We start from the raw sequence: 56124 nt of genomic DNA on the forward strand, positions 1-56124 counted from the left end.
TTCACCAACAACGAAGCCGAGCGCGATGCCCGGATGATGAAACTCCGACAGAAAATCTCCGGCGGGTTCCGCACATCTCAAGGCGCAGACAACTTCGCCACGCTCCGCACCCTCATCGGCACCGCTCGAAAGCGCGGATGGAACCTGCTCGAAACACTGTCATCCTGCCCAACACAACTCATCCATAACCTCAACTCCGCCTAATCACGCCTGCACCTGGGCAGTTACCGCTGCGCTCGCAATGACGGTCCTTTGACGCCCGCGATCAGATCGCCGCGGTGACCTGGATCTCGACCCGGTATTCCGGGCCGGCCAGCTTGCTCTCGACCGTGGCGCGGGCGGGGGTGTTGCCGGGCGAGACCCACTTGTCCCAGGCCGCGTTCATGGCGGCGAAATCGGCGATGTCGGCCAGCCAGATGTTGGCGGTCAGCAGCCTGGTCTTGTCGGTGCCGGCCTCGGCCAGCAGCCCGTCGATCGTTGCCAGGATCTGGCGGGTCTGGTCGGTCACGTCCGGGGTCGGGGTCTCGGCCACCTGGCCGGCCAGGAACACGCGGTCGCCATGGATGACGGCCGCACTCATGCGCGGGCCGACGCCGATGCGCTTGATGGTCATTGAATCCTCTTTCTTCCTTCGGGTGGGTCAGGAGTCGAGCCCGGCCAGCAGCCGGGCCCGGGTGGGTTCGTCGACGAAGGCGGCCTGCAGCGCGGTGCGCGTCACCTGCCGCAGGGCAGCCTCGTCGAGGCCGAAATGCCGCTCCGCCACCTCGTATTCGTGACCGATGGTGGTGCCGAAATAGGGCGGGTCGTCGCTGTTCAGCGTCACCTTCACCCCGGCTTCCATCAGCTGGCGCAGCGGATGGGCACGATAGTCGGGATAGACCTTGGTGGCGACGTTGCTGGTGGGGCAGACCTCCAGCACCATGCCGCGGTCGGCCAGCTCGCGCACCAGCACCGGGTCCTCGATCGAGCGCACGCCGTGGCCGATCCGGGCGACCGGCAGGCGCAGGGCAGCCCAGATGCTTTCCGGCCCCGCCGCCTCGCCGGCATGGACGTTGCAGGCCAGGCCGGCCTCGTCATGGGCGATGCGGAAGGCCTGGGCGAACAGCTGCGGCGGGAAGCCGGCCTCGTCGCCGCCCATGCCGAAGCCGGTGACCAGCGGATGCGGGTGCTTCGCCGTCAGCTTCGCCACCTCGACCCCGCGCTCGGCCCCCAGATGGCGGACGCAGGTAACGATGATGCGGGATTCGATGCCGGTCTCGGCCCGTGCATCCTCGATGCCCCGGACGATGCCGTCGAGATGGCCCTGATAGGACAGGCCGGCCGCAGCGGCATGGTCGGGCGAGGACATCAGCTCGGCATAGATCGCGCCTTCGGCGGCGCAGGCCTTCAGGTACTCGTAGGTGACGTCGCGATAGTCCCGCTCGGTCTTGATCACCGTGCTGGCGGTGTCATAGACCTTGAGGAAGTGCAGGAAATTGGTCCAGGCGAACTCGCCCTGGGCGTCGAACAGGTCCGCCGGCAGGGCCATGCCGTGCCGGGCGGCCAGGCGGCGGACCAGATCCGGGCCGGCCGCGCCCTCCAGATGCAGGTGAAGCTCCGCCTTCGGCAGCATCGCCGCGCCCTTTCTCATGATACTGGAACCCCGCTCTCGCCGGCCGGGTCGGTCGCCCCCGCGGGCGGCGAGACCGGCGATCGGGTGCGCGTCTCGCGGTGCAGGATGTAGAGGCCGCTGGCGACGACCACCGCCGAGCCGACCCAGATCCACAGATCGGGCACGTCGCCCCACAGCATGAAGCCCAAGCCCACGCCCCAGATCATGCCGGTGTATTCGAACGGCACCACGATCGACGGCGTGGCCACGCGATAAGCCTGCGCCATCATGATCGCACCGATGCCGCCGAGCAGGCCGAGCACGGCGAGGAGGCCGGCATCCTTCCAGGTCGGGGTCACCCAGACGAAGGGCATCTGCACCCCGGCGACGGCGACGATGACGATGGTGGCGTAGAAAATCATCGAGGCGTTGGTCTCGGTGCGGCTGTACAGCCGCATCAGCACCATCGACAGGGCATAGGCGGCGGTGGCCAGCAGCGCGATGGCGCCGCCGCCACCGAAGGTGCTGCCCTCTCCGCCCGGGCGGATCATGATCATCACCCCGGCGAAGCCGACCAGGACGGCCAGCCAGCGCTTGAGGCCGACCTTCTCGCCCAGGATCGGCGCTGACATAGCGGTGATGAACATCGGCGCGGCGAAGCCGATGGCGTAGGCATCGGCCAGCGGCATCACCGCGAAGGCCCAGAAGAAGCCGAAGGTGCCGACGCAGCCGACCAGGCCGCGCATCATGTGCACCCCGACCCGTTGCGTCCGTAGCGCCTTGAGACCGGGCGGCCGATACAGCATCACCAGGGTCGGTATCAGCCCGATCGAGGCGCGGAAGAACACGATCTGGGCGATCGGATAGTCGGCCGACAGCCATTTGATCATGGCGTCCATGATGCACAGGAGGAAGATGCCGCCGGTGTAGAGGGCGATGCCCTGCGCCGCGGACTGCTTCGCCTGTGGCGGCGCGGCCGCGGCCTGCGTGTCCATGCTCAGGCGATCCGCTCGGCGACGAGCGCCGGCTGGGCCGGGGCGGTGTCGGCGACGGTCATTGCGGCGCGGATCGCGGCTTCCGCCGCGGCGGCCGAGGCCTCGTCGCGGGCGTGCAGCAGGGCCAGCGGCCGGCCCTTGGCGCCGACCGCCTCGCCGATCGCGGCGATGTCGGTCAGGCCGACGGCGTGGTCGACGCCGTCCTCCGGCCGGATCCGCCCGCCGCCAAGCGCGACGATGGCGACACCGATCGCCCGGGCGTCGACCGCGGCGACGACGCCGTCGCGCCCCGCCGCGATCGGCTGCACCACCGGCGCCGCCGGCAGGTGGTCCTTCTCCAGGATGTCGGCCGGGCCGCCCAGGTCGCGGACCATGCGGGCGAAGCGCTCCGCAGCGGCGCCGCTGGCCAGGGCATGCTCGACCTTGACCCGGGCCGCCTCGGCATCGGCGGCCAGGCCGCCGATCACCAGCAGCTCGGCGGTCAGCCGGGCCGTCACTTCCCAGAGCCGCTCGTCCTTCGGCCCGCCGGTCAGCAGGTCGATCGCCTCGCGCACCTCGACGGCATTGCCGGCGGAGCGGCCCAGCGGCTGGTTCATGTCGGTCAGCAGCGCCACGGTCGGCAGGCCGCCGCCATTCGCCACGTCGACGATCGACCGGGCCAAAGCGCGGGCGTCGCCGATATCGCTCATGAAGGCGCCGGTGCCGAACTTCACGTCCATCACCAGCCCGCCCAGCCCGGCGGCCATCTTCTTCGACAGGATCGAGGCGGTGATCAGGTCGATCGATTCGACCGTGCCGGTGGTGTCGCGGATGGCGTAGATGCGGCGGTCGGCCGGGGCGATGTCGCGGGTGGCGCCGACGACGGCACAGCCGGCCGAGCGCACCACCCGGTCCAGCAATTCCGTCTCCGGCTGGCTGACATAGCCCGGGATCGCATCCATCTTGTCCAAGGTGCCGCCGGTGTGGCCCAGGCCACGGCCGGAGATCATCGGCACGAAGCCGCCGCAGGCGGCGACGATCGGGGCCAGGATCAGGCTGGTCTTGTCGCCGATGCCGCCGGTCGAATGCTTGTCCAGCACCGGGCCGGGCAGGTTCGCGCCCGACCAGTCCAGCACCCGGCCGGACCGCGCCATGGCGCGGGTGAAGGCCACCCGCTCCGGCATGGTCATGCCGCGAAAGAACACGGCCATGGCGAAGGCGGCGATCTGGGCGTCGGTGACGCTGGCATCGACCGCGCCGCGCACCATCGCCTCGATCTCGGCATCGGCGAGCACGGCCCCGTCGCGCTTGCGGCGGATGATCTCCTGCGGCAGCAACGCCATCTCAGCGGCGCTCCGCCGGCGCGGCAGCGAACTCGGACATGGCGACCCTCGGGCGAATCCGTTTGGACACGGTTGGTTCTTACTAGGACGGGAAGCGGACGGACGCCAGCGCCGTTCTGAGGCGTCAGTCCTGCAGGTTCTCTGGCCCGAAGGAATGCGGCAGCAGGGCGTCGAGGGTCGTGGTCAGGCGCAGCCCTTCCGGCCCGCAGACATGGATCTTCGTGTCACCGCGGGCGAATTCCCGGATGCGCTGGCGGCAGCCGCCGCAGGGCGTGCACAAGAGGGTGTCGCCGGCCTCGCCGCCGATCACCACGATCTCCTCGATCGCCCGGCCGCCGGCCGCGACCATGATGCCGATCGCCGTCGCCTCGGCGCATTGGCTCTGCGGATAGGCGGCGTTCTCGACATTGCAGCCGGCATGGATGCGGCCGTCCGGCGTGCGGATCGCGGCGCCAACCGGGAAGTGCGAATAGGGCACGTGGGCGCGGGTGCGGGCGGCGCTGGCCGCCTGGAACAGCGCCTCGAAGCCGGGATCGGTCATCACCGTTCCTTGACATAGGGCACGCCGCTGGCCTTCGGCGCCGTCGCCCGGCCGATGAAGCCGGCCAGCAGGACCACGGTCAGGATATAGGGCAGCGCCTGGATGAACTGGACCGGAATCTCGCCGATGCCCGGGATGCGGGTGCCCTGCAGCCGCGCCTCCAGCGCGTCGAGCATGCCGAACAGCAGGCAGGTCAGCATCACCGGCCAGGGCTTCCACTTGGCGAAGATCAGGGCGGCGAGGGCGAGATAGCCCTTGCCGGCGGTCATGTCCGGGCCGAAGGAGGCGTTCTGCGCCACCGATAGATAAGTGCCGGCGAAGCCGCACAGCACGCCGGTGAGGGCGATCGCCCGGTAGCGCAGCCCGGAGACCGAGATGCCGGCGGTGTCCACCGCGGCCGGGCTCTCGCCCACCGCGCGCAGCCGCAGGCCGAAGCGGGTGCGGTAGACGATCCAGGAGACCAGCGGCACCGCCAGGAAGGCGGCGTAGACCAGGATCGAATGGCCGGAGATCAGCTCGGACCAGATCGGCCCGACCACCGGCACCTCGCGCAGCGTGTCGGCCAGCGGCAGCGCGATCTGCTGGAACCGGGCGTCGCCCTCCAACGACGGGGTCTGGCCGCCGCGCTGGTACCAGGCGATGCCGAGCGTGACCGTCAGGCCCGAGGCCAGGATGTTGATGGCGAGGCCGGAGACCACCTGGTTGCCGCGATGGGTGATCGAGGCGTAGCCGTGCAGCAGCGCCAGCACCACCGAGACCACCACGCCCATGCCGAGCCCGGCCCAGGCCGAGCCGGCATAGGATGCCATGGCGGCGGAGGCGAAGGCGGCGGCCAGCATCTTGCCCTCGAGCCCGATGTCGACCAGCCCGGCCCGCTCCGCGAACAGCCCGGCCAGCGCCGCCAGCACCAGCGGCGTCGAGGTGCGGATGGTGGCGTCGAGCAGCGCGATGACGTCGAGCAGGGTCATCCCGCCGCCCCTCCCGCCGCCGGCAGCGGTGCTGGCCGCCGGCGGAACAGCGCCTCGATCTTTGGCCGGAACATGTTCTCCAGCGCGCCCGCGAAGAGGATCACAAGGCCCTGGATGGTCACCACAAGCCATTTGGTGATTTCCGGCATCTCGAAGCTCAGTTCGGTGCCGCCCTGGTACAGCGCGCCGAACAGCACCGCTGCGAAGACGATGCCGAAGGGATGGTTGCGGCCCATCAGCGACACGGCGATGCCGACGAAGCCGGCGCCGGCGACGAAGTTCAGCAGCAGCCGCCGGTTGAAGCCCATCACCTCGTTCACCGCGATGAAGCCGGACAGGGCGCCGGAGATGCACATCGCCATGATGATGATGYCGGCCACCGAGATGCCGCCATAGACCGCGGCGCGGGGATTCAGCCCGACCGCCCGCAGGGCATAGCCCCAGCGGGTGTGCCAGATGAAGATCCAGACGAAGACGCAGCAGGCCAGCGCCCAGAGGAAGGTGAGGTTGAGCGGCAGCCGCGGCAGCTTGTAGCCGAACCAGGACACCATCTCGGTGATCGTCGGCATCGTCGTGTTCGGCAGGAAGGCCCGGGTCTCCGGCGATTGCTGGCCCGGCGCGATCATCACATGGACCAGCAGGTAGACCATCAGCGACGAGGCGATGAAGTTGAACATGATCGTCGTGATGACGATGTGGCTGCCCCGCTTCGCCTGCAGATAGGCTGGAATGAAGGCCCAGGCGGCGCCGAACAGGGCCGCCGCGACGATCGCCAGCGGCAGCACCAGGATGAAGGGCAGGAAGTCGAGATAGAGGCAGACCAGCGCCACGCCGAGGCCGGCGAAATAGGCCTGGCCTTCGGCGCCGATGTTGAACAGCCCGGCATGGAAGGCGACCGCGACGGCCAGGCCGGCGAAGATGAAATCGGTGGTGTAGTACAGCGTGCGGCTGAGGTTCGGCACGGTCCCGAAGGCGCCCTTCAGCAGCAGCTCCGCGGCCCGGACCGGGGTGTAGAGGTAGTCCGCCCCAGGCAGCGTGCCGTCGGCATACTGGCCCCAGTAGATCAGCAGCACCACCAGCCCGGCCGCGACGAAGGCCAGCACTAGGTTGACCAGCGGGATCAGGGCGATCGACACCCAGCGCGGCACGTCGGCCGGACGGCCGAGCGCGCTCATTCCGCGGCCTCCTGCTGGACGCCGGCCATCATCAGGCCCAGCGATTGCTCGGAGGCGCCGTCAGCCGCGACCTCACCGACGATCATGCCGTCGAACATCACCAGGATGCGGTCGGCCAGCGAGCGGATCTCGTCCAACTCGACCGACACCAGCAGGATCGCCTTGCCGCTGTCGCGCAGCGCCACGAGGCGGCGGTGGATCGCCTCGATCGCACCGATGTCGACGCCGCGGGTCGGCTGGCCGACCAGCAGCACCTTCGGGTCGCGCTCGACCTCGCGGCCGACGATGATCTTCTGCTGGTTGCCGCCGGAGAAGTTAGCGGCCTTGAGATGCGGGTTCGGCGGCCGGACGTCATAGTCCTTCATCAGCCGCTCGCAATGGGCCAGCACCTTGCGGCCGTCGGTCATCACCGCGCCGTTATAGGCCGGGTCGGCATGATGGCCGAGGATCGCGCATTCGGCGGCAGTGAAGGCGGTGACCAGTCCCTCGCGGTGGCGATCCTCCGGCACATGGCCGACGCCCAGCGCGCGCAGCGTCCCGGCATCGACATGAGACAGCGAGGACAGCGCGGTGCCGCCGACGGCGATGTCGCCCTTGGCCGGCCGGACCATGCCGGCCAGGGCGGCCAGCAGCTCCGACTGGCCGTTGCCGGAGACGCCGGCGATGCCGACGATCTCGCCGGCCCTGAGCGCGAAGGACACGTCCTTGACCCGGCGCACGCCCTGGCCGTCGACGACGTCGAGGCCGCGCACCTCCATCAGCGTCGCGCCCGGCCGGGCCGCGGTCTTGTCAACCCGCAGCAGCACCTTGCGGCCGACCATCAGCTCGGCCAGCTGCTCGCGGCTGGTCTCCTTCGTCGCGACATTGGCGACGACGCGGCCCTGCCGCATCACCGTCACCGCATCGGTGATCGCCATGATCTCGCGCAGCTTGTGGGTGATCAGGATCACCGTCTTGCCCTGTGACCGCAGCGCCGCGAGGATGCGGAACAGGTGGTCGGCCTCCTGCGGCGTCAGCACGCCGGTCGGCTCGTCCAGGATCAGGGTGTCGGCGCCGCGATACAGCGCCTTCAGGATCTCGACCCGCTGCTGCAGCCCGACCGGCAGGTCGCCGACGATGGCGTCGACCGGCACCTCCAGGGTGTATTCGCGCTCCAGCCGCTGCAGCTCCGCCCGCGCCCGGGCCTTGCCGCCGGCCAGCAGCGCGCCGCCCTCGGCGCCGAGGATCACATTTTCCAGCACGGTGAATGGCTCCACCAGCATGAAGTGCTGGTGCACCATGCCGATGCCGGCCGCGATCGCGTCGCTGGAGGAGGTGATGCGCTGCGCCCGGCCATTCACCAGGATCTCGCCGCTGTCGGCCTCGTAGAAGCCGTACAGGATCGACATCAGGGTCGACTTGCCGGCGCCATTCTCGCCGATGATGCCATGGATCGTGCCGGGGGCGATCGTCAGCGACACGTCCTGGTTGGCCTTGACCGGGCCGAAGCTCTTGCTGATGCCGCGCAATTCGATGGCCGGCGGCGCCCCCGCAGGGGCACCGCCGACCGTCGCGGCGCGGGTCACGCCATCATTGTCCATTGCGGATCGGACGCCGCCGTCACATCGGGCAGGAGTTGTTGGTGCGGTAGTCCACCACCTGGATCGAGCCGTCGATGATGCCCTTGGAAGCCGCGTCGACCTTGGCCTTCATCTCCGGCGTGATCAGCTTGGCGTTGTTCTCGTCCTGGGCCCAGCCGACGCCGTCCTCCTTCAGGCCGAGCACGTTGACGCCGGGCTTGAACTTGCCGTCCTGGGCCGATTTGAAGACGTTGTAGGCGGCGACGTCGACCCGCTTCAGCATCGAGGTCAGGACCGAGCCGGGATGCAGGTGGTTCTGATTGCTGTCGACGCCGATCGACAGCTTCTTGGCGTCGGCCGCGGCCTGCAGCACACCGAGGCCGGTGGCGCCCGCCGCGGCATAGACCACGTCGGCGCCGCGATCGAACTGGCTGCGCGCCAGCTCGCCGCCCTTGGTCGGGTCGTTCCAGGCGGCCGGGGTGGTGCCGGTCATGTTCTCCAGCACCTTGGCGCTGGAATTGGCGTAGTGCACGCCCTGGACATAGCCGCAGCTGAAGGCGCGGATCAGCGGGATGTCCATGCCGCCGACGAAGCCGACCGTGCCGGTCTTCGAGGCCAGCGCCGCCAGCACGCCGACCAGGAACGAGCCTTCCTGCTCCTTGAACACGATCGACTGGACGTTCGGCTTCTCGACCACCGCGTCGATGATCGCGAACTTCACGTCCGGGAACTCGTCGGCGACGATCTCCAGCGCCGGGGCTTGGGCGAAGCCGACGGCGATGACGACGTTGGCGCCGTTCTCGGCCATGCGCCGCAGTGCCTGCTCGCGCTGGGACTCGTTGGTGACCTCGAACTCGGCGATCTTGACGCCGGATTCGTCGGACCACTTCTTCGAACCGTTGTAGATGCCTTCGTTGAAGGAGCGGTCGAACTTGCCGCCCATGTCGAAGACCACTGCCGGCTTCACCTCGTCGGCGAAGGCAGCCCCGGCCACGAGCGCCGTGGAGAGGGCGAGGGCGGAGAGAAGGTTTTTCATTGTTGGAAGACGCTCCCTGTCGGACCAAGAGTCAGAACATATCTGCCATGCGCATGGGGCGCCAGCGCCGCGAGGGGCCATGGGCATGGTGGAGGATATGGAGCAGGCCGGCTGCGCCCGGCGTCGGATACCGTCGTCATGATCTCTCCCAGGGGCTCGATCCCGGACATCCAGCCGGGAGACGACGAACCGCAAGCCTCGCATGGCGCCGTGGCCGGATTCCCGTGCCTCGGCGCCGCCTCTCCTGAAATCGAACCGTAACGAAATCCTGACCAAACGGTCAAAGCAAATTTGCGTTGAAAATCAGTATTAATATCGGACAAAAGACCTATCGCCAGGCCCCGTGGGTTGCGCCGGCCGTTCGCCCGCAGATCTGCTCAAAATTCCAGCACCGTCATTGCGAGCGCAGCGAAGCAATCCAGGGGCCGCTCGCACCGGCCCCTGGATTGCTTCGTCGGCTTCGCCTCCTCGCAATGACGGCGAGGGGGCTCGTTGGGCTGTGCTCAATCACCCAGGGCCGGGGCAGGCGCCGCGGCGTCGGGCGCGGTCGGGTCAACTGCCGCCGTGGCGACCAGCCAGTCGCGGAAGGCGCGGACGGCCGGCCGGTCAATGGCGTCGGTCCGGCACAGGAAATGGTAGGCGTAGTCGGCCACCTGGATGTCCGGGAACGGGCGGATCAACCGGCCGCGGACCAGGTCGTCGGCCATGATCGAGCTGCGGCCGAGCGCAACGCCTTCACCGGCCGCGGCCGCCTCCAGCATCATGTGGCTGTCGCTGTAGCGCGGCCCGCGGCGGTGGTCGATGTCGTCGAGCCCGAAATACAGCAGCCAGTGCTGCCAGGTGACCCAGGGCTCGTCGTCCCCTGTGACCACGTCGTGGATCAGGGTGTGATGGCGCAGATCCTGAGGGGCCAGCAGCGGGTGCGGGCCGTCGAGCAGCTGAGGGCTGCACACCGGGAACACCGCGTCGTCGAGGAAGCGCTCGACATGCAGGCCGGGCCAGCCGCCACGGCCGTAGCGCAGGGCGATGTCGACCCGCTCGCCCCGGAAATCCACCGCCTGGTGCTGGGCCCGGACCTCGATTTCGAGGCCGGGGTTGAGCCGGCGGAAGCCGGCCAGCCGCGGCAGCAGCCAGCGCACGGCGAAGGACGGCAGCACGGTGACCGACAGCACGGTCTGGACGTCGTCGACCCGGATCCGCGCCACCGCCTCGGCCAGCCGGTCGAAGCCGCGGGTCAGCTGCGGCGCCAGGATCCGGGCCTGCTCGGTCAGCACCAGCCCGCGCGGCAGCCGCTGGAACAAGGCGACGCCGAGATGCGCCTCCAACGCCTTGACCTGATGGCTGACCGCGGCGGGGGTGACCGCGAGCTCGTCGGCCGCATCGACGAAGCTGAGGTGCCGGGCGGCAGCCTCGAAGGCGCGGAGGGCGTTCAGCGGAGGCAGGCGGCGCGCCATCGGATCAGCTCGGTCGAGCGATAGATTTTCTAAGCCGTAGCACGAGAAAGCCTCGTTTGTCGAAGCGAGAACGAAGGCGCAACTATCAGGGCGAGGCAAATGCTTCCCTGCGGGGCCAGCCGCCTCAAAAGCAAGGAGAACCGTCATGTCCGCCACTGGAATCCAGCTCACCGCCTCTCGTGCCGACCTCGCCACCCGCGGCATGGTCCTGCGCCTGGTCGACCGGCTTCTGGACTGGCAGGACCGCGAGCGCCAGCGCCGCCACCTGTCCAGCCTCGACGACCATGTCCTGGCCGATGTCGGCCTGAGCCACAGCGATGTCGAGGCCGAGATCCGCAAGCCGTTCTGGCGTGCCTGACCTCGAGGCAGGTCGCCGTCCTGCGATCCGCGGTTCCGCGGCCTGCCAGAGAGATCTTTTCGGAATTCCAAACACCGTCATTGCGAGCGCAGCGAAGCAATCCAGAGCCGCGCGCATAGGCCCCTGGATTGCTTCGTCGGCTTCGCCTCCTCGCAATGACGGCGAGGAATAGCGTCGTCAAAAGTCTCGCTACAGCTTGATAACCTGTAGGCCGCCCGTCCCCATGAACACGAACAGGCGACGGCCCGGCATCACCCGCAGCCGGCGGGCCTCGGCCGGAAGCTGATAGCGGTTCAGCAAGGTCGGCCGGCGCGGATTGCGCACATCGACCTCCTCGATAGTCCCGTCCGTCGCGACGAACACCGATCCGGAGCCGAGCGCGATCGCCCGATCAACCCCGGCGGCCGCGTAGAACCCGATGCGGACCGGCCGGCTCGGCTGGCTCACATCGAGGATGTGCAGGCCGCTCGAGCATCGCAGATGGACGGTCCGGGCGTCGTCGCTGACGGCCAGGTCACTCGCGAACTCGCAATCGTCGGTGTAGCGGCCGATCTCGCTGATCTGCGAGGGGTTGCCGACATCGAAGACGCGCAATCCACCCGGAGGACCTCCCGCGGCGTCCGGCGCGCTGGCCGCGAAGAGGAACCGTCCGGCCAGTTGCAGCCGCTCGACCCGGGTATCGACCGGAACCGCATCCCGCACCACCGGACGGGCCGGGTTCGACACATCGACCGACGTCACCGAGCCTCCGTTCGTGGCCGTGCCGAGATAGACATGCCGGCCCTTCCCCGCGATCGCGGAGGAGAATTCGGCGGGCAGGCGCCCCAGCTCGCGCGGCGACGACGGATTGCTGAGATCGACCACGATCAGCCCATAGCCCCAGGCCGCCAGATAGGCCCGCCTGCCATCCACCGCCATGTCCTCGAACGCCCGGGCTTGCTTGGCCTTCGGCAGGTCGGCGTCGAACCGCCCCGTCGGCGTGAAGTCGTCGTCATTGGCTGCACTCAGCCCATACACATTCTGCAGCAGGACCAGGCTGCGGTCGATCAGGGCCGCGTCCATGACATCGGCGCCGCCAAGGGTGTCGACGACACTGGCCAAGCGGGGCGATGCCGTCTTGCCGGTGTCGAACAGCGCCAGCTGATCGGTGGTGGTGGCCACCCATCCGAACTGGCCCTTCACGGTGGTCGTTTCCGCGGCGAAGGCATTGGCGAAATCGGCGCGGCCGACCCGGCGGACCGGCAGGCGCAGGCTCCAGACACTGACGCCGGAGGCCCCGAAGCCGTAGGCCTTGTCGCCGGCGATGAAGCCGTTGAAGAGCGCCTCGCCCGGCGCCGCGCTGCCCCACAGCAGCGGCGCACCGCCCCAGGGCGGCAGGTAATACAGGTTGACGCTCAGCCCGAACCCCACCGCGAGCGGCCAGGCGAACTGCAAGCGAAAATTCTCGAACCCGTCCAGGTTTTCGCTGGTCACTTTCTTGGGAAAATTCTTCCGGCTGTTGTCGAACACCTGCAGCAAGGTATCGCCCAGCCACGTCCGGGCGGACGTGAAGATGCGGCCGCCGGCGATGCCGACCACATCGGCGGGGCCGCCCTCGACCACCCGGATGGCCCTGGGGTAGAGCGGATCGGCCAGGGAGTGGACGACCACGCCTCTTTCGCTGTCGAACGCGTAGAGAAAGTCGCCGTCGATCGAGATGGCGGTGATGTTTTCGGGCGATGCGCTTTTCCGCAGGAGGCCGCCGTCGATCAGCCTCGGGCGGCCCGGATCGAGGAGGGAATAGATGGCCAGGCCGGAGGAACTGCCGCCCCGCTGCCAGCTGGCGTAAAGATACCGGCCTCGCGACGCGATCGCGGTGATGACGCCGGGGAGCGGCTGTCGGCGCGTGTCGCCGGCCAGCCGGGGCGCCTCCGGAGTCCGGTAGTCCCATGCCGTGACGGTGGATCCAGTCGGAAGATAGACGAAGTCACCTCGCTTCAAGGGGACGCCGATCCGGCCGCCATAGGCCGTCTGATTGGCCCGCGTCGCCAGCTCCTGCACCAGATCCTGCGAATGCGCCAGACCTGCGCCGAATATCGCGAGGGTCAGCGCCAGCGCTATCTGTCTTGAATACCGAAATGCCGTTTGCCGCACACGCGCCGATAATCTTGTCATTTCAGATTCCCCCACGACCGACTCCGTTTGATTGGGTTGGTTTTTCGGTACGTCGCAATGCTCGGTGTTGATCCGTCATGGCGAGCCCCGCAGGGGCGTGGCCACCAAGGGCCGCTCGCACCGGCTTCTGGATGGCCACGTCGGCTTCGCCTCCTCGCCATGACGGGAAAGGGGCGAAGATTCGCTCTCAGGATTCGGATCTGGGTTTAACCATTACAAACGAAACGAAACCTGACAAGAGGATTTTCTGAAACAGAAGACAGTGGCTGGAGGTCTATTCAATATTGCCAAAAATTAGATTCTTTTATTGTAAATCATGACACTTGTTTTGTCTTGTCCAGCAGCCTGCCGCGGGGCGGGGCTCGTCGTGACGATCGCCGCATCCCATCGGTGACCTCGCCGCCTGGCGGCAGCCGGATCGGATGCTAGATTGATCCCATGACCGAAGGGACCGTCGCCCGCACCGAGACCCTGGCCGAGGAGATCGCGAATGCGGTCACCCACGGCATCGGCGCCGCCCTGGCCGTGGCCGGTCTGGTGGTGCTCCTGGTCCTGGCCAGCCTGTACGGCGGCGCGCTCGAGATCGTCAGCCTGGCGATCTACGGCGCGACGCTGGTGTTGACCTATGTGTCGTCCACCCTGCTGCATGCGGCGCGCACGGCCCGGTTCAGGCACGCCTGCAATCTGCTCGACCATGCCTCGATCTATCTGCTGATCGCCGGCACCTATACTCCGTTCCTGCTGCTCGGCCTGCGCGGCGCCTGGGGCTGGACGCTGTTCGCGGTGATTTGGGGGCTGGCGATCACCGGCGTGGTGCTGCGGCTGTCCTGGCGCCGCTACGGCCGGCACATCGCGCTGCCGCTCTATCTCGGCATGGGCTGGCTGATCCTGGTCGCGATCGGCCCGGTGTGGTCGTCGCTCGGCGGCGCCGCCGTGGGCTGGATCGTGGCCGGCGGCCTCGCCTACACCGCCGGCGTCGCGTTCTATGTCTGGGAGCGGCTGCCGTTCAACCACATGATCTGGCACCTGTTCGTGCTGGCCGGCAGCGCCCTGCACTTCACCGGCATCATGATCACCGTCGTGCCCCGCGGCTGATTCGGCTGCCGCTCGCAGGGTCTTTGCTGCGATACGCGAAAGAACCGTCAGGCAGGGGACGGAGAGGCGGGTTTCAGAGAACGCCGCTCAGATCTCCAGGTGCGAGCCCAGCTCGACCGCGCGGTTGGCCGGGATGCGGAAGAACTCGGTGGCGCTCAGCGCGTTGTTCGACATCAGGATGAACAGCCACTCCTGCCACGGCGGCAGCTCGGGCCGCGGCGACGGCACGAAATACTCCCGGCTCATGAAGAACGAGGTGTCGGCCATGTTGAAGCCCAGACCCTTGGCGGCGCAGGCGGCCAGGGCGCGGGGCACGTCCGGCTGCTGCTGGAAGCCGTAGCGCACGATCACCGTGTAGAAGCCGTCACCGAGATCCTTGATCTCGATGCGCTGGTCGTCGTCGACCCGCGGCTCGTCCGTGGTCTCGACCTTCAGCAGCACCACGCGCTCGTGGATGATCTTGTTGTGCTTCAGGTTGTGCAGCAGGGCGAAGGGCACGACGCCGACATTGCCGGTCATGAAGATGCCGGTGCCGGGCACCCGGTGCGCCCGCTTGTACATCTTGCCCTCGACGAAGGTCGCCAGCGGGATGGCGTCGCGGTAGCGCCGCCGATACAGGATCTCGCGGCCCTTGCGCCACACCCACATCAGCGTCGTCAGCGCCACCGCCAGCACCAGCGGGAACCAGCCGCCATGCAGAATCTTGATGGTGTTGGCGCCGAAGAAGGCAAGGTCGATGAACAGGAACGTCGCGAACAGCGGCGCCGCGGTCCAACGGCTCCAGCCCCAGCGGTGGCGGGCGACGAGATAGGCCAGCACGCTGGTCACCGCCATGGTGCCGGTCACGGCGATGCCGTAGGCCCCGGCCAGGGCGCTGGAGGAGCCGAAGCCGACCACCAGGATGACCACCGCGGCGTAGAGCGACCAGTTGATCCGCGAGATGTAGATCTGGCCCTTCTCCTCGGCCGAGGTGTGCCGCACCTCCAGCCGCGGCATGTAGCCGAGCTGGGCCGCCTGCTGGCTGACCGAGAAAGCGCCGGAGATCACGGCCTGGGAGGCGATCACCGTGGCCATGGTGGACAGGATCACCATCGGGTACAGGCCCCAGGACGGGGTCAGCAGGAAGAAGGGCGATTCGATCGCCGCCGGGTTCTCGATCAGCAGCGCGCCCTGGCCGAAATAGTTCAGCAGCAGCGCCGGCCAGACGAAGCTGACCCAGGCGATGCGGATCGGAGCGCGGCCGAAATGGCCCATATCGGCATAGAGCGCCTCGCCGCCGGTGACCGCCAGCACCACCGAGCCGAGCACGACGATGGCGGCCCAGGGGCTGGTGTAGAACAGCTCGACCGCGTGGTTCGGCCAGATCGCCGCCAGCACGTCGGGGCGGCCGACGATCTGGACGGCGCCGAGCAGGCCGATGACCAGGAACCAGACGCACATGATCGGGCCGAAGGCCGATCCGACCTTGGCCGTGCCATGGGCCTGGACCATGAAGATCAGGGTCAGGATGATCAGCGTCAGCGGGATGATGTAAGGGTCGAAGACCGGCGTCGCGATCTTCAGGCCCTCCACGGCGCTGAGCACCGAGATCGCCGGGGTGATGACGCCGTCGCCGTAGAACAGCGCCGCGCCGACGATGCCCAGGAGGACGATGAAATGGCCCCATCTCTTGCCGCGCCGCGCCCGGAAGGCCAGGGCGGTCAGGGCCAGCACGCCGCCCTCGCCGCGGTTGTCAGCGCGCATCACGAAGGAGACGTATTTGATCGTGATGATCAGCGTCGTCGCCCAGAAGATCAGCGACAGCACGCCCAGCACCGCCCCCTCGGAGACGCCGGGCGCCCCCGGATGGGTGAAGCATTCCCGGATGGTGTAGAGCGGGCTGGTGCCGATGTCGCCATACACGACGCCGATGACGCCGAGCAGCTTGGGGGCGAGCGATTGGCCGTCGCGCGAGTCGGTTGCGAGGGTCGTCATCGCGCCTTCCTAGTCGGATGGCGCGCCGTCGACAACCCGGCCGTTGCTGGCATGCCCATCGCCCCTTCGCTGCCCTCGGTGCCGAGGGTGCGGGGATCGCCGCGCCGAGGCAAGCCCCGGCTTCGGTCGGCCCGGGTCAGCGAGACCATTTCAGAACAGCAATTCATCCCTTTGCCGTCATTCCCGCGAAAGCGGGAATCTCTTTCCGGTCCAAGCGTGACGAGATCCCCGCTTTCGCGGGGATGACGGGTTTGGGGAATTCTGAAAAGGTCTCTCAGGGGCGCCTAAATGCAGCGGCCGCCATCGACCTCGAGCGCGACGCCGGTGACCATCGAGGCCTCGTCGGAGGACAGATACAGCGCAGCGTTGGCGATGTCCTCGGGCGTGCTCATCCGGCCGAGCGGGATGGTGGCCAGGAACTGGGCCCGCCGCTCCGGCGTGTCTTCGCCGAGGAAGGTCGAGGTCAGGCCGGTCTGGCCCAGCACCGGGCACAGGCAGTTGACCCGGATCTTCGGCGCCAGCTCGACCGCCATCGACTTGGTGGCGGTGATCACCGCGCCCTTCGAGGCGTTGTACCAGGTCAGGCCGGGCCGCGGCCGGATGCCGGCGGTCGAGGCGATGTTGAGGATCGATCCGCCCTTGGCCGAGAGATGCGGCGCGGCGTGCCGGACCGACAGGAAGATCGCCTTCACATTGACCGCGAAGATGCGATCGAACTCGTCCTCGGTGACCTCGGACATCGGCTTGTTGCGATGGGTGTAGCCGGCGTTGTTGACGACGATGTCGAGCCCGCCGAAGGCCTCGACCGCGGTGGCGATGGCGACCGCGGTGTCGGCGTCGCGCGACACGTCGGTGCGGACGAAGCAGGCCGAGCCCGCACGCACTTCGTTCAAAGCCGCGGCCACGGCCTCGCCGGCTTCCGTCGACAGATCGGCGATCAGCACGTTGGCGCCTTCCCGCACGAAGCGCTCGGCGATGCCCTTGCCGAAACCTGACGCCGCGCCGGTGACGATGGCCGCCTTGCCTTCGAGCCGCATGCCCTGTCCCTCTGTCCTGGTCGTATGGTGGTCGTGCCGCGGGCGGAGGCGCCGCCAAATGCCGGGCGCCCGGCCCTGTTCCGGTCAAGGACCGTCGAATGGCCGGACTATAGGGGCAGGGCGGCCAAGGCAGCAGGCGAATGTCCGCCGAGGTGGTATGAGCCGGGCGCGGGCCTATGGCCCCCGCTCCCCCTTTCCTGTCATTGCCGGGCTTGACCCGGCAATCCAGGGGCCACCCAGAGCGGCATTGAGAGCCCCTGGATGCCCGGGTCAAGCCCGGGCATCACAGAATTGGGTAGGCCCGGCGGCCGCTATCCGTGCCTGATCGCGATGGTCTTGGTCACGCTGAAATGATCCAGCCCCTCCATCGCCTTCTCGCGGCCGAAGCCGGAGCGCTTCATGCCGCCGAAGGGCAGCTCGACGCCGCCGCCGGCGCCGTAGTTGTTGACGAAGACCTGGCCGGCCCGGACCCGGCGGGCGCAGCGCAGCTGGCGGGCACCGTCGCGGGTCCAGACTCCGGCGACCAGGGCGAACTCGGTGCCGTTGGCCAGGCGGATCGCCTCCTCCTCGTCGCGGAAGCGCAGCACCGCCAGCACCGGGCCGAACACCTCCTCCTGCGCCAGCGGATGGCCGGGCGGCACGTCGCCGATCAGGGTCGGCACCTGGTAGAAGCCGCCGGCCGGGGCGTTCGGGGACAGGCGGCCTTCGGCCAGCACCGGCAGCCCGTCGGCGCGGGCGCGGTCGAGATGGCCGCGCACCCGCTCCTGCTGCCGGGCGCTGATCAGCGGGCCGCAATCCGGGTCGCGGTCCCAGGGGCCGGTCTCCAGCGCCTTGAAGCGCTCTCCCAAGGCCGCCAGGAAGTCGTCGGCGATGCCGTCCTGCAGCAGCAGGCGGCTGCCGGCCGAGCAGGTCTGGCCGGCATTCTGCACGATCGCCGCGGTGACGAAGGGCAGGGCGGCCTCGGCATCGGCGTCGTCGAACACCAGCTGCGGCGACTTGCCGCCCAGCTCCATCGTCACCGGCCGGTTGAATTGCGCCGCCGCAGCCTGGATCGCGGCGCCGGTGGCGGGCGACCCGGTGAAGCTGATGTGGTCGAGGCCGGGATGCGACGCCAGGGCCGCGCCCGCCTCGGCGCCCAGGCCGGTGACCACGTTCAGCGCGCCCGGCGGCAGCCCGGCCTCCAGCGCCAGCCGGGCGATGCGCAGCGGTGTCAGGCAGGCATCCTCGGCCGGTTTCAGCACGCAGGCATTGCCGGCGGCCAGCGCGCCGCCGATGGTGCGGCCGAAGATCTGCGCCGGGTAGTTCCACGGGATGACGTGGCCGGTGACGCCGTAGGGCTCCTTCACCGTCAGCACGGTGTAGCCGTCGAGATAGGGCAGGGTGGTGCCGTGGTGCTTGTCGCAGGCGCCGCCATAGAACTCGAAATAGCGGGCGCAGGCGGCGATGTCGGCCTTGGCCTGCTTCACCGGCTTGCCGGCGTCGGCCGCCTCCAGCCGCCACAGCGTCTCGAAATCCGCCTCGATGGCGCGGCCGATGCGGGACAGGATGCGGCCGCGCTCGACCGCCGGCATCCGGCCCCAGGGCCCGTCGTCGAAGGCCCGGCGCGCGGCCCGCACGGCGGCATCGATCTCGGCCGGGCCGCCGCGGGCAAGGCTGTCGAACGCCGCCCCGGTCGACGGGTCGATCACCGGAATGGTGCGGCCATCCTCCGCGCCGTTCCAAATTCCGTCGATCAGAATCGTTTTCGGACCTATCATGACATACTTTCTGTCTCTGGACCGTTCGTCGTGGTGGGGCAGGCCCGGCACGTCGTTGCGTTTAAGACGAATTCTTGTTGCGGGCTATTGTGAAGATGGATGCCTCCCTCGGCCACGATGTCGCCATGGCGCCCCTCGCTGATCCGCAGGCGGCCGACTCCGCTTCCGTGCTCCTGGTCGAGGACATGCCGGCGCTGGCGCGGCTGTACATCGAGACCTTGGCCAAGGCCGGCATCGCCGTCGATCACGCCGAGACCGGGGCCGAGGCGCTCGCGGCGCTGGCGCAGGGGCATTATGCGACCGTGCTGCTCGACCTGAACCTGCCCGACATGAACGGCATGGAGATCCTGCAGCATATCCGCGAGCAGCAGATCCCGGTGGCGGCGATCGTCATCACCGCCCATGGCTCGGTCAACATCGCGGTCGAGGCGATGCGGCTCGGCGCCTTCGACTTCCTGGTCAAGCCCTTCCCCGGCGACCGGCTGACGGTGACCGTCCGCAACACGCTGGAGCGGATGCGGCTGCAGCGCGAGGTCGAAGCCTGGCGCGAGGATCTCGGTCGCGACCGCTATTACGGCTTCATCGGCCGGTCGCTGGCGATGCAGGCGGTGTACCGGATCATCGATTCGGCGGCGGCGTCGAAGGCCACGGTGTTCGTCACCGGCGAGAGCGGCACCGGCAAGGAGCTGTGCGCCGAGGCCGTGCACCGCCGCAGCCCGCGGCGCGACCACCCTTTCGTCGCGCTCAACTGCGGCGCCATCCCACGCGACCTGATGGAATCGGAGATCTTCGGCCATGTGAAAGGCGCCTTCACCGGCGCGGTGGCCGACCGCGAGGGCGCCGCGGTGCGGGCCGATGGCGGCACCCTGTTCCTGGACGAGATCTGCGAGCTGCCGGCGGAGCTGCAGACCAAGCTGCTGCGCTTCCTGCAGACCGGGCAGGTGACGGCGGTCGGCGGCAGCCGCGAGCGCAAGGTCGATCTGCGCATCGTCTGCGCCACCAACCGCGATCCGGCCGAGGAGGTGCGCCTGGGCCGGTTCCGCGAGGACCTGTACTACCGGCTGCTGGTGATCCCGGTGACCCTGCCGCCGCTGCGCGAGCGCGAGGACGACGTGCTGCTGATCGCCCACCAGTTCCTGCACGACTACGCGGCGGAGGAGGGCAAGAGCTTCGGCGATTTCGACCTCGAGGTGGCGGAGGATCTGCAGCGCTACGCCTGGCCGGGCAATGTCCGCCAGCTGCAGAACGTGATCCGCAACATCGTCGTGCTGCATGACGGGCCGCTGGTGACCCGGGCGATGCTGCCGTCGCCGGTCCGGACCCTGATCCCGGCGGCACAGCCCAGCCGCCCGGCGGCCCAGCCGCCGGCCGTCCCGAACGGCAAGGGGCCCTCGGTCCGGCCGCTGTGGATGATCGAGAAGGATGCGATCGAGGACGCGATCTCGGCCTGCGACGGCAATGTGCCGAGGGCCGCGGCGCTGCTCGGCATCAGCGCCTCGACGATCTACCGCAAGCGGCTGAACTGGGAGGCCGAGGGCCGCGGCTGAGCTATCGGCGCGGCTCCGGATAGACCAGGCGGAAGCGCTCGCAGAACACCGGCATGTCGAGCGCCGGCTGGCGCCCGATCTCGGCGCAGCGGCGGCCGAAATAGCGCCAATGCGCCTCGCGCCAGGAGGCGAGCGAGCGGTCGCCTTCGCCCTCGTCACGGGCGAAGGCGGCGTCGACCCGGTCGAAGGGCAGCACCCGCACCTCGACCGTCTGCAGGACGCAATGCGGCGTGCCGGCGAAGTCGGTGATCAGGCTGTGGCCGCCCGGCTTCGGCGTGCCGGCCGCGTCGGCGCCCCAGACCAGACCGGCGGTGGCGGTCTTGGTACCGGCCAGCACCAAATCCAGCAGCTCCCGCGCCAGCGCCTCGCTGTCGCCGAAATACCAGAGGTCATAGCGCTCGGGCAGGCCGAGATCCGGCCGGGTGCGGCGGAGATTCCGCCACCAGGAATCGGCGATGTCGGTCACGGTCGGCTCCTCCGGTCCGGGCCGCCCCCGAGGCCGGCGGTCAGGCGCGGCACCGGCCGGCGGCAGAACAGCTCGGTCGCATACAGCAGCAGCGCCACGGCGGGGAAGGCGAGGCCGATCCAGCTGACCAGCGACCAGCCGCCCGAGCTGAAGGTGCCGCTGGCGATGGCGGAGCCGATGGCGCCGCCGGCGAAGGCGCTGGCGACGTAGAGCCCGTTCATCCGGCCGCGCGCCTCTGGCGCCAGGGCGTAGATGGCGCGCTGGCCCAGCACCATGTTGGCCTGCACCCCAAAATCCAGGAGGATGCCGGCGGCGGCCAGCAGCACCACCGACCCGGCGGCGCCGCCGGCCCAGGCCATGGCGTAGGCGACGGCGACCGAGGCCAGGGCGCCGAAGGTGGCCGGCCGGGTCCAGCCGCGGTCGGCGATGCGGCCGGCCAGGGGCGCGGCCAGGGCGCCGGCGGCGCCGACCAGGGCGAAGACGGCGATGCCGGCCTGGCTGTAGCCGAAGCGCGGGCCGGCCAGCTCCAGCGGCACCGCGGTCCAGAACAGGCTGAACCCGGCGAACAGCGCGGCCTGGTAGGCGGCGCGGCGCTGCAGAATGGGCGTATGGCGGAACAGCGTGGCCAGCGAGCGCAGCACCTGGCCGTAGCCCGGGCCCGGCGCCGGCCGGTATTGCGGCAGGCGCCAGGCCAGCACCGCCAGCAGGCCGGCCATCAGCAGGGTGGAGAGGAAGAAGATGGCGCGCCAGCCGAACAGCTCAGCCACCATGCTGGCGACCGGCCGCGCCAGCAGGATGCCGAGCAGCAGGCCGCTCATGATGTTGCCGACGACCCGGCCGCGGATCGCGTCGGGCGCCATATGCGCCGCCATCGGAATCAGGATCTGCGCCGCGACCGAGCTGAGGCCGATCAGCAGCGCCGCGAACAGGAAGATCCCGGCGCTCGGCGCCAGGGCGGCGATCAGCAGGGCGACCACGGTGCCGGAGAGGGTCAGCACGACGAGTCGCCGGTTCTCGACCATGTCGGCCAGCGGCACCAGCAGGATCAGCCCGACGCCGTAGCCGATCTGGGTCAGGGTGACCACCAGGCTGGCGGCGACGGTGCCGAGCCCGACCGAGGGCGCGATCAACGCGATCAGCGGCTGGGCGTAGTACAGGTTGGCGACGATGGCGCCGCAGGCGACCGCCATCAGGAACATCATCGCCGGCGTGATCGCCGGGACGGCAGGATGCGCGCGCTCGCCCATGGCGACGCCTCTCGGGCAACGGAATCGGTCGGAGGAGGATCAAATATAGAACGTCCGGCGCCGCTGTGGTGCACAAAAGTCCGACATGGCAGCGTTGAGCGAGCGGCGCGTCTGGATGGCTGAGACCGACCGATCGCTGCTGCCGGAAACTGGCAGCATCTGCTGCGTATCATCCGTCTCACTAATGCAGGAGGTGGACATGAGCGGATGTTGGATTGCCGTCGCGTCGACGGAGCATGTTCGCCGCGGCCGTGAGGGCGGGTTCATGCAGGTCTGCCACGGCAAGGCCGCACCGTTGCGTCGGATCCGGCGGGGCGACCGGGTGATCTACTATTCCCCGACCGGGACGTTCGGCGGAAAGGACCGGCTGCAGGCCTTCACCGCCATCGGCTCCGTGATCGACGACGGGCCCTACGATGTGGATCTGGGAAACGGTTTCCAGCCCTACCGCCGGGCCGTGGCCTGGGAGGATGTCGGGGAGACCCCGGTCCACCCGCTGCTGGACACCCTGGCGTTTACGGCCGGCCGGCCGAACTGGGGCTATCAACTGCGCTTCGGCCTGTTCGCGATCTGCGACGGCGACGCCGAGGTGATCGAGGCCGCGATGCGCGCCGCAGCCTCCGGCTGACGACGGCCTATCCCAGCCTTGCCCGCAGCCGGCGCAGCAGCTTGGGCACGTCGGGCGGCTGCACGATGGCGCCGCGGATCAGGCTGTCGAAATGCTCGGACAGGGCGCGGATGTGCTCGGTCGAGTTGAACAGGAAGTACATGCCGCCGAGATAGATCACCGCCCGCAGCGGCCCGAACACCGTCACCGGCACGGAATAGTGCTGCCGGCCGTCATAGAAGAACCAGCGGAAGGTCGGGTACAGCTCTTCCACCAGCGCAATCATGTGATCGAGCTGGCGGGCCCGGACCTCGTTGTCGAGGTCGTGCCAGATGCCCTCGCCGCGGGCGAAGCCCTCGATCGCCTGGATCGAGTTGCAGGCCTCCATGTCGGTCTCCGGCCGGCGCTGATAGGCCAGGCGGGCGGCCGCGGTCTCGATCCGCTGCTCCGGCCCCGCCCCGGCGAAATGCGCCAGTTCATGCCGGATCACGTCGCGATTCTTGAGGATGTCGGGCAGGGTGGTGGCGACGTGGCGGATCTTGTAGCCGATCGCCTCGCGGTGCCAGGCGATCAGCCGCTCGTCATCGGCCCATTGCGCGTCGCGCTCGATCGCCAGCCGCTCCGGCAGGATGTCGGCAGAGAGGGGGCCGCGCTGGCTCAGCCCCAGCAGCCAGTCGATGCTGACCTGGCGGGCGGCGGCGATCGCCGCCAGGGTCTCGGCCCGCGGCAGCCGATCATTCGCCGACGACAGGATCTGTGACAGGGTCGACCGGTCCATGCCGACCGCGGCGGCGAAGGCGCTGCGGCTCTGGCCGGAGGCGGCGATGATCTCCTCCAGCCGGGCGCGGAAGGTCTCGATCATGTCGTGGCGGGACTGCGCCATTGCGGGGTTTCCAAAACAAATTGTGCGAGTTCGCAACAGTTTGGATGATAGTACACCAACCGCGTTGTTTCGTGCGCATTATCGCATTGCCCGATATGAATGATTTACGAGACCGTGAAGCCCTGCGGATGGGGATCCACATGGCGGACACGGTGAAGCGAGCAAATTTCGAAGGACCGACCTGGGCGGTGGCCGTCACGGTGTATTGCGGCTGGGCGGCGCTGCTGTGGTTCCACGCGGCACTGCCGGCGCCGCTGTTCATCGCCATCGGCGCGGTGCTGCTGGCCTGGTACGGGTCGCTGCAGCACGAGACCATCCATGGCCACCCGACCCGGTCGCGCCGGATCAACACGGCGATCGGCTGGACACCCCTGTCGCTGTGGCTGCCCTACGCCTCCTATCGCGACCTGCACCTGCACCATCACCGCGACGCGCATCTGACCTCGCCGGTCGAGGATCCCGAAAGCTACTACGTCACCGACGACCACTGGTCGGCGCTCAGCCCGGCCGGGCGGGCGGTGCTGCGCTTCAACCGCACGCTGCTGGGCCGCTTCCTGATCGGCCCGGCCCTGGCCTGGTACGGGCTGTGGGCGGAGGAGCTGCCGAAGCTGCGCCATGACCGCAAGGTGCGGGTCGTCTGGGCGGCGCATCTGGCCGGCGCCGCCGCCGTGCTGGCCGTGGTCTCGATCGGGTTCGGCATCTCGCCGATCCTCTATGTCGCCACTTGCTACGCCGGCACCGCGCTGTCGCTGCTGCGCTCCTTCGCCGAGCACCGCGCCGGGCCGGAAGGGCTGCGCACTGCCGTGGTGTCCTCCGGGCCGTTCTTCTCGCTGCTGTTCCTCAACAACAACCTGCATGTGGCGCATCACGCCCGTCCCGGCCTGGCCTGGTACCGGCTGCCGCGCTTCGCCGCCGCCAATGACTCCGCCGGCGTCGCCGCGCGCGGCGCGGGGCTGTATCGCGGCTATGGCGAGATCGCCAAGCGCTACCTGTTCCGCCCGGTCGACGAGCCGGTGCATCCGGATTTCGACGCCGAGCGGCGCGCCCGGTGACGGTCGCGACCGGGGCCGTGCCCGGTACGGCCAGCTTGCCAATGTACGATCTGCCGGAAATCCGCTGGGCCACCGATGCGCTGTGGGCGGCGGTTGCCGCGCGCCTGGCGGTTGCGGGCATCGCGGCACCACCGGCCCTGAGCCGCGGCCCGGCGGTGCACCAGCTGTGGGCCGATCCGGCGCTGCTGTTGAGCCAGACCTGCGGCAACCCCTATGTCCGGACCTACCGCGACCGGTTGCGGCTGGTGGCGACGCCTCGTTATACCGCGCCGGGCTGCGACGGCCCGCGCTATCGCAGCGTGCTGATAGTGCGTGCGGACGCGCGGGGCGAGGATCTGGCGGATTTCCGCGGCGCCGTCTGCGCCGTCAATGGTTGGGACAGCCTGTCCGGCTGGGTCGCGTTGGCCGCGGCGCTGCCGGACCCGCAGTTCTTCCGCGCCGCTTCGGTCACCGGCGCCCATGCCGACAGCGTGGCGGCGGTGGCGGCGGGGGAGGCTGACATCGCCGCGATCGACTGCGTCACCTATGCGCTGCTGCAGCGCCACCGCCCTGCCGCCACCGCCGCGCTGCGCGTGATCGGCCGGACCGCGCTCGCGCCCAGCCTGCCCCTGGTGACGCGCCGGGACGTGGATGACGGCACGGTCGAGGCGCTGCGGTCGGCCCTGCGCGATGCTTTGGCCGATCCGGCGCTGGCCGAGGCCCGCGCCGCGCTGCTGATCGAGGGCATCGAGATCCTGGGCGAGGCCGATTACGACGCGATCCCGCCCCAGCCGGTCAGCACTCCTCCTCAGCTTTCCGCTCCATCTCGCCGCTCCGCCACAGCTCCAGCGCCCTGACGGTCTCGGCCACCCGGGCCCTGGCCACCTTGGCCAGCTCCTGGGGCCGGCCCGGCCGGCTGCCGCCCTTGTCGCCGAGCGACTCGGCGAGGTCGATCAGGGTGCGGGCACCGCAGATCGCGGCGCAGGAACGCAGGGCATAGGCCTCCAGCGCCAGGGCCTCGCGGTCGCCCGCTCCGGCCGCGGCCGTGATCGCGTCGGCGCGTTCGCGCAGCTCCTCGAGCAGGTCGTCGACCATCGCCCGGCGGGCGGCGTCATCGAACCCGGACAGGTTGCGCTCCAGCGCCGCCGGGTCGAACTGATATCGCGGACCGTTGCCGGCCATCCATAACCTCCACCACCCCTCTCTCATATCGCTTCGCATAGCCGTGAGTTCCAGGCGCAAGGCGGCGCGACTTGCATTCCGGAACGGGCGGTCCATATTTCAGCGATGGTTTCCCATCCCGGCCGTCCCCGCGAATTCGACAAGGACACCGCGCTCGACGCGGCAATGGCCCTGTTCTGGCGCCATGGCTACGAGGCGACGTCGCTGGACGATCTGACGCGGGCGATGGATCTCAGCCGCAGCAGCTTCTACGGCAGCTTCGGCTCCAAGCACGAGGTCCTGCTGGCGGCAATCCAACGCTACAACGACTCGCGCTTCGCGCAGCTGGAGCAGCGAGTGGCGGCCGAGCCGGACCCCGGCCGCGCCTTGCGCGTCGCGGTCGCCGGGATCTCCGGTGCCCGGGGCACTCGCGATGGCTGCTTCCTGATCAACAGCACGGTCGAGCTGGCGCCGCACGACCCGGAGGTCGAGGCGTTGAGCCGCCGCCATCTGGAGCGTCTGGAGGCGTTCCTGGCCGGGCTGCTGGCGCACCAGGCGGGCGGCGAGGCCGAGGCGATGGCCGCCCGGGCCCGAAGCCTGCTGGCGATCGCGGTCGGCGCCTGCGTGATGCACAAGGCTGGCACCGCGCCCGCCGCGATCGATGATCTGCTGGCCGCCGCCGAGCCGCTGATGCGGTGAAGCCGTCCTAATCCGCCCTTAATCTTCTTTGCTCAATTATGGACCGATTGGTCCCAAATCGAGCGCTAAACCGGAGAGACCGATGACTGCACCGAAGCTGTTCACGCCGACCCGGATCGGCGACCTGGAGCTGCCGAACCGGATCGTGATGGCGCCACTGACGCGCAACCGGGCCCGGCCCGACGGCGACGTGCCGCATGCGCTGAACGCCGAATACTATGCCCAGCGCGCCACGGCCGGCCTGCTGATCTCGGAGGGCACGCAGATCTCGCCGGAGGGCAAGGGCTATGCCTTGACCCCGGGCATCCATAGCCCGGAACAGGTGGCCGGCTGGCGGCTGGTGACCGACGCCGTGCACAAGGCCGGCGGCCGGATCGCGGCCCAGCTCTGGCATGTCGGCCGGATCTCGCACACCGTGCTGCAGCCGGGCCGCGCGTCCCCGGTCGGCCCGTCCGCGATCACCGCCGAGAACAGCCGGGTCTATGACGGCGAGGGCTTCATCCCGGTCTCGGCGCCCCGGGCGCTGGAGACGGCGGAGCTGCCGCGCATCGTCCGCGACTACGCCCAGGCCGCGCGCAACGCCCGCGAGGCCGGCTTCGACGCAATCGAGATCCACGCCGCCAACGGCTACCTGCTGCACCAGTTCCTGGCCGATCGCACCAACCAGCGGACCGACGCCTATGGCGGCCCGATCGCCAACCGGGCGCGGCTGCTGCTGGAGGTGGCGGAGGCGGTGGCCGGGGTCTGGACGCCCGGCCGGGTCGGCGTCCGGCTGTCGCCCTTCTCCAGTTTCGGCGACATCGCCGACAGCGACCCGATGGCGACCTTCGGCCATGCCATCGAGGGGCTGAGCGGGCTTGGCATCGGCTTCCTGCACCTGGTCGAAGGCCAGACCGGCGGCACCCGCGACCTGCCGCCTGGAGCCGACCTCCAGGCGCTGCGCCGGCTGTTCAAGGGCAGCTACATCGCGAATAACGGCTATGACCGCGGCCTGGCGATCGACGCGGTGGAGAGCGGTCGCGCCGACCTCGTCGCCTTCGGCAAGCTGTTCATCGCCAATCCGGACCTGGTCGAGCGGCTGCGCCGGAACGCGCCGCTGAACCCGCCGGATCAGACCAGCTTCTACGGCGGTGACGCCCGCGGCTACATCGACTACCCGGCGCTGGAAACAGTGGCGGCCTGACCTAGCCCGCCTTCGGCGCCGTCACCGCGGCGGCGTCGCGGGCGGTGTCGACGCCGAGGGTGAAGCCGGCATAGAAGCCGATGCCGAGGCCGAAGATCAGGGCCCAGACGGCGAACCAGCGCATCCCGCGCAGGCGCTGCTGCAGCTTCTCGGTCTCGCTCATCGGCATCCTCAGGCTGGGTCGGCCATTGCGGCCAGATCTTCGTCGTCGGCGGTCTGCAACGCCCAGAGCCGGGCGTACAGGCCGCCGCTGGCGATCAGCTCCGCATGGCTGCCGACCTCGGCCACGCGGCCATGGTCCAGTACATAGATCAGGTCGGCGTTGCGCACCGTCGACAGCCGGTGCGCGATCATCAGCGTGGTGCGGCCGGCCATCAGCTGGGTCAGCGCCGCCTGCACCTGCCGCTCGCTCTCGGTGTCCAGCGCCGAGGTCGCCTCGTCCAGCAGCAGGATCGGGGCGTTCTTCAGCATCGCCCGGGCGATCGACAGGCGCTGGCGCTGCCCGCCCGACAGCTTCACCCCCTGCTCCCCGACCGTGGTGTTGTAGCCCTTGGGCAGGCGCTGGATGAACTCGTGCGCCGCCGCCGCCTTGGCCGCGGCCTCGACCTCCTCCTGCGTCGCCGACGGGCGGGAATAGGCGATGTTGGCGCGCACCGTGTCGTCGAACAGGGTCACTTCCTGGCTGACCAGCGCCATGTGGTCGCGCAGCGAATGCAGGGTCAGGCCGCGGACGTCGTGGCCGTCGATCGCGACCGTGCCCTGGGTCGCGTCGTAGAAGCGCGGGATCAGGTTCAGGATGGTCGACTTGCCGGCGCCGGACGGCCCGACCAGCGCCGCCGTCTTCCCAGCCGGCACCTCCAGCGTGACCCCGCGCAGCGCCGGGATCTTCGCGCCGTAGGAGAAATGCACGTCGGTCAGGGTGATGCGGCCCTGGCACTGCGCCAGCGTCATCGCGTCCGGCGCGTCGCGGATCGTCGGCACGGCATCGATCGTCTCGAACACCCGCTCGGCCGCGGCGAAGCCGGAGGACAGGGTGTTGTGCAGGTTGGCCAGCCGCCGCAGCGGGTCGTAGACCATCAGCAGCGCGGCGATGAAGGCGAAGAACGAGCCGGTGGTGCGCGAGCCGGAGACCACCTCGTTGCCGCCGTACAGGATGACGATGACGATGGCAACGCCCGACAGGATCTCCAGGATCGGGCTGGTGGCCGAGCTGATCCGCATCGCCTTCTGCCGCAGCCGCGAGACCTCGTTGATGATCTTGGCGGCGCGGCCGGTCTCGCGCTCCTCGGCGTTGTAGGCCTTGACGTGGCGGATGCCCTGGAAGACCTGGCCGAGATGGTTGTTCAGCGAGCCGTACTGGGTGAAGGTCTTGCCGGTGATCTTGCGGATGCGCTTGCCGATCTGCAGCACCGGGATCACGGTCAGCGGGAAGATGATGAAGGTGACCGCCGCCAGCTCCAGGTCGGTGTAGAACATCACCCCGACCAGGGCGATCAGCGACAGCAGGTCGCGGCCGATGCCGGTGATGCCGGTCGCCACCGCGCCGTACATCGACTGCACGTCGTTCGTGAAGTGGCTGACCATCCGGCCCGAGGTGGTCTCGTGGAAGGTGGCGAGGTCGGCCCGGACCCGGTTGCGGAACATCCGCACCTGCAGCTCGGCGATGATCAGGCGGCCGACATTGTTCAGGATCACGCCCTGGGCATAGCCGGCGACGCCCTTGACCACGAAGATCGCCAGCACCGCGATCGCCAGCGGCCACAGCCAGGTGGCGTCGCGGTCGGTGAAGATCTTCTCGATCACCGGCTTCATCACATAGGCCGAGGCACCGGTCGAGACCGCGGTCAGCGCCATGCAGAACAGCGCCATCGCCACCTTCGGCCAATGCGGCCGGATGTAGTTGCGCAGCAGCCGCTGGGCGATCTCGCGGTCGCTCACGTGCCGCGGCTGCGGCTTCCTGTCCTTGCGCTTGGCCAAGGTGATCCGGGACCTGCTGATGTCGGGCGCGCCGTTAAACCACGGCCCCGGCTTCGCTTCAACCTTGCGGCCCGTTCCGCTCACCGGCACCATCATGCGATAAGGCCGCAATGCGGCCCGAGAAAGAGATCGTGGGGAGACCGTGATGACGGAGGCGCTTGCCTCGGACCGCCCGAATTCCTGGGCCAGGCTGTACCCGCCGAAGATCGACTGGAGCCGGCCAATCGAGCCGCGGCCTCTCTACACCATCCTCGACGACGCGGTGGCGAAGTTTGCCGACCGCCCCTGCTCCACCTTCATGGACAAGACCGTCAGCTACGGCCAGATCGGCGACCTGGTGGYCCGCGCCGCCAAGGGGTTCCAGGCCGCAGGGGTCGGCAAGGGCGACCGGGTCGGGCTGTTCCTGCCGAACTGCCCTTATTACGTGATCTGCTATTTCGCGCTGCTGAAATGCGGCGCGGTGGTGGTCAACTTCAACCCGCTCTATGTCGAGCGCGAGCTGATCACCAAGATCGACGACAGCGGCACCGAGCTGATGGTGACGCTGGATTTGGCGCAGCTGCACGGCAAGCTGCTGCCGCTGGTCGGCCGCACCGCGCTGAAGCGGATCCTGGTCTGCCCGATGGCGGGCGTCCTGCCCTTCCCGAAGAACCTGCTGTTCCCGATCGTCAAGCGACGCGAGGTGGCGAAGGTGCCGAAGGACGGCCGGCACCTGCGCTGGGCCGATCTGGTGCGCAACGACGGCCGGTTCGCCCCGGTCGCGATCGCGCCGGAGGAGGACCTGGCGGTGCTGCAATACACCGGCGGCACCACCGGCACGCCCAAGGGGGCGATGCTGACCCATGCCAATCTCTATGCCAACACGGTGCAGGCGGGCTGCTGGTTCGAGGGCATGGTGCCGGGCCGGGAGCGGATGCTGGCCGTGCTGCCCTTCTTCCACGTCTTCGCCATGACCGTGGCGATGAACCTGGCGATCTGGGGTGGGGCGGAGATCATCATGCTGCCGCGCTTCGAGCTCGAGACCGTCATGAAGACGATCCATGAGAAGAGGCCGACGCTGTTCCCGGCGGTGCCGACGATCTACACCGCGATCGCCAACTTCCCCGAGCGCGCCAAATACGACCTGTCCTCGGTGAAGCGCTGCATCTCGGGCGGGGCGCCGCTGCCGGTCGAGGTCAAGCACGCCTTCGAGGCGGCGACCGGCTGCAAGCTGGTCGAAGGCTACGGCCTGACCGAGGCCTCGCCGATCGCCACCTGCAACCCGCTGTTCGGCGTCAATAAGACCGGCTCGATCGGCATCCCGTTGCCGCAGACGATCATCGAGCTCGTGTCGCTGGACGACCGCGTCACGCTGGTGCCGACCGGCGAACGTGGCGAGGTCTGCATCCGCGGGCCGCAGGTGATGAAGGGCTATTGGCATCGGCCGGAGGACACGGCCGAGGTGCTGCGCAACGGCCGCCTGCACACCGGCGATGTCGGCATCATGGACGAGGACGGCTACACCTTCATCGTCGACCGGATCAAGGACATGATCCTGTGCTCCGGCTTCAACGTCTATCCGCGCAATGTCGAGGAGGCGATCTACCTGCACCCGGCGATCGAGGAATGCATCGTCGCCGGCCTGCCGGACCCCTATCGCGGCCAGACGGTGAAAGCCTACATCAAGCTGCGCGTGGGGCAGAGCCTGACCGCCGACGGTCTGGTCGAGTTCCTGAAGGACAAGCTGTCGCCGATCGAGATGCCGAAGCTGATCGAGTTCCGCGACAAGCCGCTGCCCAAGACCCTGATCGGCAAGCTGTCGCGCAAGACCGTGCTGGAGGAGGAGGCGGCCAAGGCAGCCGCGGCCAAGCCGGAGGCGCGCACCGGCACCTGAGCGCCTGCGATCTTGACCCGTATTTCCGGCCACGTTAGTTTCCGTTTACGTAAACGGCATGCAGCAACGCGGTCGGAGGCACGCCATGGAGGCGGAGACCAGGGAGAAGGCGGAGGTCGAGCAGCGCAGCTATTCGATCGGCGATCTCGCCGCGGCGTTCGACATCACCCCGCGCAGCATCCGGTTCTATGAGGACGAAGGCCTGCTGTCGCCCGAACGGGCAGGCCTGACCCGCATCTACAGCCATCGCGACCGGGCCCGCCTGGCGCTGATCTGCCGTGGCAAGCGCCTCGGCTTCTCCCTGGCCGAGATCAGGGAGTTCCTCGACCTCTATGACCGTGAGCACGGCCAGGTCGGGCAGATGTCCTTCTTCCTCGGCCGCGCCCGGGCCCGACGCGCCGCCCTCGAGACGCAGCTGGTCGACGTGCAGCAGACCATCGAGGACCTGAAGGGCATCGAGGACGAGATCGTCACCTTCCTGAAGCGGGAAGGCGCGCTGCCGGAAGGCTGAGCCGCCTGCCCAATCCGCGGGCGCGGCCCGCGACAAGAAACTCTGAGGATCCTGACATGGACAAGAGCGTCGTCATCGCCGGGTTCAAGCGGTCGCCGCATCACTTCGCCAACAAGGGCGACCTGCGCCGGGTGCGGCCGGACGACCTGGTCGCCGACGTGATCAAGGCGCTGGTGGCCGAGACCAAGGTCGACCCCGAGGCGATCGAGGACCTGATCCTCGGCTGCGCCTTCCCGGAGGGCGAGCAGGGCTTCAACATGGCCCGCATGGTCGTGTTCCTGGCCGGCCTGCCGCAGTCGGTCGGCGGCGTCACGGTCAACCGCTACTGCGGCTCGTCGATGCAGGCGATCCACCAGGCGGCGGGGGCGATCCAGCTGGGCGCTGGCGAGGCCTTCCTGTGCGCCGGGGTCGAGAGCATGACCCGGGTGCCGATGATGGGCTTCAACCCGGCACCGAACCCGAAGCTGGCGGCCGAGATGCCGCAGGCCTATTTCAACATGGGCGTGACCGCCGAGAACCTGGCGGTGAAGTACCAGATCACCCGCGAGAGCCAGCAGGACTTCGCCATCCGGTCGCAGCAGCGCGCCGCCAAGGCCTGGGCCGAGGGCCGCTTCGCCGGCGAGGTCGTGGCGATCGCGACCAGGGACGGCACGGTCGAGCGCGACGGCACCATCCGTCCCGACACCAGCCAGGAAGGCCTGTCCGGGCTGAAGCCGGCCTTCGACCAGAACGGCACGGTGACCGCCGGCACTTCCAGCCCGCTGACCGACGGCGCCTCGGCGACGCTGGTCACCAGCGAGGCCTTCGCCAAGGCCGCCGGGCTGCCGATCCTGGCGCGGATCAGGTCGATCGCGGTGTCGGGCTGCGCGCCGGAGATCATGGGCATCGGCCCGGTCGGCGCCAGCCGCAAGGCGCTGCAGCGCGCCGGGCTGTCGCTCAAGGACATCGACGTGGTCGAGCTGAACGAGGCCTTCGCCGCCCAGGCGCTGGCGGTCGGCCGCGACCTCGAGCTCGACTGGGACAAGACCAATATCGATGGCGGCGCCATCGCGCTGGGCCATCCGCTCGGCGCCTCGGGCGCCCGGATCACCGGCAAGGCCGCGTCGATCCTGAAGCGGGAGGGCAAGGATCTGGCCCTCGCCACCATGTGCATCGGCGGCGGCCAGGGCATCGCCACCGTGCTCGAGGCCGCCTGACCTTCTGACGATTTCCGCGCCCCCAAACCCCTTTTTTCGTCATTCCCGCGAAAGCGGGAATCTCGTCGGGCCGTCAAGGTCTTCAGTCGGGCCGTCAAGGTCTTCAGGAGATCCCCGCGTTCGCGGGGATGACGATCGGAGAGGGAATGGGGGAGGACGCGGCACCAGGGAGCTGAACCATGGACATCAAGCAAGTCGCGGTGATCGGCGCCGGGGTGATGGGCAGCGGCATCGCGGCACATTTCGCCAATGCCGGCGTGCCGGTGCTGTTGCTCGACATCGTGCCGAAGGATGCGACCAACCGGAACGCGGTGGCCGAGGGGGCGCTGGCGCGCATGGCCAAGGCCGACCCGGCACCCTTCATGTCGAAGGCGGCGGCGAAGCTGGTCACCCCCGGCAACACCGAGGACGACCTGGGCAAGCTGGCCGGCTGCGACTGGATCGTCGAGGCGGTGCTGGAGGACCCGGCGGTCAAGCAGGACCTCTATGCCCGGATCGAGCGGGTGATGAAGCCGGGGGCGGCGGTCTCCTCCAACACCTCGACCATCCCGCTGGCAATCCTGACCGAGGGCCGGTCCGAGGCGTTCCGGCGCGGCTTCCTGATCACCCATTTCTTCAACCCGCCGCGCTACATGCGCCTGCTGGAGCTGGTCGTCGGGCCGGAGACCGACCCGGCGCTGGTTGCCGGCATCCGGAGCTTCGCCGACCTCCGCCTCGGCAAGGGCGTGGTCGACTGCAAGGACACCCCCGGCTTCATCGCGAACCGCATCGGCACCTACTGGATCCAGGCGGCGGTCAACGCCGCCTTCGACCTCGGCCTGACGGTGGAGGAGGCGGATGCGGTGGCCGGCCGGCCGATGGGCGTGCCGAAGACCGGCGTGTTCGGGCTGATCGACCTGGTCGGGCTCGACCTGATGCCGCACATCGCCAAGAGCCTGCTGGCGACGCTGCCGAAGGACGACCCGTACCGCGAGATCTATCGGGTCGAGCCGGCGATCGAGAAGCTGATCGCCGAGGGCTACACCGGCCGCAAGGGCAAGGGCGGCTTCTACCGCCTCAGCAAGGCCGCCGACGGCAGCCGGGTGAAGGAGAGCATCGACCTGAAGTCCGGCGCGTGGGCGAAGTCGGACAAGCCGAGGCTGGACGGCGTCGACGCGGCGCGCCAGGGCGGGCTGAAGGCGCTGGTCGCCTTCGACGACAAGACCGGCCACTACGCCGCCCGGGTGCTGGGCCAGACCCTGTCCTACGCCGCCGGGCTGGTGCCGCAGATCGCCGACACGGTGGTCGCGATCGATGAGGCGATGCGACTCGGCTACAACTGGAGCTTCGGCCCGTTCGAGCTGATCGACCAGGTCGGCGCCGACTGGCTGATCGGCTGGCTGGAGAGCCAGGGCAAGCCGGTGCCGGCGCTGCTCAAGTCCGCGCAGGGCCGCAGCTTCTACCGGGTCCAGGACGGCAAGCTGCAATACCTGACCACCGGCGGCGACTATGCCGAGGTGAAGCGGCCGGAGGGCGTGCTGCTGCTGGCCGACATCAAGCGCACCGCCAAGCCGCTCGCCCGGAACGGATCGGCGGCGCTGTGGGACATCGGCGACGGAGTCACCTGCTTCGAGTTCACCTCGAAGATGAACAGCCTCGACGACCAGACCATGGCCCTGCTGGCCGAGGCGATCCGCATCACCGCGTCGAAATACAAGGCGATGGTGATCTACAACGAGGGCACCAACTTCTCGGTCGGAGCCAATCTCGGCCTGGCCCTGTTCGGCATCAACATCGCTCTGTGGCCGCAGATCGAGGCCTTGGTGAAGGGCGGCCAGGATGCCTACAAGGCGCTGAAATTCGCGCCGTTCCCGACCGTCGCCGCGCCCTCCGGCATGGCGCTGGGCGGCGGCTGCGAGATCCTGCTGCATTCGAGCGCGATCCAGGCCCATGCCGAGACCTATTGCGGCCTCGTCGAGGTCGGCGTCGGCCTCATCCCCGGCTGGGGCGGCTGCAAGGAGATGCTGCTGCGGGCCTATGGCCAGCCGAAGCGGCCGGGCGGGCCGATGCCGCCGATCGGGCAGGTGTTCGAGACTATCGGCACGGCCAAGGTGGCGAAGTCGGCCTTCGAGGCCAAGGAGCTGCTGTATTTCCGGCCGAATGACGGCATCACCATGAACCGCGACCGGCTGCTGGCCGACGCCAAGGCCCGGGCTTTGGCGCTGGCCGAGGGCTACCAGCCGCCGGAGCCGGCCGAGGAGATCCGGCTGCCGGGCCCGACCGCGCGGACCGCGCTGGCCCTGGCGGTCGCCGACCTGGCCCGCAGCGGCAAGGCGACACCCTACGACATCGTCGTCTCCGACAAGCTGGCGAATGTGCTGTCCGGCGGCGACACCGACATCACCGAAAAGCTGACCGAGGACGACGTGCTGGCGCTGGAGCGCGAAGCGTTCACCGCGCTGGTCCGGGCCCCCGGCACCATCGCCCGGGTCGAGCACATGCTGGCCACCGGCAAGCCGCTGCGGAACTGAGAGGATCTGAGAATGCCCAGCTACAAGGTCCCGCTCGACGACATCCGCTTCGTGCTGCACGAGCTGCTCGACGCCGGCCAGCTCCCCAAGCTGCCCGGCTATGAGGAGGCGACGCCCGACACCGTCGACGCCATCCTGGAGGAGGCGGCGCGCCTGGCCGAGAACGAGCTGGCGCCGCTGAACCAGTCCGGCGACGAGGAGGGCTGCCGCTTCGAGAACGGCGTGGTCATCACGCCGAAGGGCTTCAAGGCAGCCTACCGCACCTTCGCCGAGGGCGGCTGGACCGGCCTGTCGGCCGACCCGGCCTATGGCGGCCAGGGCATGCCCAAGGCGGTGAACGTCGTGATCGAGGAGGTGCTGTCCTCCGCCAACATGTCCTTCGGCATGTATCCCGGCCTGTCGCAGGGCGCCTACAACGCGCTCGAGGTCTATGGCGACGACCGGCAGAAGGGGACCTATCTGCCGAAGCTGGCCGACGGCACCTGGTCCGGCACCATGTGCCTGACCGAGCCGCATTGCGGCACCGATCTCGGCCTGATCCGCACCAGGGCCGAGCCGGCGGCAGACGGCGCCTGGAGCATCACCGGCACCAAGATCTTCATCTCGGCCGGCGAGCACGACCTGACCGAGAACATCATCCACCTGGTGCTGGCCCGCCTGCCCGATGCCCCGCCGGGCATCAAGGGCATCAGCCTGTTCGTGGTGCCGAAGTTCCTGCCGAAGGAGGAGGGCGGGGCGGTCGTCGCCGGCCCGCGCAACGGCATCGCCTGCGGCTCGATCGAGCACAAGATGGGCATCAAGGCCTCGTCCACCTGCGTGATGAATCTCGACGGGGCCACCGGCTGGCTGGTCGGCGAGAAGCACAAGGGCATGCGGGCGATGTTCGTGATGATGAACACCGCCCGGCTCGGCGTCGCGATGCAGGGACTCGGCATCGCCGAGGTCGCCTACCAGAACGCCGTGGCCTACGCCAAGGACCGGCTGCAGGGCCGCGCCCTCTCCGGCCCGAAGGCGCCGGACCAGCCGGCCGACCCGATCATCGTCCATCCCGACGTGCGCAAGAACCTCCTGGTCGGCAAGGCCTTCGCCGAGGGCGCGCGGGCGCTGGGCTACCTGGTCGGCATCAACATCGACCTCTACACCAAGCACCCCGACCCGGCGGTTCGGCAGAACGCCAACGACTTCGTGTCGCTGATGACGCCGATCCTGAAGGCCTATTTCACCGATATGGGGCTCGAGGTCGCCACCCGGTCGCAGCAGGTGCTGGGCGGTCACGGCTACATCCGCGAATGGGGGATGGAGCAGTTCGTCCGCGACGCCCGCATCGCCCAGATCTACGAGGGCGCCAACGGCATCCAGGCGCTCGACCTGGTCGGCCGCAAGATGCCGCAGGATATGGGCCGGCTGCTGCGCAGCTTTTTCCACCCGGTCGACGCCTTCATCCGCGAGGAGGCGGAGAACGAGGCGATGCTGGAATTCGTCGGCCCGCTGGCCAAGGCCTTCGGCAAGTTGCAGCAGGCCACCGCCTGGATCGCCCAGAAGGGGCTGAAGGACCCGGAGGAGGCCGGCGCCGCCTCGTCCGACTACCTCAAGCTGTTCGCCCTGGTGGCGCTGGGCTGGATGTGGGCGCGGATGGCCAAGCTGGCGCTGGAGAAGGCGCCCAAGGCCGGCGACCGCGCCGGCTTCTACGACGCCAAGCTGAAGACGGCGCGCTTCTTCATCCAGCGCATGCTGCCGGAGACCGGCTCGCTGTTCATCCAGATCATGGCCGGCAAGGCGCCGCTGATGGCGCTCGACGCCGAGGCGTTCTGATCCCGAAGGGGCGGTCGGTCCCAGGCTGCCCCCTCACCCGAAATCACTGCGCGATTTCGACCTCTCCCCAGGCAGAGGTGAAGGCGGCGCTCATTTCCCTCTCCTTGGGGAGAGTGAGGGGCCCGTCGCGTCGGCGACGGGAGGGTGAGGGGGGCGTTCACCCCGACGCAGGAAAGGCACGGCCGATGAACCTCTACCTCCGCCTCATCCGGGTCGTGGTCGCGGCGCTGCTCGGGCGCCGGCTGACCCTGTTCGACGACAGCGTGGTGCGGTTCCGGGTCTGGCCGAACGACCTCGATTTCAACCTGCACATGAACAATGGCCGGTACCTGACGGTGATGGATCTCGGCCGCACCGACCTGATGCTGCGGGTCGGGCTGGTCGGCCTGCTGTGGCGGCGGCGCTGGGCGCCGGTGCTGGGCGGGGCGACCATCCGCTACCGCCGCTCGCTCGCCGCCTTCGCCGGCTACCGGCTGCGCAGCCGGCTGCTCGGCTGGGACGAGAAGTGGCTGTATCTCGACCAAAGCTTCGAGGACGCGACCGGCGCCGTCGCTGCCCATGCCGTGGTCAAGGCCGTGTTCCGCCGCCGCGGCGGCACGGTGCCGACCGCCGAGATCGCCGCCGCCTTCGGCTGGCAGGGCCCGTCGCCCGAGTTGCCGGCCTATGTCCAGGCCCTGCGCGACGGCGAGCACGCGATGCGCGAGGGGCTGCGGGACGGCCCCCGCGCTGCCTGATCTTCGCCTTGCTCCCGCCGCGCGGCCGCGCCAGTCTGGCGCCGGCTCCGACGGGGGGGGAGGAACGGATGAGAGTCCTGGCAGGCCTGGTCATCGCCGCATCGCTGGCAACCCTGTCCGCATCACCCGCCGCGGCGGCCGGATCGCCGGACTCCAAGGCGCTGGCCGAAGCGATCTCCGCGATCTACGTGCCGCTCGGCCTTGCCCACGCCATGGTCGCAAGCTGCGATCGAATCGACGCCCCCGGCGCCGCGGCCCATGCGACGGCACTGCGGGCCTGGCGCGAGGCGAACGACGCCGACGGGCTGGAGCGGCTGGTGGAGCGGGTCATGGCGCAGAGCGACGCTGTCGCCAAGGCCCGATTGAAGCTCGACGCCGCACTCCAATCGCAGGCCGACGCTCTGGTGCAGAAGATGCCGCTGGCCTGCGGCTCCTTGCCGACGGTATTCGGCGGGACGACTTTCGCGCTCGCCACCAAGGCCGCGCCGGCCCGCGGCGTGCTGGAGGCCTTCCTCGGCCCGGCACCGCGGCCGAAGACGCTCTATTCCGCCGGCCAGCTTTCGGCCCTGGCGGCGGAGGCGTGGCGCCAGGCGCCGCAGGACAAGGACGAGACCGACCAGACCGACTGGGTGTCCACCGTGCTGGGCCGGATCGGGTTGATCGCGGTGTCAGGCCGGGTGGTCGACGACGACCAGCTGCAGCAATGGACGGTCGACCAGCAGTCGCTGTGGAAGGTCAGCTGCGAGTTCGCCGACGATGCCGAGGAAACGCTGTTCGGCCGTCAGATCGGCCGCAACGTCGTCGTCTCGGGCCGGATCGACCGGGTCTACAACTTCAACCTGATCAAGCTGGACGACTGCCGTCTGCTCGACGAGTCCGGCGGCATCGCCAAGGCGAACATCCCGGACGAGACGGGCCTGACGCCGAAGCCGAAGTCGCTGTACTCGATCGCCCAGCTCTCGGTCATCGCGAAGGAACTGTTCCGGCGCACGCCCGGCGCGAAGGACGACGACAAGGTCGAGGCGGTCACCGCGGCGATGCGGACGCTCGGGCCGATCGTCCTCGCCGGCCGTTCCGACGGCGACGACCGGCTGCAGCAATGGCTGTCAGAGCAGCGCTCGATCTGGAGCGCCAGCTGCGAGTTCGCCGACGACGCCGAGAAGAAGCGGTTCGAGCAGGCGAAGGACAAGGACGTCACCGTCATCGCCCGCATCAGCAAGGTCTATGCCTTCGAGGTGTTCAACCTGGCCGACTGCCGGCTGCTGGACGACCCGTCGCGGGTCGCCCGCTCCGACCTGCCGGAGGCCGGCGGGCTGGAATACCGGCCGCCGGATGCGGCGGAGGTGAATGCCGGGCCGGACAAGGGCATCCCGGCCGACCAGATCGAGGCGGTGCTGTTCCGCGAGCAGTTCCAGGTCGGCATGAACCCGACCGGCGGCACCTACACCGACCGCAACGAGGAGAGTTTCCTGCTGCTGAAGGACGGCACCGCCTATCGCTACGAGTTCGATTATCCGCCGACCGATCTCGACGCCGATCAGGTCCGCCGCCGGGCGCCGCAGGACTGGTCGCGCTGGGAGCGGCCGGGCGACAAATACGTGATGTCCGCGGCGGCGGGGGAGAAGGCGGACCTGCCCAGCTTCACGGTGCTGAAGCCGTTCCCACCCGACGCCCGGCTGGACCGCAGCTACTACTTCCTGAACGTGTTCCAGGGCGGCGTCACCCGGCGCATCGACCTCGTCTTCCGGCCCGACGGCACCTTCGAGCGCCACCAGGGCGGCAGCTTCTTCATGCAGAGCATGGCAGGGACGGGACCGGACGGCGGCTCGGTCGGCGTCGCGGGGGGCGGTTTCGCTGCCGTCACGAACGAGAACGGCTTCTCGGCCATGGGCGCGCTGAAGTCGCGGGATTCAGCCGGGCGCTACCGGCTCGACGGCTACACGCTGCAGCTCATGGCCGATGACGGCACGGTCACCCGGCTGCGCATCGGCGTTCCCGGCGACGACCTCAAGGCGCCGGACACGCTCAACATCGGCGGAACGAGCTACTGGGATGCGGAGGAGGAAAAGTAGGAAGGGCAAGGGTGCGAGCCTCTGCCCGATCATGTCATCCTCGGGCTTGACCCGAGGATCCAGGGGCGGCCAGAGCGGTTCTTCGTGGCCCCTGGATTGCCGGGTCAAGCCCGGCAATGACAGAAAAGTAATGTGGAGCCGCGAGAGGCACCGCCGTCAGGCGTGGTCCTTCTTCCACTTCTGGACCTTGCGCAGGATCATGTTCCGGCGCAGCGCCGAGATGTGGTCGACGAACAGCACGCCGTTGAGATGGTCGATCTCGTGCTGCACGCAGGTGGCCAGCAGGCCGGTCGCGTGCGTCTCCTGCGGCGCGCCGGTCTCGTCCAGGTAGCGGATCTTGACCTCGGCCGGGCGCACCACCTCGGCCCATTGCTCGGGCAGCGACAGGCAGCCTTCCTCAGCGGTCTGCAGATCCTCCGACGCCCAGGTGATCTCCGGGTTGATCAGGCGCAGCGGCGCCGGCGGCTCGTCCTTGCCGGCGACATCGATGACGATGATCCGCTCCAGCACGCCGATCTGCGGCGCCGCGAGGCCGATGCCCGGCGCGGCATACATCGTCTCCAGCATGTCGTCGGTCAGCTGGCGGATGCGGTCATCCACCGCGGCGACCGGCTTCGCTTTGGTCTTGAGACGGGAATCGGGGGCGATCAGGATCGGGAGCTTGGCCATGGCGCGATCCAGATAGGCATGCGGCGGACAGGGGTCAAGCGTCGCCATCGGCGGGGCTGCTGTGCCAGGTGGCTTGTGTTACGGTGCGCCCGCGCCGCCGGGCGCGACTGGAGAGACAGACAGGACGAGAGCCGTGACCGCGATTGCCAAGCCCGAAACATCGCTGCTCGCCGACATGGCGCCGGATGAGCAGGAGCGGCTGCGGTCGATCGCCGAGGACGTCCGCAGCGGGGCCAATTGGGTGGTGCGCAAGCGCAAGCTGCTCGACACGCTGCTGGCGATCGAGGCGGCGATCGGCGGCACGCCGAACGAGGCGCTGATCGGCGACGACAGCGACTTCGCCGCGCTGCGCGACGAGATCCGCAAGATGGAGGAGGCGGCCCAGGCCGCCGCGGCCGCCGCCGGCGAGGCACCGGACGTGCCGCTGGATGAGGACGAACTGGCCGCCGCCGCCAACGAGATCGCCTTCCTGACCGGCCTGCCGACCTATGTCGGCGCGGTGCTGGAGATTCTCGACGAGGGTGAGATCGTCGCCGTCGAGCAGGCCGCCTTCTACCACCTCTCCGCCCATCCGGAGCATCAGCGCGCCGCCGACGCCTGGTTCGATGCCGACATCCGCAACGACAAGGCGTTCCGCAAGTTCCTGCGCGCCAACCGCGACTATTCCGACCTGCTCGACCGGTTCGAGGAGATGCTGGACGTGGTCGAGGAGGGGCCGGAGGACGAGGAGTTCGACGACGCCCCGACCCGGCACTGACACGGGCGACCTGAGTTCCAAGATGAAGCCCGGAAACGCCATCTTCTCCGGCCTCGGCACCACGGTGTTCGAGGTCATGTCCCGGCTGGCGCGGCAGCACGGCGCGGTCAATCTCGGCCAGGGCTTCCCGGACGGGAAAGGGCCGGAGGATGTGCTGCGGGTCGCCGCCGCCGCCGTCACCGACGGCTGGAACCAGTACCCGCCGATGCTCGGCCTGCCCGAGCTGCGCCAAGCCGTGGCGGCGCATGACAAGCGCTTCTACGGGCTCGAGGTCGATCCCGACAGCGAGGTCGTGGTCACCTCCGGCGCCACCGAGGCGCTGGCGGCGGCGCTGTTCGCGCTGATCGAGCCGGGCGACGAGGTGGTGCTGTTCGAGCCGCTCTACGACGCCTATCTGCCGCTGGTCCGCCGCGCCGGCGGGGTGCCGAAATTCGTGCATCTGACGCCGCCCGACTGGTCATTCGACCGGGCGGCCCTGGCAAGTGCCTTCTCGCCGCGGACCAAGGCGGTGCTGTTCAACAACCCGCTGAACCCGGCCGCCAAGGTGTTCGGCGCGGCCGAGCTGGATCTGCTGGCCGAGTTCGTCGAGGGCTCGGACGCCTATGTCATCTGCGACGAGGTCTACGAACACCTGGTGTTCGACGGCCGGCGGCACCAGCCGCTGATCGCCCGGCCCGGCATGCGCGACCGCTGCCTGAAGATCGGCTCGGCCGGCAAGACCTTCTCGCTGACCGGCTGGAAGGTCGGCTACGTCACCGCGGCGCCGGCGCTGGCGACGCTGCTGGGCAAGACGCATCAGTTCCTGACCTTCACCACCCCGCCGAACCTGCAGGCCGCCGTGGCCTATGGCCTGGCCAAGGGCGACGATTATTACGACGGCTTCACCGCCGAGCTGCAGGGCAAGCGCGACCGCTTCGCCGCCGGGCTGCGGCGGCTGGGGCTGACGGTGCTGCCCTGCGACGGCACCTATTTCGTCAATCTCGACATCGGCTCGACCGGCTTCAACGGCGACGACCAGGCCTTCTGCCGGCACCTGATCGAGGAGGTCGGAGTCGCCGCCATCCCGGTCTCGGCTTTCTATGCCGAGTCCCCGCTGTCGACCGTCGCCCGCTTCTGCTTCGCCAAGCAGGATGCGGTGCTGGACGAAGCACTGGCGCGGCTGGCCAAGCGGTTCGGCTAGGCGGCCCGAAACGGCACTGGACAGCCGGGCAGGGGAATGCCCTCCTCGCGGCAGCGATCCTGCGAAGGGAGGCTGCCCTGCTCGGCCCGATCCGCAACCATCTGCGGCACCACACCCGTTTCTATGCCGGCGCGCTGCTCGGCGTGGCGCTCTGGTTCGCCTTGGGCGGCAGCGCCAGCGGTCCGATCGCCGTCGTCATCGCCGGCGATGCCTTCTTCGGCCTGTATCTCGCCTGGACCGCGGTCCTGGCCAGGCATGTGACGGCCGACTCGTTCCGGCACCGCGCCGACATCGACGATGAGGGCCTGCCGCTGATCGTGCTGATCACGATGATCGCGGCCGGCCTCGGCGTGGCCTCGATCTTCAGCCTGCTGAACCAGGCGCAGAGGCCGGCACCGCTGCATCTGGTCCTGGCGGTCGCCGGCGTGGCGCTAGGCTGGGCGACGCTGCACACCGTCTTCGCCTTCCGCTACGCCCATCTCTACTACGGCAATGCCGGCGGCGAGCACGGCAAGCGCCGGGATGCGCGCGGGCTGGAATTCCCGGGCGATGACGAGCCGGGCGTGTGGGACTTCCTCTACTATTCCTTCGTCGTCGGCATGACGGCCCAGGTCTCGGACGTGCAGGTGACCGATTCCTATATGCGCCGGCTGACCCTCGGCCACGGCGTGCTGTCCTTCATTTTCAACACCGTGATCCTGGCGCTGGCGGTCAATATCGCGGCCGGCCTGGCGCATTGACCGATCCCGCCCTTGACAGATCCGCTTATTCGCCCGACCTTTATCGCAGGTGCAACAAACGAAAGGAGGTGATCCGATGTCTAGCGCTCCGGTGACCTTGATCTCCGCGGCGGCCCTGATGGGACGAGCGTCGGATCGGGCGATGTCGGCAACCTCCGATCTGCCGGCCTGACACCGACCACTTCGTCGCGGCGATCCGCGAGCGCCGGCACTTAAGACCGGTGCCTCACCGAACGTTGAACTCCGACCGCCGCCCTCCGGGGCGGCGGTTTTGCATCTTGCAGCAGGGCTTCGGAAGCGGACCGAGCCCCAGCATTGTGCAATGCACCCATGCGACGGGTCTGCGCCATTGACTTTCGGCGTCCCTGCCGCCACTTCTACGATCGAATTCAATCACCATCCCGGCATGGTTTCGCCGCTGCCTCGCGACACGCGATCCGCAGCGCAGGACGGCGCCTCGTGCGCGTCCATAAGGCGACCATGTGATCCGGAGGGGATCCGCCGGGACCGGCTTCAGCAAGGGAGAATAATACATGCAGAACGACAAGCCTCTCGCCGGCAAGACGATCGCCATCCTGGTGTCGAACGGGTTCGAGGAAGTCCAGATGACCGAGCCGCAGCGGGCCCTGCTCGCCGCCGGCGCCGCCCTGAAGATCGTCTCGACCGAGCAGGGGCTGGTCAATGGCTGGCACGAGAAGGCGTGGGGTCACTACTTCGCCGTCGACGTGCCGCTGTCGAACGCGCTGGCCGCGGATTTCGACGCCGTCCTGATCCCGGGTGGTGAGCGCGGCGTGGCCAAGCTGGCCGCCAACCCGCACACCAAGCGCATCCTTCGCGGCTTCGCCGATGCCGGCAAGCCGATCGCCGCCCTCGGCGTCGCGCCGCAGCTGCTGGCGCTGTCCGAGCGGATCCAGGGCCGCACCGTGGTCGCCAATGACAGCGTCCGCGAGACGCTCGAGGCCGCCGGCGCCAAGCTGGTCGACGACACGGTCGTGGTCGACGGCAACCTGATCACCGCCCGCGACGACCTCGACATGCCCGCGTTCAAGGGCTCGATCGTCGAGCACTTCACGACCGTTGCCGCCTTGGTGGCCGCGGCCGCCTGATCCTCCGGGACCGGGAAAGTTTAAAGGGCGCCGGTTTTTCCGGCGCCCTTTTTGCTTTGGGCTCGATATCGATCGTCAGGTTGGATGCGTTGCCTCTCCCGCAAGCGGGAGAGGCAACGCAAATTACGCCGCCTCGTCGCGGCGGGCCGGGGTCGGGGTGTCCCAGAAGTGGCAGGCGGCCTGGTGGCCGGGGCTGCCGACATCGATCAACTGCGGTGCCACCTGGGCGCACAGATCCTGCGCCTTCGGGCAGCGGGTGCGGAAATAGCAGCCGGTGGGCGGGTTCAGCGGGCTCGGCAGGTCGCCGGTCAGCACGATCCGCTTCTTGCTGCGCTCGGCATCCGGGTCGGGCAGCGGCACCGCCGAGATCAGCGCCTGGGTGTAGGGGTGGCGCGGATTGTCGTAGATGTCGTCGCGGTCGGCGATCTCGGCCAGCTTGCCGAGATACAGCACCATGATGCGGTGGCTGATGTGGCGCACCACCGACAGGTCGTGGCTGATGAAGATCAGCGACAGGCCGAACTGGCGCTGCAGCCGCATCAGCAGGTTGACGATCTGGCTCTGGATCGAGACGTCGAGGGCCGAGACCGGCTCGTCGCACACGATCAGCTTCGGGTTCAGGATCATCGCCCGGGCGATGCCGATGCGCTGCGCCTGGCCGCCGGAGAATTCGTGCGGATAGCGGTTGATCATCTCCGGCCGCAGCCCGACCAGGCCCATGATCTCCTCGACCTTGGCCCGGCGCGCCTTCTTGCTCAGCTTGCCCTCGAACACGTCGAGCGGCTCGCCGATGATCTCGCCCACGGTCATGCGCGGGTTCAGCGAGGCCAGCGGGTCCTGGAAGATGATCTGCAGGTCCTGCCGCTTCTCGCGCATCGCCTGGCTGTCGAGATTGGCGATGTTCTCGCCCATCCACACCACCTGGCCCGCGGTCGGCGGGATTAGCTGCAGCACGGCGCGGCCGAGGGTCGACTTGCCGCAGCCGGATTCACCGACGATGCCGAGCGTCTCGCCGGCCTTGAGGTCGAAGCTGATGCCGTCGACCGCCTTCAGGCTGTCGCGGTGGCTGGACCACATGTGCCGCTTCGGCATCGAGAAATGCACGCGCAGGTCGCGCACCGACAGGATCGTCTTGCCGTCGTAGGACGGATTGGCCGGCGGGAGGGTGTCGGTCATGGCGGGCCTCAATGACGGGTCCGGGCGGCGCGATCGGCGTCGATGACTGCGCGATCGGCCTCGGTCAAAGGCAGCTGGGTCAGGTGGCAGGCCTTGGCCCGCCGCACGCCGCTGGCTTCGAGGTCGCCGCCGCAGGGGCGCAGCAGCGGCTCTTCCGCCACGCAGCGGGCATGGGCGTAGCGGCAGCGCGGCTGGAAGTTGCAGCCGGGCGGCAGGTTCTGCAGGTTCGGCGGCTGGCCGCCGATCGACGGCAGCTCGGCATGCCGGTCGGAGTTCAGCCGCGGCATGCTCTGCAGCAGCCCCTCGGTGTAGGGGTGCTGCGGGTTGTAGAAGATGTCCCGCACCGACCCGGTCTCGATCACGTTGCCGGCATACATCACCATCACCCGGTCGGCGAGGCCGGCGATGACGCCGAGATCATGGGTGATCAGCACGATCGAGGTGTTGAACTCGCGCTTCAGGTCGCGCATCAGGTCCAGGATCTGGGCCTGGACGGTGACGTCGAGGGCGGTGGTCGGCTCGTCGGCGATCAGCAGGTCTGGCTGGCACAGCAGGGCCATGGCGATCATCACCCGCTGGCGCATGCCGCCGGAGAATTCATGCGGATACATGCCGATCCGGCGCTTGCCCTCGGGGATGCGGACCAGGTCCAGCATCTCGATCGACCGCTTCAGCGCCTGGCCCTGGTTCATCCCCTTGTGCTGCACCAGCACCTCGGTCATTTGCCGGGCGATGGTCAGGTACGGGTTCAGCGACGTCATCGGATCCTGGAAGATCATCGACATCTTCGAACCGCGCACCCGGTTCAGTTTGGCCGGCGGCAGGCCCAGGATCTCCTGCCCCCGGTACTGCACGCTGCCGGTGGCGCGGCCGTTCGAGGCCAGGAGGCCCATCACCGACATGAACAGCTGGCTCTTGCCCGAGCCGCTCTCGCCGACGACGCCGATGGTCTCGCCGGCAGCGATGTCGAGCGAGATGCCGTTCACCGCGGCGACGACGCCGTCGCCGGTCTGGAAGCGGGTGACGAGATTGCGGATCGCCAGGATGATCTCGGCCTGGGCGGGAGCGGTGGCCACGGTGCCGGCGGTCGGGGTCGGGGTGGTCACGAGAGTTGCTGCAGTCATTGTGCGTTGGCCTCGGGGCTCAGCGATCGCGCGGGTCGAGGGCGTCGCGCAGCCCGTCCCCGATGAAATTGAGGCAGAACAGGGTGACGGCCAGGAACACGGCCGGGAACACCAGCATCCACCAGGCGATGGTCATGCTGCGGGCGCCATCCGAGATCAGCACGCCCCAGCTCGTCATCGGCTCCTGCACCCCGAGACCAAGGAAGGACAGGAAGCTTTCCAGCAGGATCACCTGCGGCACGGTCAGCGTCATGTAGACGATGACCGGCCCGAGCGTGTTCGGGATCACGTGCTTGCGGATGATGCGCCAGTTCGACAGGCCGCAGGCATGCGCGGCCTCGATATATTCCTTGCGCTTGATCGACAGGGTCTGGCCCCGGACGATGCGCGCCATGTCCAGCCAGTTCACCGCGCCGATGGCGACGAAGATCAGGATGATGTTCCGGCCGAAGAATACCATCAGCAGGATCACGAAGAACATGAACGGCAGGGAGTACAGCACGTCGACCAGCCGCATCATCATGCTGTCGACGCGGCCGCCCAGGAAGCCGGAGGTGGCGCCGTAGGTGACGCCGATGATCAGGCTGACCAGGGTACCGACGATGCCGACCATCAGCGAGATCTGGCCGCCATAGAGGGTGCGGACCAGGAGGTCGCGGCCATTGGCCTCGGTGCCGAAGTAATGCGCGAAGGTGCCGTCATCCGCGGCCGCGAAGCTGGGCGGCGCGGTGAAGGCGGTGTAGTCGACCTCGTCCAGCCCCCAGGGCAGCAGATAGGGCCCGGCGACGCAGGCGATGGCGATGATCGCCAGCATCGCGACGCTGGCGATGGCGGCCTTGTTGCCGCGCAGGCGCCGCCAGGCGTCCTGCCACAGGCTGCGGCCCTTGATCGGCTGGGCGGCGGGGGGCGGAAGGGTTCCGATGGTGGCGTCGGTCATCGCCGCGTCCTCAATCGTAGCGCACGCGCGGGTCGAGCGCGCCGTACAGCAGATCGACCAGCAGGTTGAACAGGATGATCAGCACGGCGAAGAAGATCACCGTGCCCATCACCAGGGTATAGTCGCGGTTCAGTGCGCCCTGGATGAAATAGCGGCCGATGCCGGGGATGCCGAAGATCTGCTCGATCACGATCGAGCCGGTGATGATGCCGGCGGTGGCGGGGCCGAGATAGGAGACGACCGGCAGCAGCCCGGCCTTCAGCGTGTGCCGCATGATCGTGATCCGCTCGGGCAGGCCCTTGGCTCTGGCGGTGCGCACGAAATTCGAGCGCAACACCTCGATCATGCTGGCGCGGGTCAGCCGGGCGATATAGGCGGTCGGCGGCAGGGATAGCGCCACGATCGGCAGGATGAACGAGGTCCAGCCGGCGGTGATGCCGCCGGCCGGCAGGATCCGCCAAGTCACGGCCAGGAGCAGCACCAGAAGAGGCGCCACGACGAAGTTCGGGATGGTGATGCCGATCATGGCGATCGCCATGGTGCCGTAGTCGCCGGGCGTGTTCTGCTTCAACGCCGCGATGGTTCCGAACAGGATGCCGAAGAAGCTGGCGACCGCGACCGCGATCAGGCCGATCTGCAGCGAATAGGGGAAGCCCTTGCTCAGCAGCTCGTTGACCGAATAGTCGCGCATCCGGAAGGACGGGCCGAAATCACCCTGCAGGACATTGCCCATGTAGCGGCCGAACTGCATGTAGAGCGGCTCGTCCAGATGATACGCCTTCTCGAGGTTGCGCTTGATCTCGACCGGCAGCGGCTTGTCGGTGGCGAAGGGGCCGCCCGGCGCCAGCCGGATCATGAAGAAGGCCACCGCGATGATGATCAGGATGGTCGGTATGGCGCCCAGGATGCGGCGCACGGCATAGCTCAGCATGGCATCGGATCCTTCGCCCGGGCGGGATGTCGGACATAACCCGGGGGCTGAAAAAGTCGATGCCCGCCCTCCGGCTGGGTCCGGCGGGCGGGCATCGTCACGGGGTCGGCCTCAGCGCTCGACGGACATCCAGCGCGCGAGGTGGAAGTCCTGCACGTTGTCCACCCAGCCCTTCACGGCGGGGGAGACGGCGTGCTTGGTGGTGTAGAAGTAGATCGGCAGCACCGGCAGGTCGGCGATCATCACCTTCTCGGCCTGCTGCATCAGGTCGCCGCGCTGCTTCGGGTCGGTCGCCTTGGCGGCCTGCGCCATCAGCTCGTCGAACTTCGGATTGGCGTAGCCCGAGGTGCTCTGCTCGCCGACGGTGCCCAGCTCGAGCTGCAGGAAGCCGAAGGCGTCGTTGTAGTCGCCGATCCAGCCATGCCGCGCGATGTCCGGAAATTCCTTCTTGTTGCGGGTGTTCTGGAAGGTGCCCCATTCCTGGTTCACCAGCTTGGCGTCGACGCCGAGCTTCTTGTTCCACATGGCGGCGATGAACACGGCCACCTTCTTGTGGTTCTCGCTGGTGTTGTAGGTGATCTCCAGCTTCAGCGGCTTGTCCGGGCCGTAGCCGGCCTTGGCGTACAGCTCCTTGGCCTTGGCGTCGCGCTCGGCCTGGGTCAGCTTGCCGTCCTCCGGCTCCCAGGTCGGGAAGTTCTGGGTGCCCGGGGGCACGAAGCTGTAGGCCGGGATCTGGTCAGCCTGGGTGACGTTCTTGATCAGCGATTCACGGTCGACCGCCAGCGACAGCGCCTCGCGCAGCTCCGGGCTGCTCTTCCACGGCTCGTGCGTCAGGTTGTAGGCGTAGAAGTAGACGCCGAGATACGGCGTGATGTGGATCTCGTCCGGGCTTTCCTTGCGCAGGCTCGGGATCTGCTGGCTCGGCAGTTCGTAGGTCATGTCGAGCTCGCCGGCCTTGAACCGCTGCAGCTCGGCGTCGATGTCCTCGGTGGGATAGACCATCACCGTGTCGATCTTGACGTTCGCCGCGTCGTGGAAGTTCGGGTTCTTGACCAGCTTGATGTAGCCCTGCGGCACCGCCTCGGCCAGCATGTAGGCGCCGTTCGAGACCAGGTTGCCGGGCTTGATGAACTCGTCGCCGAACTTCTCGACATTGGCCTTGCTGACCGCGAAGGTCGATTGGTGCACCAGCGACGAGATGAAATACGCCGTGGGCGCGTTCAGCTTGACCTCGAAGGTGCGGTCGTCGATCGCCTTCACCCCCAGGGCGTCGAGCGGCTTCTTGCCGTTGCGGATATCCTCGGCGTTGACCACCGGGTCCAGGTAATAGGCATAGGCCGAGCCGGTCTTCGGGTCGACCAGCCGCTGCCAGCCGAACACGAAATCCGCCGCCGTCACCGGCGTGCCGTCCGACCACTTCTCGTCCGCGCGCAGCTTGAAGGTGTAGGTCAGCCCGTCATCCGACACCGTGTGGCTCTCGGCCGCACCGGGCGACGGCTCGCCCTTGGCGTCGTAGGTCATCAGGCCTTCGAACAGATCAGCCGCGATATTGGCCTCCGGCACCCCTTCCATCTTGTGCGGATCCAGGGTCGACGGCTCGGCGCCGTTGCCCTTGTTGAACACCATCTCGGCCACGGCCGCGCTTGAAACGCCGCCCAGGAGGGCGGCGGCGAGCAGCCCGCGCGCCAGGATTTTGGTGAAGCTGTGCATGTGTTCGCCCCTACTGTTTCCGGTTTCCCGGTCACTGGTTTGTTTACAAGGCACGCCCAAACGGCGCGCTCTCGTCCGTCTCCCACCAGCGAGGAGTGATGGCGTGGACGGTATCGTTTCGACCGCATTTGAGCAATCGAATTCGCGGGTCTGCTATGAATCCGGCGCGCGTTTCATGCCTTGCAAAAGTCGCAAACAGGAAAGTGTCGAATCGGCCCTGCGCTTGTTCTTTACTTTCTTCTTGGCCTCATCTGGCCCGCGATTCCGAAACCGGCCGGGTTACGAAACGCAGCGCGAGCAGCAGGGCCAGCAGCAGCAGCGCCCCGGCCTGGTGCATCGCACCCAACCAGACCGGCACCTGCGCGAGCAAAGTGGAGATGCCGAGGCCGACCTGGACCACCACCATCAGCCCGGCCAGATGGCCCCAGCCGACCACCGGCGTGCGGCTGCAGCGAAAGGCAAGGGCCAGCACCACCAGGGACGTGCCGATCGCCAGCCAGCGATGGGTGAACTGGACCAGGGCAGTGTTGTCGAACCAGTTCAGCCAGGCCGGGATGATGCTGAAGGATTCCGGCGGCGGCAGCAGCCGGCCGTCCATCAGCGGGAAGGTGTTGTAGACCTGTCCGGCGTCGAGCCCCGCGACGAAGGCGCCCCAGCACATGGTGACGGCGACGCAGCCGATCGCGAACGAGGCGTGCCGGCGCAACGACCGCGCACCGGCGAAGCGGCCCAGCCGCGGCAGCACCAGTCCGTAGGCGGTCCACAGGATGAGAGCGTAGAGCAGCACGGCGAGGCCGAGATGCGCCGCCAGCCGGTAATGGCTGACCGAAGGCCGGTCGACCAGGCCGCTCATCACCATGAACCAGCCCAGCGCCCCCTGCAGCCCGCCCAGCACCAGCAGGCCCAGCAGGCGCAGCCGCAGGCCGCGGTCAAGCCCGCCGCGCCACCAGAACCAGGCCAGGCCGGCAGCGAAGACCAGGCCGATCAGCCGGCCCCACAGCCGGTGCAGCCATTCCCAGAAGAAGATCCGCTGGAACGCCTCCAGCGACATGCCGGTGTTCTTGTACAGGTACTCCGGCGTGGCCTTGTAGGCGGCGAAGGCGTCCGCCCAGGCCTGGTCCGACAGCGGCGGCAGTGCGCCCTTGATCGGCGCCCATTCGACGATCGACAGGCCGCTCTCGGTCAGCCGCGTGATCGCGCCGATCACCGCCATGGCGAAGACCATGGCGGCGCACAGGAACAGCCACAGCGCGACGGAGCGCGTGGCTGGGGCGGCGGCAGGGCGCAGGGCCGCGGCGGCGGGGGCGGAATGCATGAATCGGCTTATCGCGCCGGCCCGCGGCGGCGTCAAATCTGTCGTTGTCGCAGGGATGGGAATAGCGTCGTAGGTTGGGTTCGCGACAGCGAACCCAACACCGGTTCGGGCGGCGCGATGTTGGGTTCGGCAGACGCGAACCCAACCTACATCCGGTGTCTCCTGACCCTTACCGGATCTTGCCCTTGCGCGGGTCATAGGGGTGGCGGGCGCCCCAATCCTCGACGAAGCTGGCCAGCTCCGGATCGGCCGGGTCGGGCAGGGTGACGGCCAGCCGGACATACTGGTCGCCGCGATTGCTGCCGGTGGGATTGCGCACGCCCTTGCCCTTCAGCCGCAGGACCGCGCCGCTGTTCGACCCCTTGGGGATGGTCAGCATCACCGGGCCCAGCAGCGTCGGCACCTCGACCCGGCCGCCCAGAACCGCCTCCTGCAGCGATATCGGCAGGGTCATGCGGATGTCGCTGCCGTCGCGCTCCAGCACCGGGTCGGGGATGATCCGGACCTCGATCAGCGCGTCGCCGGGAACGCCTCGGCCGCCCTTCTCGCCTTGGCCGCGCAGGCGGATGGTCTGGCCGTCGGTCAGGCCGACCGGCAGGGTGACCTTGAGCGAGCGGCCGTCGGCCAGCGTCACCGTGGTCTCGCCGCCTTCGACGGCAAGGCGGAACTCGGCCCGCAGCGTGTAGCTGATGTCGCGGCCCTTGCCGCCGGCCTTGCCGCCGCCGGCCCGGGCGCCGCCCTGGCCGAACATGCCGCGCAGGATGTCGTCGATGTCGCCGGCATCGGTGAAGGCGTCGTAGCTGTCGGTGCGCTGGTAGCGCGTGCCGCCGGCGCCGCTTCCGGCCCCTGCGCCGGGCCAGCCGCCGCCGGGCCGGCGGGCATAGCCGCGCTCGGTGCCGTTGGCGTCGATCTCGCCGGCGTCGAAGCGGCGGCGCTTTTCGGCGTCGCTTAGCAGGTCATAGGCGGTCGACACCGCCTTGAACCGGTCCTCGGCGCGCGCGTCGCCCTGGTTCAGGTCAGGGTGGTGCTTCTTGGCGAGCTTGCGATAGGCCCGCCGGATCTCGTCCTCGCTGGCGGTGCGGGCCACGCCCAGCACGGCATACGGGTCATCCATGGCTCGGATCTCTGGGGGTAAGTCCTTGATCCGCGTACATGATGTCGTGCCGCCTCGGTTTCAACGCTCCCCCTCGCCCCTGCGGCTTTCAATTTGCGGTTGCGTCGCCGCCGTCGAATCGCCGGCGCCAATCGGCCAGCTGGTGCGTGATGTCCAGCGCCGCGGCCAGCGCCGCCCGGCCTTCCGGCCCGCTGACTGCCGGCGGGCGGCCGTTGCCGACGCTGTCGAGGAAGCTCTGGATCTCCAGCTTCAGCGGGTCGCCGGTCTCGAACTGCTGCTCTTCCTGGTACAGCTCCGGCTGGCCGTCGCGGCCGCGGGTCTTGCGGATGAAGGTCAGCTTGGCCTCGCTGAGGTCGACCATGATGTAGCCGTCCTGCTGGAAGATCCGCATGGTGCGGTGGCGCTTCCAGCTGACCCGGCTGGCCGTCACCGTGGCGGTGCAGCCATTGGCGAATTGCAGCCGGGCGTTGACGATGTCGTCGGCCTCGCTCAGCACCGGCGCGCCGACGGCGTCAATGCGGTCGAGCGGGGCGCCGACGATCTTCAGCACCAGGTCGATGTCGTGGATCATCATGTCGAGCACGACATTGACGTCGGTGCCGCGCGGCTTGAAGGCGGAGATGCGCTGGCATTCGATGTAGCGCGGCCGGTCCAGGATCTTGGCCAGGCCCTGCACCACCGGGTTGAACCGCTCGAGATGGCCGACCTGCAGCACCAGCTTGCGGTCGGCGGCCAGGCGGCTCAGCGCGTCGGCCTCCTCCAGCGTGTTGCTGATCGGCTTCTCGATCAGCACGTGGATGCCGGCCTCCAGGCAAATGCGTGCCGTGTCGAAATGGGCGTTGGTCGGCACCGCGACGCTGACCGCGTCGACCTGGCCGATCAGCTCGGACAGGTCGGTCACAGCCCGGACGCCCAGCTTCGTCGCCAGCGCCCCGGCCCGGGCAGGGTCGGTGTCGCAGACCGCGACCAGCTCGGCCTCGGGCAATTCCGCATGCTTGGCGGCGTGCAGGCTGCCGAAATAGCCCGCCCCGATCACCGCGGTCCGGGTCCGCTTCATGTCGTCTCCACGCTCGTCAGCAACACTGCTGCGCCTTCCTAACGCTGTTGCCTACGCTTTGACCAGCGGTGATACGCTTCCGCTTGACGGGCGCGCCGCTCGGGGCGAGGAATACGTCCGACTTAACAAGCGGGTTCAAGACATGGCTGGCAGGCTGGCGGGCAAGACGGCGGTGCTGACCGCGGCGGGGCAGGGGATCGGCCGGGCGACGGCGCTGGCCTTCGTCCGCGAAGGTGCGACGGTCCACGCCACCGACATCAACGAAGCGGCGCTGCAGGCCCTGGCGGCCGAGGTGCCGGGGATCTCGACAACCCGGCTCGACGTACTCGACCATGACGCGATCAAGGCCTATGCGGCCGAACGTGGCGCCGTCGACGTGCTGTTCAACTGCGCCGGCTTCGTCCATGCCGGCACCATCCTCGACTGCGAGGAGAAGGACTGGGATTTCTCCTTCAACCTCAATGTCCGCTCCGCCTACCACATGTGCCGCGCCTTCCTGCCGGCAATGATCGGGGCCGGCGGCGGCACCATCGTCAACGTCGCCTCGGTCTGCTCCTCGATCAAGGGCCTGCCGAACCGCTTCGTCTACGGCGCCACCAAGGCGGCCGTGCTGGGCCTGACCAAGTCGATCGCCGCCGATTTCGTCGGCCAGGGCATCCGCTGCAACGCCATCTGCCCGGGCACGGTGGAGACGCCGAGCCTGCATGACCGCATGGCGGCGCAGGGCGATGTCGAGAAGGCGCGCGCCGCCTTCGTGGCGCGCCAGCCGATGGGTCGCCTCGGCAATGCTGAGGAGATCGCGTCGCTGGCCGTGTACCTGGCCTCGGACGAGGCCTCCTACCTCACCGGCCAGGCCATCAACGTCGACGGCGGCATCACCATCTGACTGCGGCTTCCGGCCGCCCAACACCCGCGTTCCAGGGAGAGAACACCAATGAAGCTGCTGCGCTACGGCCCCGTGGGGCAGGAGAAGCCGGGCCTGCTCGACGCCGAGGGCCGCATTCGCGACCTGTCGGGCGCCGTGCCCGACATCGCCGGCGACGCGCTGACCCCGGCCGGCATCGCCCGGCTCAAGGGCCTCGACCCGTCCTCGCTGCCGGTCGTCTCCGGCAATCCGCGGCTCGGCGCCTGCGTCGCCGGCACCGGCAAGTTCATCTGCATCGGCCTGAACTACTCCGACCATGCGGCCGAGACCGGCGCCACCGTGCCGCCGGAGCCGATCATCTTCATGAAGGCCACCAGCGCCATCGTCGGCCCGAATGACGATGTCGAGATCCCGCGCGCCAGCGAGAAGACCGACTGGGAGGTCGAACTCGGCATCGTCATCGGCAAGCCGGCCAAATATGTGTCGGAGGCCGACGCGATGAGCCATGTCGCCGGCTTCTGCGTCATCAATGACGTCTCCGAGCGCGCCTTCCAGACCGAGCGCCACGGCCAGTGGACCAAGGGCAAGAGCTGCGACACCTTTGGCCCGACCGGCCCCTGGCTGGTGACGCCGGACGAGGTCGGCGACTACGACAGCCTGCACATGTGGCTGGAGGTCGACGGCCACCGCTACCAGAACGGCTCGACCAAGACGATGGTCTACAAGACGCCGTTCCTGGTCAGCTATCTCAGCCAGTTCATGGGGCTGCGCACCGGCGACATCATCTCCACCGGCACCCCGCCGGGCGTCGGCATGGGCCAGAAGCCGCCGAAATACCTGAAGGCCGGCCAGACCATCCGCCTCGGCATCGAGAAGCTGGGCGAGCAGGCGCAGAAGACCATCCAGGCCTGACGGCCA

Annotated in this window: 51 protein-coding genes; 22 read left to right on the top strand and 29 right to left on the bottom strand. The window is 68.7% G+C overall.

The genetic code is table 11. The features are described 5' to 3' along the window. A partial coding sequence (locus AB4Z01_RS13900; RefSeq protein ID WP_441694510.1) for an IS66 family transposase occupies window positions 1-204 on the top strand: 204 nt, incomplete at its 5' end. 61 nt (window positions 205-265) lie between these two features. Here AB4Z01_RS13900 and AB4Z01_RS13905 read toward each other — a convergent pair. The 10 genes from AB4Z01_RS13905 to gcvA all read right to left on the bottom strand — a co-directional run bounded on the left by AB4Z01_RS13905 (window position 266) and on the right by gcvA (window position 10641). Continuing rightward, complete coding sequence (locus AB4Z01_RS13905; protein ID WP_441694512.1) at window positions 266-613, bottom strand: RidA family protein; 348 nt, start codon at window positions 611-613, stop codon at window positions 266-268. Window positions 614-640: 27 nt separating this feature from the next. Further along, window positions 641-1630, bottom strand: a complete 990-nt coding sequence (locus tag AB4Z01_RS13910; RefSeq protein WP_441694513.1) for an adenosine deaminase — start codon at window positions 1628-1630, stop codon at window positions 641-643. Next, window positions 1627-2586, bottom strand: coding sequence for a DMT family transporter (locus AB4Z01_RS13915; RefSeq protein ID WP_441694515.1), 960 nt, complete (start codon window positions 2584-2586; stop codon window positions 1627-1629). The genes AB4Z01_RS13910 and AB4Z01_RS13915 overlap by 4 nt, the downstream gene beginning before the upstream one ends. Window positions 2587-2588: 2 nt before the next feature. Then, window positions 2589-3908, bottom strand: a complete 1320-nt coding sequence (deoA, locus tag AB4Z01_RS13920; protein WP_441694517.1) for a thymidine phosphorylase — start codon at window positions 3906-3908, stop codon at window positions 2589-2591. A 124-nt stretch (window positions 3909-4032) separates the two neighbouring features. Beyond that, complete coding sequence (locus tag AB4Z01_RS13925) at window positions 4033-4449, bottom strand: cytidine deaminase (protein ID WP_441694519.1); 417 nt, start codon at window positions 4447-4449, stop codon at window positions 4033-4035. Next, window positions 4449-5417: an ABC transporter permease gene (locus tag AB4Z01_RS13930; RefSeq protein WP_441694521.1), complete on the bottom strand. Its 969-nt coding sequence runs from the start codon at window positions 5415-5417 to the stop codon at window positions 4449-4451. The genes AB4Z01_RS13925 and AB4Z01_RS13930 overlap by 1 nt, the downstream gene beginning before the upstream one ends. Continuing rightward, the gene (locus tag AB4Z01_RS13935; protein WP_441694523.1) at window positions 5414-6592 is read right to left on the bottom strand and encodes an ABC transporter permease; all 1179 of its coding nucleotides are present in this window, start codon (window positions 6590-6592) and stop codon (window positions 5414-5416) included. The genes AB4Z01_RS13930 and AB4Z01_RS13935 overlap by 4 nt, the downstream gene beginning before the upstream one ends. Then, window positions 6589-8172, bottom strand: a complete 1584-nt coding sequence (locus AB4Z01_RS13940) for an ABC transporter ATP-binding protein (RefSeq protein WP_441694525.1) — start codon at window positions 8170-8172, stop codon at window positions 6589-6591. Before AB4Z01_RS13940 ends, AB4Z01_RS13935 begins: the two co-directional genes overlap by 4 nt. Before the next feature lie 19 nt (window positions 8173-8191). Beyond that, the gene (locus AB4Z01_RS13945; RefSeq protein WP_441694527.1) at window positions 8192-9187 is read right to left on the bottom strand and encodes a BMP family lipoprotein; all 996 of its coding nucleotides are present in this window, start codon (window positions 9185-9187) and stop codon (window positions 8192-8194) included. Between the two features lie 503 nt (window positions 9188-9690). Continuing rightward, on the bottom strand, window positions 9691-10641 hold the full coding sequence (gene gcvA / locus AB4Z01_RS13950; RefSeq protein ID WP_441694529.1) for a transcriptional regulator GcvA: 951 nt from the start codon (window positions 10639-10641) through the stop codon (window positions 9691-9693). A gap of 145 nt (window positions 10642-10786) precedes the next feature. Between gcvA and AB4Z01_RS13955 the strand changes: the two genes are divergently transcribed. Next, complete coding sequence (locus AB4Z01_RS13955) at window positions 10787-10999, top strand: DUF1127 domain-containing protein (protein ID WP_441694531.1); 213 nt, start codon at window positions 10787-10789, stop codon at window positions 10997-10999. Between the two features lie 189 nt (window positions 11000-11188). Here the strand turns inward: AB4Z01_RS13955 and AB4Z01_RS13960 are convergent, their stop codons facing one another. Next, a complete protein-coding gene (locus tag AB4Z01_RS13960; protein WP_441694533.1) occupies window positions 11189-13153 on the bottom strand; it encodes a hypothetical protein in 1965 nt (654 codons plus the stop codon). Window positions 13154-13591: 438 nt separating this feature from the next. On the opposite strand from AB4Z01_RS13960, the gene trhA reads away from it, so the two are divergent. Then, complete coding sequence (gene trhA / locus AB4Z01_RS13965) at window positions 13592-14248, top strand: PAQR family membrane homeostasis protein TrhA (protein WP_441694535.1); 657 nt, start codon at window positions 13592-13594, stop codon at window positions 14246-14248. An 87-nt stretch (window positions 14249-14335) separates the two neighbouring features. On the opposite strand, the gene AB4Z01_RS13970 is transcribed toward trhA, so the two are convergent. The 3 genes from AB4Z01_RS13970 to AB4Z01_RS13980 all read right to left on the bottom strand — a co-directional run bounded on the left by AB4Z01_RS13970 (window position 14336) and on the right by AB4Z01_RS13980 (window position 19016). Then, entirely contained in the window at window positions 14336-16222 is a 1887-nt protein-coding gene (locus tag AB4Z01_RS13970; protein ID WP_441694536.1) for a potassium transporter Kup, read from the bottom strand. A gap of 284 nt (window positions 16223-16506) precedes the next feature. Further along, a complete protein-coding gene (locus tag AB4Z01_RS13975; protein ID WP_441694538.1) occupies window positions 16507-17259 on the bottom strand; it encodes a glucose 1-dehydrogenase in 753 nt (250 codons plus the stop codon). A gap of 311 nt (window positions 17260-17570) precedes the next feature. After that, window positions 17571-19016 carry an aldehyde dehydrogenase family protein gene (locus AB4Z01_RS13980; protein WP_441694539.1) on the bottom strand — a complete coding sequence of 482 codons (1446 nt, stop codon included), beginning with the start codon at window positions 19014-19016 and terminating at the stop codon, window positions 17571-17573. A 125-nt stretch (window positions 19017-19141) separates the two neighbouring features. Here AB4Z01_RS13980 and AB4Z01_RS13985 point away from each other — a divergent pair, with 125 nt between their 5' ends. Beyond that, window positions 19142-20563 carry a sigma-54-dependent transcriptional regulator gene (locus AB4Z01_RS13985; RefSeq protein WP_441694633.1) on the top strand — a complete coding sequence of 474 codons (1422 nt, stop codon included), beginning with the start codon at window positions 19142-19144 and terminating at the stop codon, window positions 20561-20563. 1 nt (window position 20564) lies between these two features. On the opposite strand, the gene AB4Z01_RS13990 is transcribed toward AB4Z01_RS13985, so the two are convergent. Both AB4Z01_RS13990 and AB4Z01_RS13995 read right to left on the bottom strand, forming a co-directional pair. After that, window positions 20565-21029 carry an ASCH domain-containing protein gene (locus AB4Z01_RS13990; RefSeq protein ID WP_441694540.1) on the bottom strand — a complete coding sequence of 155 codons (465 nt, stop codon included), beginning with the start codon at window positions 21027-21029 and terminating at the stop codon, window positions 20565-20567. Then, window positions 21026-22276 carry an MFS transporter gene (locus AB4Z01_RS13995; protein ID WP_441694542.1) on the bottom strand — a complete coding sequence of 417 codons (1251 nt, stop codon included), beginning with the start codon at window positions 22274-22276 and terminating at the stop codon, window positions 21026-21028. The genes AB4Z01_RS13990 and AB4Z01_RS13995 overlap by 4 nt, the downstream gene beginning before the upstream one ends. A gap of 199 nt (window positions 22277-22475) precedes the next feature. Between AB4Z01_RS13995 and AB4Z01_RS14000 the strand changes: the two genes are divergently transcribed. Beyond that, window positions 22476-22904 (top strand): EVE domain-containing protein, encoded by a 429-nt coding sequence (locus tag AB4Z01_RS14000; protein WP_441694544.1) that lies wholly within the window; start codon window positions 22476-22478, stop codon window positions 22902-22904. Window positions 22905-22911: 7 nt separating this feature from the next. On the opposite strand, the gene AB4Z01_RS14005 is transcribed toward AB4Z01_RS14000, so the two are convergent. Beyond that, on the bottom strand, window positions 22912-23766 hold the full coding sequence (locus tag AB4Z01_RS14005) for a helix-turn-helix domain-containing protein (protein WP_441694546.1): 855 nt from the start codon (window positions 23764-23766) through the stop codon (window positions 22912-22914). 140 nt (window positions 23767-23906) lie between these two features. Here AB4Z01_RS14005 and AB4Z01_RS14010 point away from each other — a divergent pair, with 140 nt between their 5' ends. Both AB4Z01_RS14010 and AB4Z01_RS14015 read left to right on the top strand, forming a co-directional pair. Further along, window positions 23907-24818 carry a fatty acid desaturase gene (locus AB4Z01_RS14010; protein ID WP_441694548.1) on the top strand — a complete coding sequence of 304 codons (912 nt, stop codon included), beginning with the start codon at window positions 23907-23909 and terminating at the stop codon, window positions 24816-24818. A 41-nt stretch (window positions 24819-24859) separates the two neighbouring features. Further along, window positions 24860-25654, top strand: a complete 795-nt coding sequence (locus tag AB4Z01_RS14015; protein WP_441694550.1) for a phosphate/phosphite/phosphonate ABC transporter substrate-binding protein — start codon at window positions 24860-24862, stop codon at window positions 25652-25654. Here the strand turns inward: AB4Z01_RS14015 and AB4Z01_RS14020 are convergent. Then, the gene (locus AB4Z01_RS14020; protein WP_441694552.1) at window positions 25593-25979 is read right to left on the bottom strand and encodes an Hpt domain-containing protein; all 387 of its coding nucleotides are present in this window, start codon (window positions 25977-25979) and stop codon (window positions 25593-25595) included. The two genes, AB4Z01_RS14015 and AB4Z01_RS14020, sit on opposite strands and share 62 nt — an antisense overlap. 105 nt (window positions 25980-26084) lie before the next feature. Between AB4Z01_RS14020 and AB4Z01_RS14025 the strand changes: the two genes are divergently transcribed. Beyond that, a complete protein-coding gene (locus tag AB4Z01_RS14025; RefSeq protein WP_441694554.1) occupies window positions 26085-26657 on the top strand; it encodes a TetR/AcrR family transcriptional regulator in 573 nt (190 codons plus the stop codon). Between the two features lie 82 nt (window positions 26658-26739). Continuing rightward, the gene (locus AB4Z01_RS14030) at window positions 26740-27840 is read left to right on the top strand and encodes an alkene reductase (RefSeq protein ID WP_441694555.1); all 1101 of its coding nucleotides are present in this window, start codon (window positions 26740-26742) and stop codon (window positions 27838-27840) included. Window position 27841: 1 nt separating this feature from the next. On the opposite strand, the gene AB4Z01_RS14035 is transcribed toward AB4Z01_RS14030, so the two are convergent. Both AB4Z01_RS14035 and AB4Z01_RS14040 read right to left on the bottom strand, forming a co-directional pair. Further along, window positions 27842-28003, bottom strand: coding sequence for a hypothetical protein (locus tag AB4Z01_RS14035; protein WP_441694557.1), 162 nt, complete (start codon window positions 28001-28003; stop codon window positions 27842-27844). 8 nt (window positions 28004-28011) lie between these two features. Further along, entirely contained in the window at window positions 28012-29901 is a 1890-nt protein-coding gene (locus tag AB4Z01_RS14040; RefSeq protein WP_441694559.1) for an ABC transporter ATP-binding protein, read from the bottom strand. Window positions 29902-29962: 61 nt separating this feature from the next. On the opposite strand from AB4Z01_RS14040, the gene AB4Z01_RS14045 reads away from it, so the two are divergent. The 7 genes from AB4Z01_RS14045 to AB4Z01_RS14075 all read left to right on the top strand — a co-directional run bounded on the left by AB4Z01_RS14045 (window position 29963) and on the right by AB4Z01_RS14075 (window position 40525). Beyond that, window positions 29963-31690, top strand: coding sequence for a long-chain-fatty-acid--CoA ligase (locus tag AB4Z01_RS14045; protein WP_441694561.1), 1728 nt, complete (start codon window positions 29963-29965; stop codon window positions 31688-31690). Window positions 31691-31775: 85 nt separating this feature from the next. Beyond that, the gene (locus AB4Z01_RS14050; RefSeq protein WP_441694562.1) at window positions 31776-32201 is read left to right on the top strand and encodes a MerR family transcriptional regulator; all 426 of its coding nucleotides are present in this window, start codon (window positions 31776-31778) and stop codon (window positions 32199-32201) included. Window positions 32202-32257: 56 nt separating this feature from the next. Then, window positions 32258-33397, top strand: a complete 1140-nt coding sequence (locus tag AB4Z01_RS14055) for a thiolase family protein (protein WP_441694563.1) — start codon at window positions 32258-32260, stop codon at window positions 33395-33397. 179 nt (window positions 33398-33576) lie between these two features. Further along, window positions 33577-35907, top strand: coding sequence for a 3-hydroxyacyl-CoA dehydrogenase NAD-binding domain-containing protein (locus AB4Z01_RS14060; protein ID WP_441694565.1), 2331 nt, complete (start codon window positions 33577-33579; stop codon window positions 35905-35907). A gap of 12 nt (window positions 35908-35919) precedes the next feature. Beyond that, window positions 35920-37719 carry an acyl-CoA dehydrogenase C-terminal domain-containing protein gene (locus AB4Z01_RS14065; protein ID WP_441694567.1) on the top strand — a complete coding sequence of 600 codons (1800 nt, stop codon included), beginning with the start codon at window positions 35920-35922 and terminating at the stop codon, window positions 37717-37719. A 185-nt stretch (window positions 37720-37904) separates the two neighbouring features. Next, window positions 37905-38453, top strand: a complete 549-nt coding sequence (locus AB4Z01_RS14070; RefSeq protein WP_441694569.1) for a thioesterase family protein — start codon at window positions 37905-37907, stop codon at window positions 38451-38453. Window positions 38454-38521: 68 nt separating this feature from the next. Further along, on the top strand, window positions 38522-40525 hold the full coding sequence (locus AB4Z01_RS14075) for a hypothetical protein (protein WP_441694571.1): 2004 nt from the start codon (window positions 38522-38524) through the stop codon (window positions 40523-40525). Between the two features lie 156 nt (window positions 40526-40681). Here the strand turns inward: AB4Z01_RS14075 and def are convergent, their stop codons facing one another. Continuing rightward, complete coding sequence (def, locus tag AB4Z01_RS14080; protein WP_441694573.1) at window positions 40682-41194, bottom strand: peptide deformylase; 513 nt, start codon at window positions 41192-41194, stop codon at window positions 40682-40684. A gap of 133 nt (window positions 41195-41327) precedes the next feature. Here def and AB4Z01_RS14085 point away from each other — a divergent pair, with 133 nt between their 5' ends. The 4 genes from AB4Z01_RS14085 to AB4Z01_RS14100 all read left to right on the top strand — a co-directional run bounded on the left by AB4Z01_RS14085 (window position 41328) and on the right by AB4Z01_RS14100 (window position 44977). Then, entirely contained in the window at window positions 41328-41951 is a 624-nt protein-coding gene (locus tag AB4Z01_RS14085) for a hypothetical protein (protein WP_441694575.1), read from the top strand. 22 nt (window positions 41952-41973) lie between these two features. After that, window positions 41974-43131 carry an aminotransferase gene (locus AB4Z01_RS14090; protein ID WP_441694576.1) on the top strand — a complete coding sequence of 386 codons (1158 nt, stop codon included), beginning with the start codon at window positions 41974-41976 and terminating at the stop codon, window positions 43129-43131. A 143-nt stretch (window positions 43132-43274) separates the two neighbouring features. Further along, complete coding sequence (locus AB4Z01_RS14095; protein WP_441694578.1) at window positions 43275-43871, top strand: DUF1345 domain-containing protein; 597 nt, start codon at window positions 43275-43277, stop codon at window positions 43869-43871. Between the two features lie 533 nt (window positions 43872-44404). Further along, window positions 44405-44977: a DJ-1/PfpI family protein gene (locus AB4Z01_RS14100; protein ID WP_441694580.1), complete on the top strand. Its 573-nt coding sequence runs from the start codon at window positions 44405-44407 to the stop codon at window positions 44975-44977. Window positions 44978-45100: 123 nt separating this feature from the next. On the opposite strand, the gene AB4Z01_RS14105 is transcribed toward AB4Z01_RS14100, so the two are convergent. The 8 genes from AB4Z01_RS14105 to AB4Z01_RS14140 form a co-directional block, all read right to left on the bottom strand. Beyond that, window positions 45101-46153: an ABC transporter ATP-binding protein gene (locus tag AB4Z01_RS14105; protein ID WP_441694581.1), complete on the bottom strand. Its 1053-nt coding sequence runs from the start codon at window positions 46151-46153 to the stop codon at window positions 45101-45103. Window positions 46154-46161: 8 nt separating this feature from the next. Then, a complete protein-coding gene (locus tag AB4Z01_RS14110; protein ID WP_441694582.1) occupies window positions 46162-47259 on the bottom strand; it encodes an ABC transporter ATP-binding protein in 1098 nt (365 codons plus the stop codon). A 37-nt stretch (window positions 47260-47296) separates the two neighbouring features. Then, the gene (locus AB4Z01_RS14115) at window positions 47297-48214 is read right to left on the bottom strand and encodes an ABC transporter permease subunit (protein ID WP_441694583.1); all 918 of its coding nucleotides are present in this window, start codon (window positions 48212-48214) and stop codon (window positions 47297-47299) included. A gap of 10 nt (window positions 48215-48224) precedes the next feature. Then, window positions 48225-49145 (bottom strand): oligopeptide ABC transporter permease OppB, encoded by a 921-nt coding sequence (gene oppB / locus AB4Z01_RS14120; RefSeq protein ID WP_441694585.1) that lies wholly within the window; start codon window positions 49143-49145, stop codon window positions 48225-48227. A gap of 111 nt (window positions 49146-49256) precedes the next feature. Further along, on the bottom strand, window positions 49257-50855 hold the full coding sequence (locus AB4Z01_RS14125) for a peptide ABC transporter substrate-binding protein (RefSeq protein WP_441694587.1): 1599 nt from the start codon (window positions 50853-50855) through the stop codon (window positions 49257-49259). A gap of 247 nt (window positions 50856-51102) precedes the next feature. Continuing rightward, the gene (locus AB4Z01_RS14130; protein ID WP_441694588.1) at window positions 51103-52170 is read right to left on the bottom strand and encodes a COX15/CtaA family protein; all 1068 of its coding nucleotides are present in this window, start codon (window positions 52168-52170) and stop codon (window positions 51103-51105) included. A 169-nt stretch (window positions 52171-52339) separates the two neighbouring features. After that, on the bottom strand, window positions 52340-53284 hold the full coding sequence (locus AB4Z01_RS14135; protein ID WP_441694590.1) for a DnaJ C-terminal domain-containing protein: 945 nt from the start codon (window positions 53282-53284) through the stop codon (window positions 52340-52342). Between the two features lie 88 nt (window positions 53285-53372). Further along, on the bottom strand, window positions 53373-54341 hold the full coding sequence (locus AB4Z01_RS14140) for a Gfo/Idh/MocA family protein (protein WP_441694591.1): 969 nt from the start codon (window positions 54339-54341) through the stop codon (window positions 53373-53375). A 142-nt stretch (window positions 54342-54483) separates the two neighbouring features. Between AB4Z01_RS14140 and AB4Z01_RS14145 the strand changes: the two genes are divergently transcribed. Both AB4Z01_RS14145 and AB4Z01_RS14150 read left to right on the top strand, forming a co-directional pair. Further along, window positions 54484-55227, top strand: a complete 744-nt coding sequence (locus tag AB4Z01_RS14145) for an SDR family oxidoreductase (protein ID WP_429231882.1) — start codon at window positions 54484-54486, stop codon at window positions 55225-55227. A 48-nt stretch (window positions 55228-55275) separates the two neighbouring features. Beyond that, the gene (locus AB4Z01_RS14150) at window positions 55276-56118 is read left to right on the top strand and encodes a fumarylacetoacetate hydrolase family protein (RefSeq protein WP_441694593.1); all 843 of its coding nucleotides are present in this window, start codon (window positions 55276-55278) and stop codon (window positions 56116-56118) included. Window positions 56119-56124: the final 6 nt, after the last annotated feature.

The sequence above is a fragment of the Inquilinus sp. YAF38 genome (assembly GCF_052113205.1).
In the GTDB taxonomy this organism is placed as follows: Bacteria; Pseudomonadota; Alphaproteobacteria; order DSM-16000; family Inquilinaceae; genus Inquilinus.

Excerpts from the sequence above, each read along its gene's own strand:
- AB4Z01_RS13905 (WP_441694512.1), bottom strand. The coding sequence starts at position 613 with ATGACCATCAAGCGCATCGGCGTCGGCCCGCGCATGAGTGCGGCCGTC.
- AB4Z01_RS13910 (WP_441694513.1), bottom strand. The coding sequence starts at position 1,630 with ATGAGAAAGGGCGCGGCGATGCTGCCGAAGGCGGAGCTTCACCTGCAT.
- AB4Z01_RS13915 (WP_441694515.1), bottom strand. The coding sequence starts at position 2,586 with ATGGACACGCAGGCCGCGGCCGCGCCGCCACAGGCGAAGCAGTCCGCG.
- deoA (WP_441694517.1), bottom strand. The coding sequence starts at position 3,908 with ATGGCGTTGCTGCCGCAGGAGATCATCCGCCGCAAGCGCGACGGGGCC.
- AB4Z01_RS13925 (WP_441694519.1), bottom strand. The coding sequence starts at position 4,449 with ATGACCGATCCCGGCTTCGAGGCGCTGTTCCAGGCGGCCAGCGCCGCC.
- AB4Z01_RS13930 (WP_441694521.1), bottom strand. The coding sequence starts at position 5,417 with ATGACCCTGCTCGACGTCATCGCGCTGCTCGACGCCACCATCCGCACC.
- AB4Z01_RS13940 (WP_441694525.1), bottom strand. The coding sequence starts at position 8,172 with ATGGACAATGATGGCGTGACCCGCGCCGCGACGGTCGGCGGTGCCCCT.
- AB4Z01_RS13945 (WP_441694527.1), bottom strand. The coding sequence starts at position 9,187 with ATGAAAAACCTTCTCTCCGCCCTCGCCCTCTCCACGGCGCTCGTGGCC.
- gcvA (WP_441694529.1), bottom strand. The coding sequence starts at position 10,641 with ATGGCGCGCCGCCTGCCTCCGCTGAACGCCCTCCGCGCCTTCGAGGCT.
- AB4Z01_RS13955 (WP_441694531.1), top strand. The coding sequence starts at position 10,787 with ATGTCCGCCACTGGAATCCAGCTCACCGCCTCTCGTGCCGACCTCGCC.
- AB4Z01_RS13960 (WP_441694533.1), bottom strand. The coding sequence starts at position 13,153 with ATGACAAGATTATCGGCGCGTGTGCGGCAAACGGCATTTCGGTATTCA.
- trhA (WP_441694535.1), top strand. The coding sequence starts at position 13,592 with ATGACCGAAGGGACCGTCGCCCGCACCGAGACCCTGGCCGAGGAGATC.
- AB4Z01_RS13970 (WP_441694536.1), bottom strand. The coding sequence starts at position 16,222 with ATGACGACCCTCGCAACCGACTCGCGCGACGGCCAATCGCTCGCCCCC.
- AB4Z01_RS13975 (WP_441694538.1), bottom strand. The coding sequence starts at position 17,259 with ATGCGGCTCGAAGGCAAGGCGGCCATCGTCACCGGCGCGGCGTCAGGT.
- AB4Z01_RS13980 (WP_441694539.1), bottom strand. The coding sequence starts at position 19,016 with ATGATAGGTCCGAAAACGATTCTGATCGACGGAATTTGGAACGGCGCG.
- AB4Z01_RS13985 (WP_441694633.1), top strand. The coding sequence starts at position 19,142 with ATGGCGCCCCTCGCTGATCCGCAGGCGGCCGACTCCGCTTCCGTGCTC.
- AB4Z01_RS13995 (WP_441694542.1), bottom strand. The coding sequence starts at position 22,276 with ATGGGCGAGCGCGCGCATCCTGCCGTCCCGGCGATCACGCCGGCGATG.
- AB4Z01_RS14000 (WP_441694544.1), top strand. The coding sequence starts at position 22,476 with ATGAGCGGATGTTGGATTGCCGTCGCGTCGACGGAGCATGTTCGCCGC.
- AB4Z01_RS14005 (WP_441694546.1), bottom strand. The coding sequence starts at position 23,766 with ATGGCGCAGTCCCGCCACGACATGATCGAGACCTTCCGCGCCCGGCTG.
- AB4Z01_RS14010 (WP_441694548.1), top strand. The coding sequence starts at position 23,907 with ATGGCGGACACGGTGAAGCGAGCAAATTTCGAAGGACCGACCTGGGCG.
- AB4Z01_RS14015 (WP_441694550.1), top strand. The coding sequence starts at position 24,860 with ATGTACGATCTGCCGGAAATCCGCTGGGCCACCGATGCGCTGTGGGCG.
- AB4Z01_RS14020 (WP_441694552.1), bottom strand. The coding sequence starts at position 25,979 with ATGGCCGGCAACGGTCCGCGATATCAGTTCGACCCGGCGGCGCTGGAG.
- AB4Z01_RS14025 (WP_441694554.1), top strand. The coding sequence starts at position 26,085 with ATGGTTTCCCATCCCGGCCGTCCCCGCGAATTCGACAAGGACACCGCG.
- AB4Z01_RS14030 (WP_441694555.1), top strand. The coding sequence starts at position 26,740 with ATGACTGCACCGAAGCTGTTCACGCCGACCCGGATCGGCGACCTGGAG.
- AB4Z01_RS14035 (WP_441694557.1), bottom strand. The coding sequence starts at position 28,003 with ATGAGCGAGACCGAGAAGCTGCAGCAGCGCCTGCGCGGGATGCGCTGG.
- AB4Z01_RS14050 (WP_441694562.1), top strand. The coding sequence starts at position 31,776 with ATGGAGGCGGAGACCAGGGAGAAGGCGGAGGTCGAGCAGCGCAGCTAT.
- AB4Z01_RS14055 (WP_441694563.1), top strand. The coding sequence starts at position 32,258 with ATGGACAAGAGCGTCGTCATCGCCGGGTTCAAGCGGTCGCCGCATCAC.
- AB4Z01_RS14060 (WP_441694565.1), top strand. The coding sequence starts at position 33,577 with ATGGACATCAAGCAAGTCGCGGTGATCGGCGCCGGGGTGATGGGCAGC.
- AB4Z01_RS14065 (WP_441694567.1), top strand. The coding sequence starts at position 35,920 with ATGCCCAGCTACAAGGTCCCGCTCGACGACATCCGCTTCGTGCTGCAC.
- AB4Z01_RS14070 (WP_441694569.1), top strand. The coding sequence starts at position 37,905 with ATGAACCTCTACCTCCGCCTCATCCGGGTCGTGGTCGCGGCGCTGCTC.
- AB4Z01_RS14075 (WP_441694571.1), top strand. The coding sequence starts at position 38,522 with ATGAGAGTCCTGGCAGGCCTGGTCATCGCCGCATCGCTGGCAACCCTG.
- def (WP_441694573.1), bottom strand. The coding sequence starts at position 41,194 with ATGGCCAAGCTCCCGATCCTGATCGCCCCCGATTCCCGTCTCAAGACC.
- AB4Z01_RS14090 (WP_441694576.1), top strand. The coding sequence starts at position 41,974 with ATGAAGCCCGGAAACGCCATCTTCTCCGGCCTCGGCACCACGGTGTTC.
- AB4Z01_RS14100 (WP_441694580.1), top strand. The coding sequence starts at position 44,405 with ATGCAGAACGACAAGCCTCTCGCCGGCAAGACGATCGCCATCCTGGTG.
- AB4Z01_RS14105 (WP_441694581.1), bottom strand. The coding sequence starts at position 46,153 with ATGACCGACACCCTCCCGCCGGCCAATCCGTCCTACGACGGCAAGACG.
- AB4Z01_RS14115 (WP_441694583.1), bottom strand. The coding sequence starts at position 48,214 with ATGACCGACGCCACCATCGGAACCCTTCCGCCCCCCGCCGCCCAGCCG.
- oppB (WP_441694585.1), bottom strand. The coding sequence starts at position 49,145 with ATGCTGAGCTATGCCGTGCGCCGCATCCTGGGCGCCATACCGACCATC.
- AB4Z01_RS14125 (WP_441694587.1), bottom strand. The coding sequence starts at position 50,855 with ATGCACAGCTTCACCAAAATCCTGGCGCGCGGGCTGCTCGCCGCCGCC.
- AB4Z01_RS14130 (WP_441694588.1), bottom strand. The coding sequence starts at position 52,170 with ATGCATTCCGCCCCCGCCGCCGCGGCCCTGCGCCCTGCCGCCGCCCCA.
- AB4Z01_RS14135 (WP_441694590.1), bottom strand. The coding sequence starts at position 53,284 with ATGGATGACCCGTATGCCGTGCTGGGCGTGGCCCGCACCGCCAGCGAG.
- AB4Z01_RS14140 (WP_441694591.1), bottom strand. The coding sequence starts at position 54,341 with ATGAAGCGGACCCGGACCGCGGTGATCGGGGCGGGCTATTTCGGCAGC.
- AB4Z01_RS14145 (WP_429231882.1), top strand. The coding sequence starts at position 54,484 with ATGGCTGGCAGGCTGGCGGGCAAGACGGCGGTGCTGACCGCGGCGGGG.
- AB4Z01_RS14150 (WP_441694593.1), top strand. The coding sequence starts at position 55,276 with ATGAAGCTGCTGCGCTACGGCCCCGTGGGGCAGGAGAAGCCGGGCCTG.